Here is a 55390-nt window from a genome sequence, read left to right as displayed (position 1 = left end):
TTCGCTTCGCTGTCAGCCATCGATCGATAAACCTTTTTCTATGAGTGCCATGAGCGAGAAGACGAGCAACGAAATGTGGGGCGGGCGTTTCTCCTCCGGTCCCGCCGCCATCATGGAAGAGATCAACGCCTCGATCGAGTTCGACAAGCGTCTTTATGCCGAGGACATCGCCGGGTCCAAGGCACATGCGACCATGCTCGCGCAACGCGGTATCATTTCGGACGAGGACGCGGCAGCCATTTCACAAGGGCTTGATCGAATCGAGCGCGAAATCGCCGAAGAAACGTTCACCTTCTCGCGTGAGCGAGAGGATATCCACATGAATGTGGAAGCTCGGCTGGCCGAGCTGATTGGCCCTGCGGCAGGCCGGTTGCACACGGCGCGCTCGCGCAACGATCAGGTGGCGGTCGATTTTCGCCTCTTCGTCAAGAAGACGCTGCAACAGACGGACGCGGCGCTGACCGCGCTGCTCGCGGCCTTGCTCGACAAGGCGGAGATTCATGCCGAAACGGTGATGCCGGGCTTTACCCATCTCCAAAGCGCGCAGCCCGTAACCTATGGCCACCATTGCCTCGCCTATGTCGAGATGTTCGCGCGCGATCGGTCGCGCTGCCGCGACGCTATCGAAAGGCTCGACGAGTGCCCGCTCGGCGCGGCGGCTCTCGCGGGCACCGGCTTTTCCATCGACCGCCACGCCACGGCCACGGCGCTAGGCTTCCGCGAGCCTACGCGCAACTCCATCGACAGCGTGTCAGACCGCGATTTCGCCCTGGAGTTTCTCGCTGTCGCGTCCATTGCGGCGACGCATCTATCGCGCATGGCCGAGGAGATCGTCATCTGGTCGACGCCGCAGTTCCGCTTCGTGCGCCTGTCGGACTCGTTCTCCACCGGCTCCTCCATCATGCCGCAGAAGAAGAATCCGGACGCGGCCGAGCTCGTGCGCGCCAAGGTCGGGCGCATCAGCGGCGCTCTCGTCTCCCTGCTGACGGTGATGAAGGGGCTTCCGTTGGCCTATTCCAAGGACATGCAGGAGGACAAGGAGCAGGTCTTCGACGCTGCCGACACGCTGGCCCTCGCTCTCGCCGCCATGACCGGCATGATCACCGACATGACCATCAATGACGACGCCATGCGCGCGGCGGCTGGCGCGGGCTTTTCGACCGCCACGGACCTTGCCGACTGGCTGGTGCGCGAGCTGAAGATGCCGTTCCGCGAGGCGCACCACGTTACGGGGCGAGCGGTCGCGCTGGCCGAGGAGGCCGGTATCGGCCTTGAGGCGTTGCCTCTTGATGTGCTGCAGGGGCTCGACAAGCGAATCACGTCTGCGGTCTATGCTGTTCTCAGCGTCGATGCCTCGGTGCGAAGCCGCACCAGTTTCGGTGGCACCGCACCGGAGAACGTCACCCGGCAGATTGCCTATTGGCGCGGGCGCCTGGGAAGCTGACGTTCAGAGAAGCGCGATTGCCGCTTGGCCCGGCGCGCGAGGAGCGGTATCAGCATGCCGGTTGGTGTGAACCCGAAGACGAGCGAAAAAGAGATGAAAGCAGCGATGAAACCGGCTCTCTGGCTCTTGTTCTGCCTCGTCGTTCTCGTGCCGGGGTTGTCGGCCTGCGGGCGTCGCAACGCCCCCGTCCGGCCGAACACCCAGGAAGAGATCAAGATCGATCCCGACAAGCGCACGACGCCACAGACCACCTCGGCCGCCGCTGTCAATTCGACCATCTACTCGATCCTCGACGACAAGAACGAGGCCGCTCGCGCGCCGGAAATCCGCAGGAATCCCAAGGCGCAGAAAAAGTCCTTCATTCTCGATCCCCTGCTGAACTGACGCGACCGACCGCGACGCCGAACTCGATTTGAGGTTGGCTGAACGGCGCGATTTGGGACGTGCCATGAATCATTTCGACTATCGGGACGGCGTCCTCCACGCCGAGGACGTCAGCGTCGAGGCCATCGCCGCGGCGGTGGGAACGCCGTTCTATTGCTATTCGACGGCGACGCTCACCCGCCATTACCGTGTCTTCTCGGACGCCTTCAGCGATATCGACGCGCTGGTCTGCTATGCGATGAAGGCCAATTCCAACCAGGCGGTGCTGGCGACTCTCGCCCGTCTGGGGGCAGGCGCCGACGTCGTCTCGGGCGGCGAGCTGGAACGGGCGCTGGCTGCCGGCATTCCGCCGGAAAAGATCATGTTCTCCGGTGTCGGCAAGACGCCTGCGGAGATCGACCGCGCGCTCGCCGCAGGCATCTTCTGCTTCAACATCGAGTCGGAGCCCGAGCTGGAATGCGTTGCGGCGCGGGCGCTGGCGCTGGGCAAGGTCGCGCCGATCTCCTTCCGCATCAATCCCGATGTCGATGCGCGCACCCACGCCAAGATTTCCACCGGCAAGAAGGCCGACAAGTTCGGCATCGCCTTCGACCGCGCGGAGGAGGTCTATGACCGCGCCCGCGCCCTGCCCAATCTGGCGGTCCACGGCATCGACATGCATATCGGCAGCCAGATCACCGAGCTCGAGCCGTTCGATCAGGCTTTCGACCGTCTGGCCAATCTCGTGCGCCGGTTGCGCGCCAAGGGACATGCCATTCACCATATCGACCTCGGCGGCGGTCTTGGCGTTCCCTATCGACGCGACAACGAGCCGCCTCCGGGGCCGCCCGCCTACGCCGAGACAGTGAAGCGCCATGTGCGCGATCTCGGCTGCCGAGTGATCTTCGAGCCGGGGCGCCTCATCGCCGCCAACGCCGGCATCCTCGTTACCAAGGTGCTCTACGTGAAGAAGGCGGAGGCCAAGACCTTCGTCATCGTTGATGCGGCCATGAACGATCTCATTCGGCCGACGCTCTACGATGCGTGGCACGACGTGCGCCCCGTGCGCGAGCCTCAGAGCGACGAGATGATCGTCGCCGACATCGTGGGGCCGGTCTGCGAGACCGGCGATTTCATGGCGCGCGACCGAAGCATCTGCCCCGCAGCCGCCGGCGATCTTCTCTTCATCGCTTCGGCGGGCGCCTATGGGGCGGTGCAGTCCGGCACCTACAATTCGCGGGCTCTGGTGCCGGAGGTTCTGGTCCGGGATGACGACTACGCCGTGGTTCGCCCGCGCCAAACCATCGAGGAATTGATCGGCCTCGATCGTCTGCCGCCGTGGCTCGAGAAGGATGGCCAAGGCCAATAAGGCCGGCTGTGCCGCGCTGCGCGAGGGCTCGCCGCCGACTGGTGGGGGCTCACGGGCGGACATCTGTTCCGACGAACATCACAACGCCGTCACCGCCTCGATAGCGCCGTAAATCATGCTAGTTTGAGCGTCTATTAGGAATGGGAGCCGGATGGACAAAGACGCGCATCCTCGGCGCAACTCGGCCGACGCCCGGTTCCTCGACCGGCGGTTGGCCCCGACGCGCGCCAGCGCCTGGGTTTCGATCCTGGTCGAGCGCCTGTGGCCGACCTTGCTCGCGCTTTCTTCGGTCGTCGCGCTCTTCCTGATCCTTGCCTGGTTCGGCGTCTTCTTTCTTGTGCCGGCGGGGGTGCGCTTCGCCATTCTGGCCGCGCTGGCGCTGGCTTTCGGCGTCGCTCTCTGGCGCGCGCGCGTCATCGCGTTGCCCGGTCGGCGCGAGGTCGACGAGCGCATTGAGGTGGAGAGCCGCCTTGCGCACCAACCGCTTTCCACCCAGTCCGACCGTCTCGTCGCCGAGGAGGAGGGAGACCCGTTTGCCGCGGCGCTGTGGCGCGAGCATCGCCGCCGCATGGCGGCTCGCCTGGCCGATCTTTCCGGTGGGGCTCCGCGCACCCGCACGGAGCGGCTCGATCCCTACGGCATCCGGGCGGTCCTCGCCTGCCTCCTCGTGACGGCATTCGCCTTCTCGCATGGATCTCACGGCGGCCGCATCTGGGACGCCTTTTTGCCGCCGCCGGCCTCGGTGTCGACCGCCGCGCGCGTCGATGCGTGGATCACGCCACCGGCCTATACCAGCCGCGCGCCGATCTTCCTGACCGACCCGCAGCGGCAGGCCGCCCTTGGACCCATAGAGGTGCCGGAAGGCAGTGTCCTCTCCGTCCGCGTATCCGACGCGACCGGTGCCTCGCTCGGCTTTAAGCCCGATGGCGGGGCGGAGCAGCAAATTCCAACCAGTGCCCCCGACGCTTCCGGCGACACCGCGCGGAGCAGGCCCGCCGAGAGCGGAGAGCGAAGCGTGCCGGGCGAATACGAGTTCGTCGTGAAATCCAGCGGCACCGCGCGGCTCGCCACGGCGTCGGGCAATGGCGGCCAGTGGACGTTCACGGTGATCGACGACGCGCCGCCGACGGTGGCCTTCAAGGACGATCCGAAGCCTGCCGCCAACGGGGCGCTTCAACTCGCCTACGTCGTGAGCGACGACTACGGTGTCAGTCGCGGCAAGGCCGCAGTCCGCGTCGAGGGCGAGGGAGCGGCCGGCGCACGGCCGCTCTATCCCGCGCCGGAAATTCGCCTTGCCCTGCCGCGCCGCACGAAAGGCGAGGCCGAAGCGCATATGAGCGTGGATCTGACCGACAGTCCCTATGCGGGCGCGGACGTTGCGATGACGCTGGAGGTCGAGGACGATGCGGGGCAGGTGGGGCGCTCGGCCGAAATACGGCTGAAACTGCCGGAGAAGCGCTTCTTCAACCCGCTGGCGCGTGCGGTGGTCGAGCAGCGGCGAATGCTCGCTCTCAATGGCGACGCCGCACCGAAGGTCGTCGACATGCTTGACGCCGTGACGTCGCGCCCCGAATTCATCGAGCGCTCGGCCGACTATCTGGCACTGCGGGCAGCGCGTGAGCGGATCGCCCATGCCGCCGATGATGACGTGCTGCGATCGGCGGTGGATTTTCTCTGGGAGATCGCGCTCGGCATCGAGGCCGGCGATCTCGCTATCGCCGAGCGCAAGCTGAACGACGTGCGCGAGCGCCTTTCGGAGGCGCTGCAGAACGGCGCCTCCCAGGAGGAGATCGATAAGCTCATGAAGGAGCTGCGCCAGGCGATGAACGAGTATCTCCAGGCCCTTGCCGAGGCGATGCGCGACATGCCGGCGATGACCCAGGATCAGCTCCAGATGGGCAACGTCCAGGAGATCCGCCCGCAGGACCTGGACCGGATGCTCGACCAGATCGAAGATCTGGCGAAGTCGGGCTCGCGCGATGCCGCCGAGCAGCTCCTCTCCGAGCTTCAGCAGATGATGAACAATCTCCAGGCGATGCGTCCCGGCCAGATGCAGCAGGGTCGCCAGCAGAGCCAGATGCAGCAGGAGATGAACAAGCTGGGCGACATGCTTCGCCGCCAGCAGCAGCTGATGGATCAGACCTTCGATCTGTCGCGCCGCCTCAATAACCAGCAACAGAGCGGCGACGAGTACGGCGAGGGCGGTGAGCCGCAGGAGCAACCGGGATCTGGCGGCGACCAGTCGATGACAACCGAGCAGCTCCAAAAACTGATGAAGGAGCTTCAGGCGCGCCAGGGCCAGCTTCAGAAGGATCTGGAGGCTTTCCAGAAGCGCATGAAGGAGCTCGGCATGGACCCGGCGCAGTCACTCGGCGAGGCTGGGAAGGCCATGGGCAACGCCGAGGGCGCGCTCGGTCAGGGCGACGACGGCACGGCGCTCGGCGAGCAAGGACGGGCCCTGGAGGCGATGCGTCGCGGCGGCCGTCAGATGATGGAGCAGATGCAGCAGGCGATGCAGCCGGGGCAGGGGCAGAGCGGGCGCCAAGGGCAGGGAATGGCGCGCGGGCCTCAGGACCCGATGGGCCGTGACCCTCTCGGGCGGCCGCGCTCGACGGAAGGGCCGGTCTATGACGGCGACGTCAAGGTGCCGGACGAAATCGACGTTCAGCGCGCGCGCAGGATTCTCGATGCCATCCGCGAGAGGCTCGGTCGGGCCCTTTCGCCGCAGCTCGAGCGCGAATACCTGGAGCGGCTGCTTCAGCCGCAATAATGGTAGTGTCCTTTCGGAGCCTGCTCAGGCACAGCAGGAGCGGACGGTTTCCCACTCGGTGTAGCTGCCGGCAAGGGCCGTGGTCACGGCACGGCGGATTTCCGCCACGGTGAACGGCTTGTCGACGATTCCGACGATGGCCGGCAGCGTCTCGGCTTCCTCGCGCTGTTCGGCATAGCCGGTCATCAGCAGGATGGTCAGGGCGGGAAAGCGGGTGCTGACGGCGCGGGCGAGCTCGATGCCCGTCATGACGGGCATGCGAATGTCGGACAACAGGAGGTCGAAGGCGCCCTCCTTCTCTTCCAGAAGTTCGAGCGCAGCTTCCCCGTCTTCCGCGGCGACGACGGCATGGCCTTCCATCATCAGGGCGCGTGTCACCAGGAGGCGCACACCCGGATCGTCTTCGGCGACGAGAATTCTTGCCATGCCATTCTCCTCATGCGGCAACGGATGTTGGCCCGACAGCAGCCTACAGGCCGAAACTTGTGCGAGGCTAACCTTCCGCAGGATTGTCCTTTAATATAAGTGGCTTAGCTTAAGCTTGCCAGCCTTTTCCTATTCGACGACACGACCGACGAAGGGAAGCTCGCGCAGGGCGTGGCCGACATCCATGCCATAACCCACGACGAACACATCCGGGCAGCGAAAGCCGACGTAATCCGCCTCGATCGGGCTCTGGCGCCTCATGGTCTTGTCGAGAAGAACCGCAAGCTCGACCTTGGCGGCTCCGCGCGAAACCATCAGGTCGCGGGCAAACTGGATGGTCCTGCCCGATTCCAGAATGTCGTCGATGAGCAGGACGTCCCGGCCCTTTACGTCGCTCTCGATGTCGCGAAGCACCCGTATCGGCCCAGGATTGGTGCCGGCACCATAGCTCGAAAGGGAAATGAACTCCACTTCGGGCGCAATGCCGGCCTTGTGCATCGCCCGGATGAGATCGGCGGCGAAGACGAAGGAGCCCTTCAGGACGGCGATGACCAGAAGGTTGCGCGGCGCGCGCGCGGCGACCTCTGTCGCGAGACGGTCGACCTCCGCCGCGATCTCCTCTTGCGAGAACACGGTGTCGATCGTCTTACCGGCAACACTGATCATTCGCTCTCCAGCGCTCCTATTGGCGGACTTCCACAATGATGTCGCCGCTTGTTTCAGGATCGATGGCGTGGACGACGCGACATCGCGGCGCGCCGCCAAACTCGATCAAAAAGGTGATCGCCAACACCCTAAGCCCAAGGCTCGATCCACCGGCGATCGTACAACGCCATGACGAGGGGCGGAAGAGCGGCGGGGCGTCAGACCGCCGTCCGGACCAGTCCGTCCACCGAAAGAATGTCGCGGCGGGTGTGCGCCGCCGTGTCCATGCTGGAGGCGATGAGGTTGCGCATGGCCGTCGCTGTCCGGGTGCCGCCTGAACCAGAAAGGCTCTGCCAGCCGAACGCCAGCAGCCCCACGACCAGAGCGGCGGCGAGACCCGAAACCAGGGCCGCGCGGGCCGGCAGCAGGCCGCGAGCGGGTGGGGAGCGGTGAGCCGGCGCCACGCTTTCGCGGGTGGCGACAAGAGTTGGGCGAGGGGCGATATCCTGGAAGATGAATCCCGGCACGGAAGCCCGCGACCGCCGCGCGGGCATCGGCTGCGCCTCGTCGGCCGCCGGCTCCGGATCGAGCCGCGTCACCAGCGGCACTACGCCGGGAATGGGCGAATCAGCGGCCAAGGACGCACGTGGACGGCGCGCGATGACTTTCGCTGCCGCCTCGATCACCAGAACCTGCCCTGCAGGCCTGCTGGCGAACCGCGCCGCGCCATCGCGGCTACGCCTTTGGGGCTGGCTCATCGGCCTCTCCTTTCATCAAGCGTTCAGGAATTGGTAAGAAGTCATGGTTAACCAAGTCTTACGCATGTCCGGCGTAGGGTTCGGAAAGCGCGAAGAGCGTGAAATCGACACACTCTCCCGCCATCACCATCGGGGGATTTGAGGACGAGGGGCCGAGTGGTTCGTTTCGAGAATGTGGGACTGCGCTACGACATGGGGCCGGAGGTCTTGCGCGACCTCAGCTTCCAGATTTGGCCGCAATCGTTCCAGTTTCTCACCGGACCCTCGGGCGCGGGAAAGACGAGCCTTTTAAGAATGCTCTTCCTGGCGCTGAAGCCGACGCGCGGGCTTATCACCATCCTCGGCAAGGATGTTTCCACCCTCAAGCGCGCCGACCTGCCGCTGATCCGCCGGCGCATCGGCGTGGTGTTCCAGGATTTTCGGCTGCTGGACCATCTGACGACCTATGAGAACGTCGCCTTGCCGCTGCGCGTGCGCGGCAAGGAAGAGGCGGAGTACCGCCGCGACGTCGTCGACCTCATCAAATGGGTCGGGCTGGGTGAGCGCCTCAACGCTCCGCCGCTGGTGCTCTCCGGCGGCGAAAAGCAACGCGCAGCCATCGCCCGGGCCTTGATCGACCGGCCGGACATCCTGCTCGCCGACGAGCCGACGGGCAATGTCGACCCGCCGCTCGCCCGCCGCATCCTGCGCCTCTTCCTCGAACTCAACCGGTCGGGCACGGCGGTGGTGATCGCCACGCATGACGTCGGCCTGATGGATCAGGTCGAGGCGCGCCGTCTCGTTCTCGCCGATGGGAGGGTGACGATCTATGATTGAGGTCGTCGTCTCCCGCGCGCAGCGCCTGTCGGAGCGTCTTCTGGAACGCGCCACGGGGCTGATTCAACGCCGCATCGAGGCGCGCCAAACGCCCATCGTGCCGCCCGCCAACGTCGCGGGGCGCGCGCTGATGACTGTGCTCGGCATCATGACGTTTCTCGCCAGCCTCACCTTCGGCGCCGTCACGCTGGTCTCCGATACGGCGGCCCAGTGGCAGAGCCAGATCTCGCGCGAGATCACCATCCAGGTCCGCCCCGCAGAGGGAGTCGACATGGCTGCGGCGCTGCAGAAGGTCCAGGACCTCGTGCTGGCGACCCCCGGCGTTGAGAGCGCCTCGGTGCTCGACGACGCGGCGACGGGCCGGCTGCTGGAGCCTTGGCTCGGAGAGGGGCTCGACCTCAACGAGCTGCCGGTTCCGCGCCTCGTGATCATCGCCATCAACGAGGCTTCGCCGCCCGATTTTTCGATGCTCAAGGCCAATCTCGAGGCGGCGGTGCCACAAGCCAGCCTCGACGATCACCGCGCCTGGGTGTCGCGCCTCGTGGCCATGGCGCATGCGACCGTGGCCATCGGCCTCGCCATCCTGTCGCTGGTGCTCACCGCGACGGTGCTCACGGTGATTTTCGCCACGCGCGGCGCCATGGCCGGAAACCGGCACATCGTGGAGGTGCTTCACTTCGTCGGCGCGCAATCCTCCTTCATCGCCGGCGAGTTCCAGCACCATTTCCTACGCCTTGGCCTGATCGGCGCGTGCACGGGCGGCGTTGGCGCACTTCTGCTCTTCGCCGCCATCGGCGACTGGACCGCCTCCAACCAGGCAACGCCCGAGGCCGATCAGATCAGCGCGCTCTTCGGCTCCTTCGCCATCGGCTGGACGGGCTATGCCGGCGTCTTCGTGCTCGTCGCAACCGTAGCCGGCCTCACGGCATTGACCTCGCGGCTGACGGTTACGCGCCAGCTTGCGGCGATAGACATGATCTCTCCGGTGGAGGGTTAGGAGACAGATGGCGAATGTCATCGACGGAGGTGTTTGCCAGTCTGACCGCGACCTGAAGGGGAAGAGCGGCATAGACGCGATGCCCCCGGTTGCGGGGACGGACAAGAGCGGTAGTGCGGCGCGTCAACAGCGGCGCGGACGCTGGCTGTCGCGCGTCGGATTCCTGCTCCTTCTTGGTGCGATCCTGGTCTGTGGCTACGCCTTCGGCGGCTTCCTCCGCTTCGTCGAGGACGTTTCCAGCCTTTCGACGCCGCAAGAAACCGACCATGCCGACGGCATCGTCGTGCTGACCGGCGGGGCGCTGCGGCTGGAGAGCGCGCTGGATCTTCTGAAGACCGGCCATGCTCGGCGCCTTCTCATCAGCGGCGTCAATCGCGGCACCACGGCGCGCACGCTGTCGCGTCTGACCGGAACGGCGCCCTCCTGGTTCGATTGTTGCATCGACATCGACTATGCGGCCCTCAACACCATCGGCAATGCCGAAATGGCCGCCGCCTGGGCGCGCACGAGAGGGTTGTCGCGATTGATCCTCGTGACCAGCGACTATCATATGCCGCGCTCGCTTCTCGAATTCGACCGAACGCCGGACATGCCTGCGATCGTGCCTTATCCGGTGGGGCGCGAGGATCTTTGGGCCGAGGGGCGGATGCCGTCCACCAACGGAATGCGGGTTCTGGTCATCGAATATCTCAAGCTGCTGGCGACGCGCCTGCGGCTGATGACCGGCGTGCTTCATGCTTCCGCCGTGGACGCGCGCCCCGTCAAGGGTGCAAAATTCGCCTCGGCCGGGCTTCCGTTCGCCCATCCGGCACCCTAAGAGGGCATGGCCTATCGCCGCGCCCCAGGGACCGCCATCCGACGATGACCGCTCTGCGTTCTCTCGCCTTCAACGTCCTCTTCTATCTCAATCTGATCGGGCATCTCCTGGTCCTCTCGCCGGTGTTCTTCATCGTGCCGGAGCGGATGGCCTGGAGCTTTCTCAAGAGCTGGGCCCGCTCGAGCCTCTGGCTGATGAAGGTGGTGGCAGGGCTCGACGCCCATATCACCGGCCATGAGAACATTCCCCAGGGCGCCGTGATCGTCGCCTCGAAGCACCAGTCATTCTGGGATATCATGGCCCTGGTGCCCCAACTCGACAGGCCGACCTTCATCCTGAAGAAGGAGCTGATCTCGATCCCGGTCTTCGGCTGGTTCGCGAGGCGCCTGGGGATGATCCCGGTCGATCGCAGCAAAGGGGCGGCTGCCATTCCGGCCATGCTGGAGAGTGCCCGCGAGGCGGCGGCGGCAGGGCGGCAGATCATTATCTTCCCGGAAGGCACGCGTACCGCACCCGGCGCCGATCCCGATTATCGCTCGGGTGTCTTCCGGCTCTATCGGGAGCTGAAGCTGCCTGTCGTGCCGGTGGCGCTGAACTCGGGGGTCTTTTGGCCGCGCCGCAGCTTCATGCGTTGGCCCGGAACTGTCGAGGCGCAGTTCCTGCCGCCCTTGCCCCCCGGTCTCTACCGCGACGCGTTTCTGCCGCCCCTTCGCGCGGCTATCGAGGAGCGTTCGACCGAGATGCTGCGCGATGCCTATCGAGGACGGACAGACCTCCCGATGAATGCCCTGGTGCGCGAGCGGCTTACCGAGGGGGCTCCGCTGGCCTGATCACAGCCGGGCCGCGACGCCTTCCAACCACTGGTCCTTCAGACCGAAGTTGCGAATCTCCGCCAGCGCGTGAACGACATAGTCGCGGTTGGCGCCGGACTGGCCATGGGCGCGGGCGACGATTTCGGCGGCATGGTCCACGGTGATTCGCCCGGCATACTGCGAATGGCCTCTGTCGACCACGAAAGCGAGGGCATGGACGGCGGGGCCTCCCTCCAGGCGCACTGAAAGCGTCACCTCGTGATAGACATTGGTGACGAGCTCCCGCCGGCGTAGATAATCCGTGACCGAATCGCGGTTCTCGGGCCGGACGCGGAATGCCATGCCGACGCAGGAACCGCCGCGATCGAGTCCGAAAACGAGGCCGGGGCGTTCCGGTGTGCCGCGATGGACATGGGACCAGACGCAGAGTGAGCGGTGATAGCCGGAAAGGCGCGCCTTGACGCGTTCCTCAAAGGGAAAATCCGGCCGCCAGATCAGCGAGCCATAACCGAAGACCCAAAAATCATTCATCGAGAAGGTCTGCCTCGCCTTGGGCGCAATTTCATCAAAAGCGAAATCTATGGCGGGTCGGAAGAAAAAGGAAAAGAGCGCCGTGCTGCGCATTCTGAAACTTGTGGCCGCCGTCGTCGTCGTGGCGGGTGCTGCCCTCTCCATCGGCTGGTACGTGCTGGCGGACCGCCTGGGCGATGCGATCGACGGCGTTGAGGCGGCATCCGCCGCCAGAGGCGCTGAAAGCAAATGCGAGGGGCGCGATATCTTCGGCTTTCCGCTGGCGCTCAAGGTCGAGTGCAGTTCGTGGACGATGGCGGCGCCGGAGCTTCATCTGCATTCCGGACCGGCGGGGTTCTCGGCTCCGCTCTATCGCCCAGGGCACGCCGAGTTCGTTCTTTCCGGGCCGCTCGACATCGCGCCGACCGGTCTGCCGCCGCTTTCAGCCGATTGGGAAATGGCCACGGGTTCCATCGATGCCTGGACCGACGGCATCGACACGATGGTCTTCGAGCTGACGGCGGCGCGCGTCAGCCCAAGGGATGCGACCGACGGGATCTCGCCTCTCGCACGGTCGGCGCAGACGGATCTGCGCGTGGCGAGGGACGGGGGGAACCTCGTGGTCGAGGGAGCCATGGACGACCTGGTTCTGGCGCTCGACGGCACCGCTTCTCCCGCTGTCGATCTTTCTGCCGACGCTGTTCTCGACGGCGCATCCGGGCTGCTCGGGCCGGACGGCACAGGGCGCGGTCTTAGGGGACGGGCGGGAGCGGTGCGGCTTGCGCGGCTTGCTCTCGACGGGGGCGACGGCGCCATAGAGCTCGCCGGGCCGTTTCGCATCTCGCAAGAGGGGCTTTTGTCCGCGACCCTCGAGCTGCGGCTCGACCATCCCGACGCCATTGCCTCGGCGGTGGAGACATCCTTCCCGCCGCTCGCGAGCCTTGCTGGCAATCTCGCCTCGACCGTCCAGCTCGTCGGTCAGCAACAGGGCGATGTCATCGTCATGCCGCTCACGATCCGCAACGGTTTTGCCGCCATCGGCCTCATCCCGCTCGGGCGCATCCCGCCGCTCGGATAACGAAGGATGGCGTCCTCAGGACGGCGCCTTCTCGTCGGCGCCCGGCGTCGCGCGTCGGCCGAAGTCGGGACTGGCAGTATCCTGGCCGGCTTCGATGATGCCGCGCCGTATGGCCCTCGTTCGGGTGAAGAGCTCGAACAGCGTGTTGCCATCGCCCCAGCGAATGGCGCGCTGGAGCGAGGCGAGGTCTTCGGAAAAGCGCGCCAGCATTTCCAGCACCGCGTCGCGATTGTGCAGGAAGACGTCGCGCCACATCGTCGGGTCCGAGGCGGCGATGCGCGTGAAATCGCGAAAGCCCGACGCCGAGAACTTGATGACCTCGGACTGCGTCACCGTTTCGAGGTCGGCGGCGGTGCCGACGATATTGTAGGCGATGAGGTGCGGCACGTGGCTGACGATGGCGAGCACCAAATCGTGATGCTCGGCGCTCATCGTCTCGACCCTGGCGCCGCAGCCTTCCCAGAAGGTCTTGAGGCGGTCAGAGGCTGCCGGGTCGGTTCCTTCCACCGGCGTCAGGATGGTCCAGCGGTTCTGGAAAAGCTCGGGAAACCCCGCGTCGGGACCCGAATGCTCGGTTCCGGCCAGAGGATGGGCCGGAACGAAGTGCACGTCCTCGGGAAGGAGCGGGCGCATCTGCGCGATCACCGAGCCCTTGACCGAACCGACGTCGGAGACGATCGCGCCCGGCTTGAGGGCCGGCGCGATCTCCTTGGTCACGGCGCCGCAGGCACCGACAGGAACGCACAGGATGACGAGATCCGCGCCCTCGGCGGCCTCGGCCGCTTCGAGATGATAGCTGTCGCCGAGCGCCAGCTCCTCGGCCCGGTTCAGGGTCTCCTCGCGCCGGGTCGCGATGGCGATATGCCGGGCGAGCCCGTGCTGGCGCGCGTTGAGGGCGATCGAGGAGCCGATGAGGCCGATGCCGATCAGCGCGATCCGCTCAAAGAGAGGCTCTGCGGCGCTCATTCCTCTTCCTTCAGGAATTCAGAGAGTGCCGCAACCACGCCGCGATTGGCCTCCTCGCTGCCGACCGTCATGCGCAAGGCATTGGGAAAGCCGTAGCCGGCGACCCGGCGCAGCACGAAGCCGCGTGTCGTCAGGAAACCATCGGCCTCGGCCGCTCCCGCTCCCTGCCTTTCGGGGAAGTGGATCAGAATAAAATTGCCGACGCTCGGCGTCACCGTCAGCCCAAGGGCCGTCAGCTCGCTCGTCAGCCAGTCCCGCCAGCGTTCGTTGTGCTCGACGGCGGCTTCCACATGGGCGCGGTCGCGGATGGCCGCGGCGCCCGCGGCGATGGCCGCCGCGTTGAGGTTGAACGGCCCGCGCACCCGGTCGAGCGCGGCGACGACGGCCTCGGGCGCATACATCCAGCCGATTCTGAGCGAGGCGAGGCCATGCACCTTGGAGAAGGTGCGTGTCATCACGACGTTCCCGGCCGATCCGACCAGCTCGATCCCCGCCTCGTAGTCGTTACGCTTGACGTATTCGGCATAGGCCGCGTCGAGGACGAGGAGAACGTTGCCGGGCAAACCGGCATGAAGCCGGCGCACCTCGTCGAACGGCAGATAGGTGCCGGTCGGGTTGTTCGGGTTGGCGAGAAAGACGATCTTCGTGCGCTCGCTCACCTTGGCGAGGATGGCATCGACATCGGCCCGCGCATCGCGCTCCTCGGCCACCACCGGCGTCGCGCCGCGGGCGAGAATCTGGATGCGGTAGACCAGGAAACCGTGCTCGGTGTAGATCGCCTCGTCGCCGGGCGACAGATAGACCGAGCAAAGCAGCCCGAGCAGTTCGTCCGAGCCGTTGCCGCAGAGGACGTTCTTGGGGTTGAGCCCATTCACCTCGGCGATCGCGGTCTTCAACGCGGTGGCCTGTCCGTCCGGATAGAACTCAAGGTTCTCCGCGATGGAGGCGAAGGCCTCGCGCGCCTTGGGCGAAGGGCCAAGCGGCGTCTCGTTGGACGAGAGCTTATGAAGCTTGACGCCGGCAGGCACCTTGTCCTTGCCGGGAACGTAGGTCTCGATGTCGAGCACACCCTTGATCGGCGTCGGGCGCAGGCTCTCGCTGCCCATGGCGATGTCCCTTCAAAGTTCAGAAAAGCGGCTGATCACGCGCGGGAAGGCGCGGCCCGCATGGGTTTCGCATAGCCCCCGACGGGACGGATGTCGAGACGATCGGGCGCGGCCTTCTCCATCAACGCGCGCCCCTCGGTCGAGGCGACGAGATGGCATCTGCCCTCGGGGCCGTCGGCGCTTGCCAGGACCTCCACGCCCTCGACAGGGGCAAGGCGGGGCGCGACGACGGAAAAACACTCGACCTCGAAAGGAACGGGGTCTGCGAGCGGCGGCGCGAGGACCAAGCCGGGCGCGTTGGCCTGCCTTTCGGGCATCCCGATGAAGGGGATGCGCGCGACGATGTGGGCGTGGTCCATCCGCGTCCACCAGGCCGACGCCGCCTCGGCGAGAAGGACAAGCCCGAGCCTGTCGCCGCCCTCCTCGATCCGCTTCACCACCTCGTCCGCCGTCTCCGCCAGAATCAGCGGCACCGAGAAGCCGAAGCTGTAGCGGGCGGCCTCGACGGCCTCCACGGCACCCGCGCCGAGGGAAACCGTGACGTCGAAGGGCGCCTGGAGCGCGGTGAAGGTGGCGATGATCTCGCGCCACAGATGCTCGACGGCCGAGAGCGGCAGGTGCCCTTCATGGCGCGCGGCGAGGCGGCGCATCATGTCGGCTTCGCGGCCGGGGCGAAAGGCGGCGCCGTTTCTGGCTGTGCCCTTCACCTCAATGAGTTCGTCGATCACGGTCGCCCGCTGCATCAGGAGGCGGTGGACCGACTCGTCGATGGCGTCGATCTTGGCTCTGAGTTCGGCGAGCCGCGATGGATCGGTTTTTGCCGCGTCCGTCATCGTTCGTCCCTGAAGGCTGGTGTTCGGTGGCGAGTTGTAACCAGGTTTTGGGGGGGCTGTCACATGGTTTCGCGGGCTTTGCTTCGCCGGGCTGCAGCGAATATCGCCCCGAGGCGTGGGGCGCGCGCTCGTTCCTGGCCGGCCCATTGAAGGTTGGCAAGTCTTCCGGCAAGCATCTATATCGGACGAACGCGGCAAAAACTGCCCGCAAGGCAAGAAGACGAGCGCGGTTCCATCATGACCATCGAGGCGACCCAAAAGTCCGTCATGCCGGCCCTCGGCAATCGCGAGGCGAATCATCCGTCCAGCATGGTCGCCATGTTCGGGGCGGACGAGCCTCTCGTGCTCGATGCCGGACTTTCGCTCGCGCCCTTCCAGCTGGCTTATCAGACCTATGGCGAGCTCAACGCCGACAAGTCCAACGCCATCCTCGTCTGTCACGCCCTGACGGGGGATCAGCACGTCGCCAACGCCAATCCCGTCACCGGGCGGGCGGGGTGGTGGAGCGCGCTGGTCGGCGAGGGAAAACCGATCGACACGTCGAAATACTTCGTCATCTGCTCCAACGTGATCGGGAGCTGCATGGGCTCGACGGGCCCTGCCTCCATCAATCCGGCGACGGGCGAGCCCTACGCGCTCGATCTTCCCGTCATCACCATCCGCGACATGGTTCGCGCCCAGGCCATGCTGGTGGACCGGCTCGGCATCGATACGCTTCTTGCCGTGATCGGCGGCTCGATGGGCGGCATGCAGGTTCTGCAATGGGCGGTGAGCTATCCCGAGCGGGTGTTCGCGGCGCTGCCGATCGCCACCGGCGCCAGACATTCGTCACAGAACATTGCCTTCGACGAGGTTGGGCGGCAGGCGGTGATGGCTGATCCCGATTGGCGCGGCGGGCGCTACATCGCCCATGGCTGCCGGCCGCACAAGGGGCTCGCCGTCGCGCGCATGGCGGCGCATGTTACCTATCTTTCCGAGGCCGCGCTGCAGCGAAAGTTCGGCCGCGAGCTGCAGGACCGAGAGGCGCTCGGCTTCGGCTTCGACGCCGATTTCCAGATCGAGAGCTACCTGCGCCACCAGGGCATGACGTTCGTCGACCGCTTCGACGCCAACTCCTATCTCTATCTGACGCGGGCGATGGACTATTTCGACATCGCGGCGGATTTCGGCGGCAGCCTCGCCACGGCTTTCCGCAACACCAAGACGCGCTTCTGCCTGGTCTCGTTCTCGAGCGACTGGCTTTTCCCGACGAGCGAGAACCGCGCCATCGTCCACGCTCTGAATGCTGCGGCGGCCTCGGTTTCCTTCGTCGAGATCGTCACCGACCGCGGCCATGACGCGTTCCTGCTGGACGAACCGGAGTTCTTCTCGGCGAGCGAGGGCTTCATTTCGTCGGTGGCGAAGGCGAGGGGACTTTAGATGGATACCGCGATCGCATCGACCCAGAGCCTTGCCAACGCCGCGGCGACGCGCGTCGACCTTCGTGTCATTGCCGATCTCGTGTCGCCCGGCGCGCGCGTTCTCGACATCGGCTGCGGCGACGGCTCGCTCCTCGCCCTGTTGCAGGCGCGGCGCAGCGTCGATGGGCGCGGCGTCGAGCTGAGCCAGGCGGGGGTCAACGAATGCGTGGCGCGTGGGCTTTCGGTCATCCAGGGGGATGCCGACACCGATCTCGTCCACTATCCCGACAACGCCTTCGATTTCGTCATCCTGTCGCAGACCATCCAGGCGACGCGCAATCCGAAGATCGTTCTTCAGCAGCTTCTTCGCATCGGCGGGCGGGCGATCGTCTCGCTGCCGAATTTCGGGCACTGGTCGATCCGTCTTCATCTCGGCTTCCGGGGCCGGATGCCGGTGACGGAGAACCTGCCCATGTCCTGGTACGACACGCCCAACATCCATTTCTGCACCATCCGCGACTTCGTGGCGATGGCCGAGGAGCTGGGCGCGAAGGTTGAAACCGCGATTGCCCTCAACGCTTCGGGAGAGCGGATGGGCATGCGCATGCCCTGGGCCTTCTGGAACCTCTTCGGCGAGCAGGCTGTGTTCGTGCTGAAGCGGTAGGGCCAGCCGGGGCGTTCGGGACGACAGAGAGGGAGAGTCGGACATGTTGACGGTCTGGGGCCGCAAGACCTCGTCCAACGTCCAGGCGGTGATGTGGTGCATCGGCGAGCTGGGACTGGACTATAGGCGCATCGACGTCGGACATCGATACGGCGGCAACGACACGCCGGAGTTCCTGGCGATGAACCCGAACGGTCTGGTGCCGGTGGTGAGGGACGGCGACGGCGAACCGTTGTGGGAGTCGGGCGCGATCCTGCGCTATCTCGCCGCCCGCTACGGCGGCGACGCCTTCTGGCCGAGGGACGTCGTCCGGCGCGCCGCCGTCGACATGTGGGCGGAATGGGCGAAGGTCACCGTGGCGCAGGCGTTCACGGTGCCGATCTTCTGGCGCGTCGTGCGGACGGCGCCGAAGGATCGGGACGAAAACGCCCTGGCCGCCGCGGTCCGCGCCTTCGACCGGCTGCTGGCCATCGCCGAGGTGCGGCTCGCGGCGCAGCCGTTCCTGGCCGGCGAGACGCTGACCCTGGCCGACATCCAGTTCGGCCATGTGCTCTACCGCTATTTCGAGATTCCGGTGGCCCGGCCCGCATTGCCGGCGCTGCGCCGCTACTACGACGGCCTGACGCTGCGCCCCGCCTATCGCGAGCACGTCATGGTGTCCTTCGACGAGCTGCGCGTCACCTGACCTGGCGGCCGCGGGTCCGCGCCGCAGCCGCCGGAGCCGGTCAGAGGTCGACCATCTTCATGCCGGCCTCGGGATAGCGGGTGCCGGCGGCCGCACCCTTGGGGAAGGCGGCGTCGAGAGCTGAGAGCTCTTCGCTGGAGAGGGTAAGGGCCGCGCCCTTGACGTTCTCTTCCAGATACTTGATCCGCTTCGTGCCGGGGATCGGAACGATATCCTTCCCTTGCGCGAGAACCCAGGCGAGGGCGACCTGGGATGCGGACGCGCCCTTTGCCTTGGCGATCTCCTCGACCTTGGCCACGAGATCGAGGTTCTTCTGGAAGTTTTCGCCGGAGAAGCGGGGCGAGCCACGCCGGAAATCGCCCTCGGGCAGGTCGGCCTCGGTCTTGAAGCGGCCGGTCAGGAAGCCGCGGCCGAGGGGGGAATAGGGCACGAAGCCGATGCCGAGCTCACGCACCGTCGGAAGGATTTCGGCCTCCGGATCGCGACTCCAGAGCGAGTACTCCGTCTGGAGCGCGGCGATGGGGTGAACGGCATGGGCGCGCCGGATGGTCTGGGGGCCCGCCTCGGAAAGGCCGAGATAGCGAACCTTGCCTTCCTTCACCAGCTCGGCCATCGCCCCGACGGTGTCCTCGATCGGCGTCTCGGGATCGACACGGTGCTGGTAGTAGAGGTCGATCACCTCGACGCCGAGGCGCTTGAGGCTGGCCTCGCAGGCGCTTTTGACATAGTCGGGCTTGCCGCTGATGCCGAGGCGCTCGCCGTTGGGACCGCGAACATTGCCGAACTTGGTGGCGAGAACGACCCTGTCGCGGTGACCGACGAGGGCCTTGCCCACCAGCTCCTCGTTGCGTCCGACGCCGTACATGTCGGCGGTGTCGAGGAAGGTCACTCCGAGGTCGAGCGCCCGATGAATGACGTTGATGGATTCGGCGTCGTCGCCGGTGCCGTAGAATTCCGACATGCCCATGCAGCCGAGGCCGATGGCCGAGACCTCAAGGTCGCGGCCGAGAATGCGCTTGTCCATAGCGTTGTCGCCTTCAATGATGTGGGAATGCACCTCAAATCTAGCGCGCCTGGACTGGCCGCCAAGGTGCCAGCCTTTCGCGCCCGTCAGGAAGGCAGGCCCTGGGGGGCAAGGACAGGCGCGCGCACGTGCTGGCGCTCGCGCCGTGCACTGGCGACCGGCACGCCGCGATAGAGCTGCTTCTTCGCCTCCATCACGATGACGCCGGAAAAGATCGGCCACGCATCACGTCCGCAGCGCTCCATCGTAGCGGCGAGCCCCAGCAGCGAGCGACGCTTGAACGGGGGAAAGAGCAGGGCTTCGCGCGTGGCGCAGGCGGTGAACATCGCCTCTCGCAGGAGGGAGAGAAGCTGGCTGCGAGACCATGGACGGCCGGAGCCGAAGGGCGTGTGCTCGAAGCGCGACCAAACGCCTCGCCGGTTCGGAACGACGATGACGACGTGGCCGCCCGGCGCCAGCACGCGCCAGCATTCGGAAAGCAGATTGCTGGGATTTTCGGCGAACTCCAGGGAATGGGCCATGAGGATGCGATCGACCGAGGAATCGGCCAGCGGCAGATCCTCGGCGTCGACCATCGCCGTCGCCGACAGCCCGCCGACCGGCCAGCGGATCGCGCCTTGCGCCGCCGGCATGAAGGCGAGGGTGCGCTCGGCGTCGGCTCTGAACCGGTCGAGATAGGGCAGGCAGTAGCCGAGCCCCACCAGCCGCTCGTCCGGCAGGGGGCGCCAAAGCGCGCCGAGCGCGGCGGAAACCGCGCGCTGGGCCGCGTGACCCAGCGGCGAGGCGTAGAACTCGCGAAGGTCGACGATGTCGGCGTTCATGGTCTCGGTACGGATCGTCTGCTCCCGTTCCTTCCGTAAGGTTCATCTCTATAGCGCGCTGGTGCGAGAATCTTAAGTCGGGGGCGGCGATCGGGCAGGCTTAGCGATCGCGCGATCCATGACCGATGGATTTCAGGGCGCTTTCCGCCCGTCCTTCCCTTGTTGCCCTTGAGCACGAAGCCCTAGATTGCCTCTCAAGGAAAACATCCATCAGGAGAAAGCGAACGATGAGCGACATCGAGATTCGCCAGTTCATGTGCCGAAGCGACAATTTCGGCGTCCTCGTCCATCACGGCGAAAGCGGGGTGACGATCGCCATCGACGCGCCCGAGGAAAAGGCGATTCGGCGGGAACTCGATGCGGCCGGATGGTCGCTGACGCACATCCTGGTGACGCATCATCACGGCGATCATACGGAGGCCGTCGAGCCATTGAAAGCCGCGTTTGGCGCCACCGTCTACGGGCCGGCCAAGGAGGTCGACAAGATCGCCGGTATCGACAAGCCGGTGAAAGGCGGAGACGCCTTTGAAGTTGGGGCCATTCGTGTCGAGGTCATCGACACGCCGGGCCACACGGCGGGCGAAATCTCCTACTATCTGCCGGGCGCGCCGGCGCTTTTCGCCGCCGACGCCTTGTTCTCGCTCGGTTGCGGCCGGCTCTTCGAGGGCGACGCGGCGATGCTGTGGGAGTCTCTGAAGCGTCTGCGCGCCCTGCCTGACGAGACGATGCTCTATTGCGGGCACGAATACACCGCAACCAACGCCAAGTGTGCCGTGGCGATCGATCCCGGCAACACTGCCCTTCGCAACCGCGTGGCGGAAGTCGAGCGACTTCGCGAAGAGGGCAAGCCGACGCTTCCCGTCGCCCTCGGCACGGAAAAGCTGACGAACCCATTCCTCAGGGCGGACGATCCGATCCTCAAGGGCGAGCTCGAGATGCTGAACGCGGACCCGGCGGAGGTTTTTGCCGTGATGCGCCGCCGCCGGGATCAGTACTGATGGGCTCTGCCGCGCGTGAGCTGATCGACCGGCTGAAGCTGGAGCGGCATCCCGAGGGCGGGTGGTATCGCGAGATGTTTCGCGATCCGGCGGTGGATGCCGATGGGCGTGCTCTTTCCACGGCCATCTACTATCTGCTGGAAGCCGGCGATCTCTCCGCGTGGCACCGCGTCCGGGACGCTTCGGAGACGTGGCATTTCTACGCGGGAGCGCCGCTCGTTCTGACCGTCTCGCCCAATGGCCATGATGCCACGGCGCAGCGCCTTGGCATCAACTTCGCCCTGAACGAGGCGCCGCAATACACGGTGCCGGCGGGCTGGTGGCAGACGGCAACGAGCCTTGGAGCGTTCACGCTGGTCGGTTGCACCGTGTCGCCCGGCTTCGTCTTTGAGAGTTTCGAGATGGCGCCGAAGGACTGGCGGCCGACGCCACGGCCGTCGGCGAACTGACCTGCTTTATTCGGCGGCGGGTTTTGCGCGGCGCAGAACCCGGCGGAAGACGGGCAGGGCGGCAAGGCATGCGCCCGCCGTCACGAGAAGGGCGGCGATGACGATGGCCGAGGTCATCGCCGATTCGCCCGCCGCGATAAGCAGAAGCGTCGAGAGCAGCGGCGCGCCGTAGGCCATGGCGCCGACGAGCTGAATATCGCCGTGCTTGACGGCGTAATCCCAGACGTAGAAGGCGCCGCCCACCGGCATCAGTCCCAGCCCCAGGATGGCGAGCCATTCACCGCTCGTCGCCGGCCAAACCGTCTCCTCGAACGTCCAGTGGGCGAACAGGGAAAGAATGGAGGTGGCAAGGCAGAAACCCGCCACGACCTCGCTCGGCACATGGCCGAAGCGTCGTGACAGGAGCGAATAGGACGACCAGAAGAGAGCCGCCCCGAGCGCGAAGGCGTAACCAAGCGCGTGCTCCGGCGAGAAGTCGATCGTGCCCCGTCCGGCGATGACGAGGATGGCGCCTGCAAGGCCCAACAGCGCGCCAAGGCCGTGATACCAGCGCAGCTTTTCACCGGGCAGGGCCGCAGAACCCAGGACGATGAGAAGCGGCCACAGATAGTTGATCAGGCTCGCCTCGACGGCCGGTGCGGCCCGAAGGGCGGCGAAGTAGAGGGCATGATAGCCGAAAAGCCCGCCGACGCCGAGAAGCCACACGGAAGGTTTCTGCCGGAAGATGGTGAGGGGCACACGCCGCCAGGCGAGGGCGACGAGCCCGACGGCCGTGCCGACGGCAAATGTCATCGCGTTCATTTGAAGCGGCGGCACTGTGCCGCTGCGCGCGGTGAGAAGCGCCAGCAGCGACCACATCAGCACCGCCGAAAATCCCAGAAGTGTCGCCACACCCGCCCCCGCCGTTCCACCGCAAGCTATGGGGCAGCAGCCGGGAAAAGGTCAATGGCCGGCCTTGGCGCTGTCCTGGGGGCCGATCGGCTTGGCGAAGGTCGCCGCCTTCATGGTGAGAGGTCCAATCTCGGTCGGCGCCTTGAGGTAGACAGGCGCGTAAAGGCCCGTCGTGCCGATCGGCGCAAACCAGATGTCGATGGCGGATTTTTCAAGGAATTTCAGCTGCTTGGATGCGCGATTGATGCCCGATACCGCCTTCAGGCGCACCGTGCAGCCGATCGCCTCGCCGGAAAAACCGTCGGTCTTGAAGTCGTGGCGTCCGCTGGGCGAGAGTTCCAGATCGAATCGTTGCCAGCCGTCGAAATAGGGAATGGTGCGCCGGCAGATCGCGTCGGGGTCGCTGGCGGCGGGGATCATCAGGCCGCTCAAGGGATCGGCGACGATCTTGAGATCCTCGGGCGCCACCGGCACGAATTTCTTCTTGCCCCGGCTGGGATTGGGCGTCGCCTCGACGGAAACGGCCCGGCCATGATCGAGCTTCACTTTGCTGGACCAGGATTTCTTGCCACTCTTGTAGGCGACGGTGAAGCTGGTCGGAAACAGCTCGCCGCTGGCCGCGGCACTGCCCGCCGAGGTCGCCGTTCCCTCAGTCGGGGCGAAAAGATCGGCGAGCCCGGCCGAGGAGAGCGTCCCCTTTACATCAAAAGTCTCGCCGCCTGCCGTCGTCTCGAATTTTGCCTCGCCGACGCGAAAGCCGATCAGCGAGAAGCTGTATCGGGTCGAATAGACGGTACTCTCCGCCCGCGCGGCGGGTGCCTGGAGGATGGCGGCGGCGAGAAGAATGGAAAGGGTGGTTGTGCGAACCATGCGGGCCTTCGAAAGCAGTGGGATAGCGAATTGGATCGCCAGCGGGCCAAGTTGATCGGGCAGTGAATTCGAACCGTGACGTTCGGCAAACTGTTTACGATATAGCTCGATATCGGCCGATTGGGTCGAAATTCAGCGGAGCTTGCCGAGCAGCCACGGCAAGGGCTTTCTCTCGGTTATTCGATGCCCTTCTCCACCGCTCGGCGAAGGATAAGGTGAGCAGATGGGTTGAAGACGGCGCATCATCAGCGTATATGGAGAACAAGTTCTCTGCGATGCGATCGAGAGAGTGGGTCCTTCCGGTCCCGCTCTTTTTTGTTACTTGGGTTTGCCGTATCCGCGTCACGGGCTTTTCCACCGGCTTGTGGGACGAGACCGACTTGGATGCCGAGGGCGATGAACGCATCGGCGGATAGAAGGAAGAGCGCTTTTTGAACGGGGAGACGTTGGGCAACGTGACGAGCGACGATCGACGCATCATCGTGGAAGAGGGCCTCGCGGGCCGCATTGCCGACATCGTTTCGCCGGCGCTGGAGCAGCTGGGCTATCGCCTCGTGCGGGTCCGGACGTCGCAGATGAACGGCATGACGCTTCAGATCATGGCTGAACGCCCTGACGGAACGATGACTATCGAGGATTGCGAGGCCGTGAGTCGCGGGATTTCTCCCGTGCTTGATGTGGCGGATCCGATCTCCAGCGCCTACCATCTCGAAGTTTCCTCGCCTGGCATTGACCGGCCATTGGTTCGGCGGTCCGATTTCGAGCTTTGGGCCGGTCATCTGATTAAGCTTGAGACAAATCGTCTCCTGTCCGGGCGTAAGCGGTTTCGTGGTCGGGTGCTGAGTGTCGGTGACGCGAGCCTGCGGCTGGAGCGTGATCAGCCCGCCTATGGTGAAGAGCCTGTGGTGGACATTCCTTTCGACGCCATCGGTGACGCGCGCCTCGTTCTGACGGACGACCTCATCGAGGCTTCGCTGAAGGCGGAAAAGGCGGCTCGCAAGGGGCGCGATACTGATTCGGGTGAGGCCGAGCCGCTGAACTGAGGCGCCAAGAGCTTGGCGTCCCCGGCGGCTTCGGCGTGTGGATGCGACAATGACGGGGAGGGCGGCGGACATCGCGCCGTGCCCCGCGACAGCAAGGCGCCTCGATTGGCGCCGGGAAAACGGGCGGCGAGTGAGATCGTCGATCCTTGAGGAGAATGAAACGATGGCAGTGAGTGCGAACCGGCTCGAGCTTCTGCAGATCGCGGACGCCGTCGCGCGTGAAAAATCTATCGACCGCGAGATCGTCGTGGCCGCCATGGCCGACGCGATCCAGAAGGCGGCGCGCTCGCGCTACGGCCAGGAGACCAATATCCGTGTCGACATCAATTCCAGAACCGGCGAGATCAAGCTTCAGCGTCTCCTCGAGGTGGTGGAAGACGTCGATAACCCGTCGACGCAGATCTATCTCGAGCTGGCGCGCGACAAGAACCCCGACGCGCAGCTCGGCGACTTCATCGCCGACCAGCTGCCGCCGATGGATTTCGGGCGGATTGCCGCTCAGTCAGCCAAGCAGGTGATCGTGCAGAAGGTGCGCGAGGCGGAGCGCGACCGTCAGTACGATGAATTCAAGGATCGCGTCGGCGAGATCGTCAACGGCACGGTGAAACGAGTCGAATACGGCAACGTCATCGTCGATCTTGGCCGTGGCGAGGGTATCATCCGCCGCGACGAGCAGATCCCGCGCGAGCTGTTCCGCTACGGCGACCGCGTGCGCGCCTATGTCTATGACGTGCGGCGCGAGCAGCGCGGCCCACAGATTTTCCTGTCGCGCACCCATCCGCAGTTCATGGCGAAGCTCTTCACCATGGAAGTGCCGGAGATCTACGACGGCATCATCGAGATCAAGTCGGTCGCGCGTGATCCCGGCTCCCGCGCCAAGATCGCCGTCGTCTCGCGCGATTCGTCGGTCGATCCGGTCGGCGCCTGCGTCGGCATGCGCGGCAGCCGCGTTCAGGCCGTGGTAGGCGAGCTCCAGGGCGAGAAGATCGACATCATTCCCTGGTCGCCGGACGCTGCCTCCTTCCTGGTCAACGCGCTCCAGCCGGCGGAAGTGTCGAAGGTTGTGCTCGACGAGGATGCGGAACGCATTGAAGTTGTCGTTCCCGATGACCAATTGTCTCTAGCCATCGGTCGGCGCGGACAGAACGTGCGTCTCGCCTCGCAGCTCACCGGCTGGGACATCGACATCCTCACCGAGCAGGAAGAGTCGGAGCGCCGGCACAAGGAATTCGTCGAGCGCTCGGCCCTTTTCATGGACGCGCTCAACGTCGACGAGATGGTCGGTCAGGTGCTCGCCTCCGAAGGCTTCTCCACCGTCGAGGAAGTGGCCTTTGTCGATGCCGACGAGGTTGCCTCCATCGAGGGCTTCGACGAGGAGATGGGCGAGGAGATTCAGAGCCGCGCCAAGGCCTATCTCGATCGCATCGAGGCGGAGCAGGACGACAAGCGCAAGGCGCTCGGCGTCTCGGACGATCTGAAGGAGATCGACGGCCTGACCACTGCCATGCTGGTGGCTCTCGGCGAGGACGATATCAAGTCGCTCGAGGATTTCGCCGGCTGCGCCGTCGACGACCTCGTCGGCTGGACCGAGCGCAAGGACGGTGAAGTCAAGCGCTACACCGGCGCGCTCTCGGCCTTCGAGCTCAGCCGCGCGGAGGCAGAGGCCATGGTTCTCCAGGCGCGCCTGAAGGCGGGCTGGATCACGGAAGAAGACCTTCATCCCACCGAGGCAGATGCCGAGGGCGAGGATGAGGCCGAAATGGAAGACGCCGCGGCCGTTTGAGGCCAAGCCGGCGAAAAGGAGAAGACACGGCGTTGGATCACGAAGGAGCCGAGGGCTTGAACGAGCGCATGTGCATCGTTTCGCGGGAACGCCATCCCGCCGAAGCGCTCATTCGCTTTGTGCTCGCGCCGGACGGCTCCGTGGTCGCGGATCTGAAGCGGCGCTTGCCGGGGCGCGGGGCTCATGTCGAGGCGCGGCGCGAGGCAGTGGATCAGGCGGTGAAGCGCCGTCTGTTCTCTCGCGCCCTCCACGCCGAGGCGCGCGCCAGCGAGACACTGGGCGATGAGGTGGATATGCTGTTGAAGAGCAGCGTCCTCGGCTCGCTCGGTCTGGCGCGCAAGGCGCGGCAACTGTTGACCGGCGCGGCCAAGGTCGAGGCGGCCGTGCGATCGGGGCGGGCCATCGGCCTTCTCCACGCCAATGACGGCGCCTCGGATGGAATTCGCAAGATGGATGCGGCGCGACGTGCCGCGTCTTTAACCTTCGGGGAAATTCCCGCTTTCCAAGTTCTGTCGAGCGAGGAAATGGGTTTGGCCTTGGGCGGTATTAATGTGATACATGCAGCGGTCCTGACCGGCGATGCGGGCAATGCGCTCGTCAAGCGGCTGAAGGCGCTGTCGAGCTATCGGGGCGAAGGCCCTCGCGACGAGTCTGGTGGGTGTGGGGTGCCTCCTGCACAGGAAGCGGAAGCGGAATGAGTGATACGAAATCCGGCGACGATAAGACGCTGAGCGTGAGCACGAAGAAGACCCTGACACTGAAGCGCGGCGGCGTCGAACAGTCGACCGTGCGGCAGAACTTCTCTCACGGCCGCACGAAAAATGTCGTCGTCGAGACGAAGAAGCGCCGGGTGAGTCGTCCGGAGCCGGAGGTCAAGGCAAAGGAGCCTGCGGCCCCTGCGCCGACGCCGGCACCCGCGCCACGACCGGCCGCGCCTCAGGCTCAGCCGCCCGCAGCCGCTGCGCCGACGCCCGCGCCCGTTGCACCGCTGGCCCCGACCGCGGAGACGCGTCCGGCTCCGGCTGCACCCGCACCCGTGGCCGAGCAGCCCGCTCCGGTGGCTGAAAAGCCGGCCGCGCCGACGCCTCCGCCCGCGGCCGAGGTAGCGCCCGAACCCGCGCCGGCTCCTGAGCCGAAGCAGTTCGCGCCCGCTGCTCCCGCAGCGCCGGAAGCGCCTGCCGCGAAGGTGGAGCAGCCCGCGCCGCAGGCCGAGGCCGCACCTCGGTCGGAACCGGTGTCGTCAGCTCCCGCGTCTTCTTCCGCATCTGCGCCCTCGTCTCGCGAAAATCGCCCGCAGCCGGCTCGTCCGGCGGGCGCGCCGACCCGCGCGCCAGAGGACCGCTCCGGAACGCAGCGTCGCGGCGCGCCGCAGAACCAGCCCGGCCGTGGCGCCCCGCAAGGGCAGTCCGGACAGGGCCGGGGAGACAACCGGCATGGCCAGCCCTCCGGCGGCCGTCCCGGTCAGCAGGGACGGCCTGGACGAGACGACCGCCGTGGTGGCTCCGGTCCGTCCGGACGCCAGCCGCGCGGCGCCGTTCTGTCTGACCTTTCGTCCCGCGAGATGGATGCTCGTCGCCGCGCCCTCGAGATCGCCAAGCAGCGCGAGGCGGAGGACCGCCGCATCTTCCAGGAGGAAGAGGCACGCCGCATCGCTGACGAAGAGCGCCGCATCAAGGAACGCGAGGAGAGCGAACGCCGTCAGGCCGAGGAGACCGCGCGTCTTGAGGCCGAGGCTGCCGCCCGTAAGCGCGCCGAGGACGAGGCGCAACGTCGCCAAAGTGCTCCCGCGGCGCCTGCCGCCGAAGAAGAGGGTGGCCGCAGCGCGACCCGCGCCGTTCGGGCGCCTGTGGCGCGTCCCGCTCGTGGTGCCGAGGGCGAAGAGGAGGAAGCCGGCGGCCGTTCGCGCGGTCTCAGCTCCGCACGCCGTACGCCGGCCAGGCCCGAAGTGGCCAAGCCGGTGCGCGCTCGAACCGGTGATGATGATCGCCGTCGCGGCAAGCTGACCCTCGACAAGGCCCTGACCTCGGAGGAGGGCGGTCGCAGCCGTTCACTCTCGTCGATCCGTCGGCGCCAGGAAAAGTTCAAGCGCTCGCAGCAAAGCCAGCCGAGAGAGAAGATTTCGCGCGAAGTGATTCTGCCAGAGACCATCAGCATTCAAGAACTGGCGAGCCGCATGTCGGAGCGCTCGGTGGACGTCATCAAGTTCCTCATGCAGCAGGGACAGATGATGAAGCCGGGCGACATCATCGACGCGGACCTCGCCGAGCTCATCGCCTCCGAATTCGGGCACACGGTCAAGCGTGTCGCGGCTTCGGACGTCGAGGAGGGTATCTTCAACGTTGCCGACAACCCGGAGAAGATGGAGCCGCGGCCGCCGGTCGTGACCATCATGGGCCACGTCGACCACGGCAAGACCTCGCTCCTGGACGCCATCCGCCACGCCAACGTGGTGTCTGGCGAGGCCGGTGGTATCACCCAGCACATCGGCGCCTATCAGGTCGAGCAGAACGGGCAGAAGATCACCTTCATCGACACGCCGGGCCACGCTGCCTTCACGGCAATGCGCGCCCGTGGTGCGCAGGCCACCGACATCGCCATTCTGGTGGTGGCGGCCGATGACGGCGTGATGCCGCAGACGATCGAGTCCATCAACCACGCCAAGGCGGCGGGTGTCCCGATCATCGTGGCGATCAACAAGATCGACAAACCGTCCGCCAATCCCCAGCGCGTTCGCACCGAGCTCCTCCAACACGAGGTGTTCGTCGAGTCGATGGGCGGCGATGTGCTCGACGTCGAGGTGTCCGCGCTCAAGCAGATCAATCTCGACAAGCTCCTGGAAACGGTGCTCCTCCAGGCCGAGGTTCTCGAGCTGAAGGCCGATCCGGGGCGCACCGCCGAAGGTGTCGTCATCGAGGCGCAGCTCGACCGCGGTCGTGGTCCGGTCGCGACGGCCCTGATCCAGGCGGGTACGCTGAAGCAGGGCGATATCGTGGTGGCCGGCGACGAATGGGGCCGCGTGCGCGCTCTCGTCACGGATCGCGGTGAGCAGCTCAAGGAAGCCGGGCCGTCCATGCCGGTCGAGATCCTTGGCCTTCAGGGCACGCCCCAGGCGGGCGATCGCATCGCGGTTGTGGAGAACGAAAGCCGGGCTCGCGAGATTTCCGAGTACCGCCAGCGCCTGGCGCGCGAGAAGGCGGTGGCCAAGTCCGCCGGCCAGCGCGGCTCGCTCGAGCAGATGATGAGCCAGCTTCAGGACACCGGACTGAAGCAGTTCCCGTTGGTCATCAAGGGCGACGTGCAGGGTTCGGTCGAAGCCATCCAGGGCGCCCTCGACAAGCTCGGCACCGACGAAGTGCGCGCGGTCGTGGTGCACTCCGGTGCCGGCGCGATCACCGAGTCGGACGTCTCGCTGGCGTCCGCCTCGAACGCCGCGATCATCGGCTTCAACGTTCGCGCCAACAAGCAAGCGCGCGACGCGGCCGAGAAGGAAGGGATCGAGATCCGCTACTACAACATCATCTACAATCTCGTGGATGACGTGAAAGCGGCGATGTCGGGCCTGCTCTCGCCGGAACGGCGCGAGACCTTCCTCGGCAATGCCGAGATCCTGGAGGTGTTCAACATCACCAAGATCGGCAAGGTGGCGGGTTGCCGTGTCACGGATGGCAAGGTGGAACGTGGTGCGGGCGTGCGCCTGATCCGCGACCACGTGGTGATCCACGAGGGCACGCTGAAGACGCTGAAGCGCTTCAAGGACGAGGTGTCCGAGGTGCCGATGGGGCAGGAATGCGGCATGGCCTTCGCCAATTACGAAGACATCCGCGCCGGCGACATCATCGAGTGCTTCCGCGTCGAGCACATCGCCAGAACGCTCTAGGGCGTGAGTTTCGAGGGGCTCCGGCCTCTCGAACCTGATGGGCTGACGAAACGCGGTAGATCGGGATCAGGAAGGGGGGGCGCGGCGGCAGTGCCGCGCGCTCCGGCCCTGTAACAGAGGCTGGTCGGGTTCGCTCGGCAGCTTGTACGGCTGAAAGGAAGGCGGGGAGCTGGAGCTGTCCCGCCAATCCACATGCCGCTCGGTCAGTGTTGCTCGGTGCCCATGAGCATCGGCCGGACCATGATTCCAAGGGAAATTGGCAATGCAGAGAAAAGAGGGCCGCGCGAAAGGTCCTTCCCAACGCCAGCTCTCTGTCGGTGAGATGGTGCGCCATGCGCTTGCGGGCATCCTGCAGCGCCAGGAGATCGACGATCCAACGCTTCATGACGCGCTGGTGACGGTCTCAGAGGTGCGTATGTCGCCCGATCTGAAGATCGCGACCGCCTATGTCACCGTGCTGGGGAAAAGCGACACCGAGCCTTACGTCAAGGCGCTGAACCATGCGGCGCGGTATCTGCGCGGGCGTCTCGCGCCGTCCCTGCGCCAGATGAAGACCATGCCGGAGCTGCGGTTCCGCACCGACGAATCCTTCGAAAATTCCGCGAAGATCGATGCGCTTCTGCGCTCGCCCGAGGTGGCGCGCGATCTCGATCATGACGACGACGATGGGGAGAATGCCTGATGGCGCGGCGCGGCAAGAAGCCCAAAGGGCGTCCGATCTCGGGCTGGCTGGTGCTGGACAAGCCCAAGGGCATGGGGTCCACCGACGCGGTCGGCAAGATCAAATGGCTCTATTTCGCCCAGAAGGCGGGCCACGCCGGCACTCTCGATCCTCTGGCCTCGGGCATGCTGCCCATCGCGCTGGGTGATGCCACAAAGACCGTTCCTTACGTGATGGACGGGCGCAAGGTCTATCGTTTCACCGTGCGCTGGGGCGCCGAGACGACGACGGACGACACGGAAGGCCCGTTCACCGTCATGTCGGAGGCGCGGCCGAGCGAGGCGGCGATCCGCGAGGCTCTCCTCGATTACGTCGGCGAGATCGCCCAGGTTCCCCCGCGCTTTTCCGCCGTCAAGATCGATGGCGCGCGGGCCTATGACCTTGCGCGCGAGGGCGAGGAGTTGGAGCTGGAGGCTCGCACCGTCACCGTCCATCGCCTGGAGCTGGTGGAGATGGTGGACGAGGCGACCACTGTTCTCGAGGCAGAGTGCGGCAAGGGCACCTATGTGCGCGCCATTGCCCGCGACCTCGGGCGCGATCTCGGCTGCTACGGACACATCATCGAGCTGCGTCGCACGTCCGTCGGGGGCTTTTCCGAGGAAGAGATGGTGACGCTGGACGAGGTGGAAGCCGCCGCCGACCAGGGGCGCGAGCAATTGGACGCGGAGGCGGCGGAGGCGGGCGCAAAGGCGCGCGTCGTCAATTTCGGGGCCCTGGACGGGCTGCTGTTCGATGCGGCCGCCGCCCTCGACGATCTCTACGAGGTGACGCTGAGCTCCGATCAGGCGGGTCGGGTGCGTCTCGGAAACTCCGTGCTGCTGCGCGGGGCGAACGTTCCTGCCTTCTGCGAGGAGGTCATGGCCACCGAGGCGGGGCGCCTGGTGGCGCTCGGAGCCATCGAACAGGGCTCCTTCAAGCCGAAGCGCGTCTTCGGTGGCACAGCCGCCGCGCGCGGCTAGAGCCAAGACGGCGGGCGCGGCTGGTATTTCCCGCCGCTTTCGCCTATATGCCCGCGAAGCGTCGCGGATTTCGCGGCGCCTGAATGGCCCTGGCTGGACGACATCCCGGCCTCGGGCGACGATAAACCCCGTATATGAAAGAAAGGGAATACGATGTCGATCACGCCCGAGCGCAAGGCCGAACTTCTCAAGGAATATGCAACGAAGGAAGGCGACACGGGTTCGCCCGAGGTTCAGGTTGCGATCCTTTCGGAGCGCATTTCCAACCTCACCGAGCACTTCAAGACCCACAAGAAGGACAACCACTCCCGTCGTGGCCTCCTGAAGCTCGTTTCCCAGCGCCGCCGCCTCCTCGACTATCTGAAGGACAAGGAAGAGCAGCGCTACAGCGACCTCATCGGTCGTCTCGGACTGCGCCGCTAAAACTCGATGCCGGGAAGTCGATGGCTTCCCGCTCGAGCAGAGAGCGCAAAACAACGCCTTTGGCGGACCTGGTCGCTTTAGAGCGAAGCCAAATCCGCCAAAGGCCAGCAATCCGGCGAAGGAAGCTCCTTCGCCGGATTTTCGAAGCCCCGACAAGGGCATGGCTCTCCGGCTGCACGATGCGCCGCGCCGAGCCGTCCCGAACGGTCATGGGGCAGGATTGCCGGAGGCTTCCCCCGGCGGGATCAGGGCGTCAAGGCGCCGATTCTCAAGGAAGCCTCCTGTTGTCTTGCCCATGGCGCGGTTCGGCCAAACCCGAAATCGCCTCGCCGCGCGCTGCGCCGGCGGGCCAACCAAAGGCAAATCCATGTTCAATAGCCACAAGGTGGAAATCGACTGGGCCGGCCGTCTTCTGACGCTGGAGACCGGTAAGATCGCGCGTCAGGCCGACGGCGCGGTGCTGGCCAGCTACGGCGAGACGACGGTGCTCGCGACCGTCGTTTCCGACAAGTCGCCCAAGCCCGGCGTCGACTTCTTCCCGCTGACGGTCAACTACCAGGAAAAGGCGTTCGCGGCGGGCAAGATCCCCGGCGGATACTTCAAGCGCGAGGGACGTCCTTCCGAATCCGAGACGCTCATCTCGCGCCTCATCGACCGCCCGATCCGCCCGCTTTTCGCCGAGGGCTACCGCAACGACACCCAGGTGATCGTCACGGTCCTCCAGCATGATCTCGAGAACAACCCCGACGTCCTGGCGATGGTCGCCGTCTCGGCCGCGCTGACCCTTTCGGGCGTTCCCTTCATGGGCCCGATCGGCGGCGCGCGCGTTGGCTACATCGACGGCCAGTACAAGCTCAATCCCCATATCGACGAGATGGCCGAGTCGAAGCTCGATCTCGTCGTCGCCGGCACCGAAGACGCCGTGCTGATGGTGGAGTCCGAGGCGCAGGAACTGCCCGAGGACGTGATGCTCGGCGCCGTGATGTTCGGCCACAAGGGCTTCCAGCCGGTGATCGATGCGATCATCAAGCTGGCCGAGCACGCCGCCAAGGAGCCGCGCGAACATTCGGTCGACGATCATTCGGCGCTCGAGAACGAGATGCTCGGCCTCGTCGAGTCGGACCTGCGCGAAGCCTACAAGATCACCGACAAGCAGCAGCGCTATGCCGCCGTTGACGCGGCCAAGGCCAAGGTCACTGCCGCGTTCCTGCCCGAGGATGGCGAGGCGCGCTTCGACAAGGAAGCGGTTGCCACCGTCTTCAAGCATCTCCAGGCCAAGATCGTTCGCTGGAACATCCTCGATACGGGCAGCCGCATCGACGGCCGCGACCTGAAGACCGTCCGCCCGATCAACGCCGAGGTCGGCCTTCTGCCGCGCACCCATGGCTCGGCGCTGTTCACCCGCGGCGAAACCCAGGCGATGGTCGTCGCGACGCTGGGCACCGGCGAGGACGAGCAGTTCATCGATTCGCTGACCGGCACTTACAAGGAGACCTTCCTCCTTCACTACAACTTCCCGCCCTATTCGGTTGGTGAGACGGGCCGCATGGGCTCGCCCGGCCGCCGCGAGATCGGGCATGGCAAGCTTGCCTGGCGCGCCATTCATCCGATGCTGCCGGCCAAGGAGCAGTTCCCCTACACGATGCGCGCGGTCTCCGAGATCACGGAGTCCAACGGCTCGTCGTCCATGGCGACGGTCTGCGGCACCTCGCTGGCCCTGATGGATGCGGGTGTTCCGCTCCAGCGGCCGGTGGCGGGCATCGCCATGGGCCTGATCAAGGAGGGCGAGCGCTTCGCTGTTCTCTCCGACATCCTGGGCGACGAGGATCACCTCGGCGACATGGACTTCAAGGTGGCCGGGACCTCCGAGGGCGTCACCTCGCTGCAGATGGACATCAAGATCCAGGGCATCACCGAGGAGATCATGAAGGTCGCCCTCGATCAGGCCAAGGGCGGACGTCTGCACATTCTCGGCGAGATGGCCAATGCGCTTTCCGAGAGCCGCGCCGAACTCGGCGAGTTTGCTCCGCGCATCGAGGTCATGACCGTTCCTGTCGACAAGATCCGTGAAGTCATCGGCTCGGGCGGCAAGGTCATCCGCGAGATCGTGGAAAAGACTGGCGCCAAGATCAATATCGAGGACGACGGCACGGTGAAGATCGCTTCCTCCTCGGCAAAGGAGATCGAGGCGGCGAAGAAGTGGATTCACTCCATCGTGGCCGAGCCGGAAGTTGGCGAGATCTACGAGGGTACAGTGGTGAAGACCGTCGATTTCGGCGCCTTCGTCAATTTCTTCGGCTCGCGGGATGGCCTCGTCCACATCTCGCAGCTCGCCTCCGAGCGCGTCGCCAAGACCACCGACGTGATCAAGGAAGGCGACAAGGTGTGGGTCAAGCTCATGGGCTTTGACGAGCGCGGCAAGGTGCGCCTGTCCATGAAGGTCGTCGATCAGAAGACCGGCGAGGAGATCAAGCGGGAAGACAAGAAGGACGACACGCAGGACTAACAGTCCGCTTCGTCTTCTGTTTCGATATGGAAAGGCCGGGGGGCGGGTAGCCCTCCGACCTTTTTCTTGCCGATTCCGTTGGCGTGGCGGGCTTGCCGTTCGCGCTGATCGGGACAAATTATACGCCCATGCGAATGATCATGATTCCCGCTCTCGCCTGTGACGACAGGCTCTACACCGAGCTCGTAGAGCTCTTGCGCGGCGATTTCGAATGTTCGGTGGTCAATCCCGCCGCGCCGACCATGGCGGCCTGTGCCGAGGCCGTGCTCGGCGGTGCGCCGGAAGAGCCGTTCGCCGTTCTTGGCACCTCCTTCGGCGGCCATGTGGCACGAGAGGTCGCCTTGACCGCCCCCGAAAGGGTCGCTGCACTTGTCGTCATGGGGGCAGGGGCCGCGACCGGCGCCGGCGCGGCCGACGTCTTCGCCGAGCGCCGCAGGGCGGTCGAGGAGGGCGAGCTTCCCGATTATCTCGAGACGATGGCGAGGACCATCGTCTTTGAGTCCGACGGCCGGGGTGAGGCTGCCGCGAATGCCTTCCGGCTGATGGCGCGCGATGTCGCGCCGTCCCGCTTTCTTGCCCAGGCGGAAGCCTTGGCCAGGCGGGACGATCATTCGACGACGATTTCGCGCATCGCCTGCCCGACCCTGCTGCTGTGGGGCGAGAAGGACAGCTTCTCCGATCCCAAGGCGGCGAAGGCCATGGCCGGAGTGATGCCGAACGCCGAACTCTCGATTATCGCCGAATGTGGCCATCTTCCCTGTCTGGAGCGTCCTATGCGCGTCGCCTCGGAAATTCGCCGCGTGCTTCGCCCGCAGGTTTGAGTCCTCCGCCGGCCTCCGCGTCAGAGGCCGAGCGCCTCGCCATTGACGAGGAAAGCCGGATCAAGCCTGCCCTCCAGGTAGTCGACCGCGTTCTGGACCGACGTTACGGCCATGCGCGCACCGGCTTCCTGCGTCAGGCCCGCACTATGCGGTGACAGGATCGTACGGTCCGAGACGAGCAGGGGCGAGTCCGGACGTGGCGGCTCTTCCGCGAAGACGTCGATCGCGGCCGCTGCGACGTGGCCCGAGGCCAGCGCTTCGGCCAAAGCCACTTCGCAAACGACGCCGCCGCGAGACGTGGTTGCGAGAATCACTCCCGGCTTCATCTGAGCGAATTCGGCGGAGCCGATCAGCGGGCGATCCTTTCGCGGCACATGGATCGAGACGAAGTCGGCCCACGCGAGGGCCTCCTTGAGGTCTGTGACCGGCTGGACCAAGCCCTCCGGCCATCCGCGCTTAAGGGTCGAGGGATCGTAGGCGCGAACTTCCATCTCGAAAGCGGCCGCCATGCGGGCAAGGGTGCGGCCGATGCGTCCAAAGCCCAGGATGAGGAGCCGTTTTCCCGAAATCTCGCGAGACTCCATCCGGTTGCGCCAACCCCAGGCACCGGGACCTTCCCGGACGATACGATCGGCCTTGAGCGCTTGCTTCGCGCCGGCAAGGAGCTGAAGCATGGCGTGCTCGGCAACGGAAGTCGCATTCGCCATGCCAGGAATCGTCAAGGCGATGCCGCGAGCATTGAGGGCCGGGATATCCACCAGATCGACGCCGACGCCGTGGGAGGAGACCACCTTGAGGCGAGGAGCCTTGGCGATGGTTGCGGCTGTCAGCGGCTGCACGCGCATGATCAGCGCATCGGCGTTGTGTACCAGCGGTGCGTAGGCACTCTCGGCGATCTCCTCGACATAGTCGTGGGTGTAACCTCGCCGACCGAGCTCTTCGAGCAGGTGAAGACCAGCGGGATGAAGCTTCCCCGCAACGAGAAGGTGGGGCATCGGGAGTTCCTGGCGGTCGAGGAGCGTGGGGCCGACCATCGCCGGAGCAGCTGCGGCCGGCGCATGAACCATACCCCGCCATTGGCGGAGCGCAACAGATGCAACCGATGCGATTCGGATCATGGCGCTGAAGAGGAGCCCGTGGAACCGCCTTCGCCCTGTCGCAAGCGTCCTTCGCTGGTCGCTTGAGCGCGATCCCTGAGCGCTGCGTCGCTTGGCCGCTGAGGGATAGTCGCAACCCTGGAAAGATAAGCCGACAAAACTATTTAGCGCCAAAGCAAATACGCGCGGAGGACGATGTGCGTTTCTGAGATGCACGTCAAGGGTGAGACAATTCGATTTTATGTCTAGGCTTGTAGAAAAAATAAAGAAGTAAGGCTGCATTTGCGAAAGAGGGCGGCATCATATCAAGGCAGTCAGTTTCAATGACCGGTTATCGAGCGAACTTCCGGTTCGTTCCATTTGTTGTCTTCTTATGTGGCGCGGCGGTGTGGCTGGCGGCCGTTCGTTTCGACCTCGCGTACAGGATCAGTGAGTACATAATTCTTCACCGGCTTCCAGCTTTTGACAATGCTGTTCTGAGCGTTGCCTTCGCCGGACTGGCGACGCTTGGCTTGGTCGCAGCGTTGCAGCGGCGGCTCGGCGCGGAAGTCAGAAAGCGCAAGGAACTTGAGGCTGCAGCAATGTGGATCGTCGATCACGACGAGTTGACCGATCTGCCCAACCGCAACGCTTTGCTCCGGCACCTGACTGAACTGCCGGCAAGCGGCCGCTTCGCAGTTTTTGTCGTCAAGCTCGACGATGTCGGCAGGATTGGCGGGGTCTTCGAAGATCCGGCGAGCCAAACGGCGCTGAGAGCATTTGCCACCCGCCTGAGGCAGGTGGCTGGCAGCGGCTTTGTCGCGCGAACCGCGAATCGGACCTTTGTGATCGTCGTCGGTCGAACCAGTGCCGATAGCCATCGCGCCGTGGAGGCGGGAATACTGGAATGCCTCGATCGGCGGGTGGTCGCAGCCAGCGGCGAGTCGATCCGTCTCACCGGGTCCGTGGGGTACGCTCTCTGGCCAGAGCATGGCGCAGGGCCGGAGGTCGCCATGCTGGCGGATCTTGCCCTTCGGGATGTGAAGAAGCAGCGCAAGGCCCGCAGCCAAATCTATGAAGCGTCCATGCTGGGGCGCACACATCGCGCGGCTCACATCGAGGCCCGCCTCCTGGACGCCATTGAGGCCGATCGCATCGAGCCCTATTACCAGCCGATTTTCGAGATCGACACGCGCCGCATCGTCGGACTGGAGGTCCTTGCCCGCTGGCGGCAGTCTGGGGGCGACTTCGTCCCGCCCGACGTCTTCATTCCCATCGCGGAGGAGAGGCAGCTGATCGATGCTCTTTCCGAGCGACTCCTGAAACGCGCCTGCGTCGACGCGCGACAATGGCCGGAGGACATCTTCCTGTCGTTCAACATCAGTCCGGTGCATATGGAGACGGAAGGGTGGGAGCGCCGGCTCATGGATATCCTCGGCCAAACCGGATTCGCGCCGTCACGCTTGCAGGTCGAGATCACCGAGACATCGCTGGCGAGCGACCTTCCCGCCGCGGCCCGAGCTCTGGCCTTTCTTCAGAAGGAGGGCGTCGCCGTCGCTCTCGACGATTTCGGCACGGGCTATTCGAACCTCGCCCAGCTTTCGAACTTTTCCTTCGCCCGCATCAAGATCGATCGCAGCTTCGTCGCGCCTCTGTTGGAGGACGAGCGTCAGCAGAAGATCGTGCGCCTGATGGTCGCCCTGGCGCGTGTCCTGGACGTCTGGGCGACGGCCGAGGGGATCGAAACCGAGGAGCAGCTTGTTTTGCTGGGCAAGCTGGGTTGCCGGTATGGCCAGGGTTATCTCGTCTCACGCGCGGTGCCGAGCGATGAGGTTGTTGCGCTCCTCGCGGCCGCGCCCTTGGGCGCGGCGACCATAGGCGGCCAGAACCTGCCGGAGCAGGGGGACGCTACTTCGTGTCCTCGCCCTCGTCTCCAATGATGCCTTGCCGATGCTCCTGCGCCTTCAGCTCGTCGAGCGCGGGCATCGACATGATGTTGTAGCCCGAGTCGACGAAGTGGATCTCGCCGGTGACGCCGTTGGCGAGCTCCGACAGCAGATAGAGAACGGAGCTGCCGACCTCCTGGATCGTCACGTTGCGCCGTAGGGGCGCGTTGCGGCGCTGATAGTTGAACATCAGGCGCGCATCGGAGACGCCGGCCCCGGCCAGCGTTCTCACCGGACCCGCCGACACCGCATTGACGCGAATGTTGCGCGGCCCGAAATCCGCCGCGAGATAGCGCACGGAGGCTTCGAGGGCTGCTTTCGCGACGCCCATGACGTTGTAGTTCGGCATGACGTGCGTCGAGCCGCTATAGGTCAGCGTTACGATCGAACCGCCGTTTTCCATGATGTCGACGGCGCGCCGACACACCTCGGTGAAGGAGAAGCACGAGATCACCATGGTCCGCGTGAAGTTGTCGCGGGTGGTATCGGCATAAAGGCCCTTGAGCTCGCTCTTGTCGGAGAAGGCGATGGCATGGACCAGAAAGTCGATGGTGCCCCAGTTCTCCTTGAGAGCGGCGAACACGCCATCCACCGACGCGATGTCCTCGACGTCGCATGGCAGAACGAGCTTGGCCCCCAGTTCCTCGGCGAGCGGTTTGACGCGCCGTCCGAACTGGTCGCCCTGATAGGTAAGAGCGATCTCGGCCCCTTGGTCTGCAAGCGCCTTGGCGGCGCCCCAGGCGATGGAATTGCGGTTGGCGACCCCCATCACGAGGCCGCGCTTTCCCCTCATCAGGTCCGCCATGCCGGCCTCCTCAGTCGTTGACGCGCTGGAACACGAGCGAAGCATTGGTGCCGCCGAACCCGAAGGAGTTGGACAGCACGCGGTCGAGATGCGCATCGTCGACCCGCTTGCGCAAAATCGGGATGTCCGCGAACTCCGGATCGATCTCGTCGATATGGGCGCTTTCGGCCATGAAGCCATGCTTCATCATGAGAAGCGAATAGATGGCCTCGTGCGCGCCGGTCGCCCCTTGCGAATGGCCGGTCAGGGACTTGGTGGCGGAGATCGGCGGAATTTCGGAGCCGAAAACCTCGCGGATCGCCTGGATCTCCATGCGGTCGCCAACCACTGTCGATGTCGCATGCGGGTTGATGTAGTCGATCGGACCGTCGAGATCGCGAAGCGCCATCCGCATGCAACGAACTGCGCCCTCACCGGACGGCGCCACCATGTCGGCGCCATCCGAGGTTGCGCCATAGCCGACGAGCTCGGCGACGATGTTGGCGCCGCGCGCCCGCGCATGCTCGTACTCCTCGAGAACGAGGACGCCCGCGCCGCCGGCGATGACGAAGCCGTCGCGGCTCTTGTCGTAGGCCCGCGAGGCGCGGGCCGGCGTCTCGTTGAAGTCGGCCGACAGCGCGCCCATGGCGTCGAACAGAACCGACAGCGTCCAGTGTGTGTCCTCACAGCCGCCGGCGAAGATGATGTCCTGCTTGCCCATCTGGATCGTCTCGTAGGCATTGCCGATGCAATGGCTCGAGGTCGAGCAGGCGGAGGAGATGGAGTAGTTGACGCCCTTGATCTTGAACCAGGTGGCGAGCGTCGCCGACGCCGTCGAGGACATCGCCTTCGGCACGACCGTCGGGCCGACCCGCTTGGGGCCTTTCTCGCGCGTCGTGTCGGCAGCCTGAACGATCGACTGGGTCGATGCACCGCCCGAGCCCATGATGATGCCGGTGCGCTCGTTGGAGACGAGCTCCGGCGTCAGCCCAGCTTCGCGAATCGCCTCGTCCATCGCCACGTGGTTCCAGGCGGTTCCGCCGCCATGAAAGCGCATGGCGCGGCGGTCGAGGACCGTCGACGGGTCGAGGGTCGGCTTGCCGTGGACATGGCTGCGGAAGCCGAGTTCCGCATATTCGGGGGCGAACGAAATTCCGGAGCGCGCTTGCCGCAGCGACTCCGTCACTTCTTCCAGATTGTTGCCGATCGAGGAAACGATCCCCATTCCGGTCACGACGACACGCTTCATCGTCCGTCCCTCCAAACTGCCGGCTCTTGAACAGTCGGCAATAGAAATCTCTTGATCACGCGGGTTGGGCCGCCACGTCTTCGTCGCGGAACAGGCCAACGCGGAGATCGCTCGCGCGATAGATTACCTCTCCGTCGGCCTTCATCCAGCCCTGGGCGATGCCGAGCTTCAGTTTCGAGCGCATCACGCGCTTGAACTCGACGCCGTATTCCACGAGCTTGACCTTCGGCGTCACCTGGCCAGTGAACTTCACCTCGCCAACCCCGAGCGCGCGGCCGCGACCGGGCTCGCCCAGCCAGCCAAGGTAAAAGCCGGTGAGCTGCCAAAGGGCGTCGAGGCCCAGGCAGCCGGGCATCACGGGATCGCCCTCAAAGTGGCAACCAAAGAACCAAAGGTCCGGGTCGATATCGAACTCCGCCCGAATCACTCCCTTGCCGAACTCGCCGCCGGTCTCGCTGACCTCGGTGATCCGGTTGAACATGAGCATCGGCGGAAGCGGCAACTGCGCGTTGCCCGGCCCGAACAGCGCGCCGCGCGCGCAGGCCAGCAGGTCGTCATATTCAAATCGCGTCTTGCGTGTCGCCATGATTCTCTTCAGCTTCCTCCGGGGCCGCTCATTGCTCGTGTCGCGAGCCCATAGCACGTCGAGGCTGCGGGGCGAAACCCGTCACGACTTCGCTTGCATGGTTGATGCCATCCGTCGCATGCCTCTCGCCATCGGTCCCGGTCGACAGCACGCAAAGGGTTTATCATCGCCCCTGGTCGCGCGCTTCGACTGCCGCATCGAGGCAGATGTGGCTTTGGTCGCGGCAAGACAAGGTGAGACGATGCCAATCTGGAAAATCCTTTTCATCTCCATCATGCTCGCGGCGTCATACGGGGCGGCTTCGGCCGATTGGAGGTTCCGCTCCGACGCTGGACCCGGCGCCACCTATTTCGAGGGCGGCCGCATGGTCGGGCTCCGCATCGAGTGCGCGGGCGGCGAGCCGAGCCTGGTCTTCTTCGGCGAGGGATGGGATCTCCAGCCGGACATGACCTACAGCGTCGTCGCGCTGGTCGATGACACCGCCTTCGTCCTTCCATCGAAGGTGCGAAGGCGCGGCGGCGAAAGGGACCTCGTCCATCGCGCGGACTGGAAGGAAACGGCGCCGCTGATCCAGGCGCTTATGGCGGGCAAGAACGTGGAGATCTCGACACCGCTCGGCCGCTACACGCTGCCGCTCAAAGGCTCCTCGGCGGCACTGAAGGCCCTTCGCGCCGCCTGCCGTTGAACGCAATTCGGCGAGCGAACGGCTCCTCAGGAGACTGCGGGAATCGACGAGCAGTGGTATAGTGTCGCGGCATCGAGCGAGACGGACGGTCCCGCCTCGCGAGCGTGATTTGTCCTTCGGGAAGTAACCCGTTATATAAGGGCAATGCTGCAGGATGTCGCACCCTGCGTCGTCGGAAGGCAATGAGCGGACAGACCCATGGATACAAGAACGGGACGAGCGAATTTCTGCGTATTCGAACGCCTTCGTTCAAGCGGCTTGCGGCCGACCCGGCAGCGTGTCGCGCTCTGCAACCTGCTTTTCGGAGCCGGCGATCGCCACCTTTCGGCGGAAGAGCTGCATGAGGAGGCGCATCGGGCCGGGGAGTCCGTCTCGCTGGCGACGGTCTACAACACGCTTCATCAGTTCACGCAGGCCGGATTGGTTCGCCCCATCTCGGCCGAGGGGCAGCGCACCTATTTCGACACCAACACTTCGGACCATCAGCACTTTTTCGTGGAAGGCGACAACCAGATCATCGACATCCCCGATGGCGCCATCCGCATCAATGAGCTGCCGTCAGCTCCCGATGGCATGGAAATCGTCAATGTCGATGTGGTGGTGAGGCTGCGGCGCAAGTCCGCCTCGGCTTAGGATCGTTTTTTCGCGGCCACGGCTGCTTTTTCGCCGTGAGCTCTCTGGCACGCGATGGCCTCAGCTTTGCGCTGAGGCCACAACAGTCACAGCAGTCAGAACTGCTCGTCGGGATAGACGCCCCAAATCTCGTGCTGACGGACATAGCCGGTCCGCCCGGAAACTTCGATCTCGCACCAGCCGAGCCCGCATGTGTCGACCTTGGCGACCACGCCCGGCTGCATCTGCGCGGTGAGGGGGCTTTCCTCGCTCGCCGAGGTATGGACGTCCACCAGCGCGTCCTTGCCCTTCAGCCAAGGCGCGGCCAGCGCCGTGCGCTCGCCAGAGAGCAGCGAATGGTAGACCCAGCCTTCCGTGCCGTCGCTGTCGCGAACCCGACGCCAGAGGTCGTATTCCTGCACCACTTCCATCGGCAGGCCGCGCTTCATGTAAAGCCACGACACTGAATAGTCGCGGCCCGGTCCGACGCGAAGGTTGACCCTTTCGGATTTCAGCGAAACGTAACGCGGCAGGGGCAGACCGCTCGCCGTTCCGGCCGCCGGCACACTAGCCGGCATGGCGAGCAGGAGAGCGGCGATGGCGAGGCATTGGGCGAGGCGATTGCGAACCATGAATTGCGACTCCACTCGAACGAAACCCGCCGGCGGACCGGCGGATGACGATGCTCATCAAGGACGGGGCGCCGGGTCAGCGGCGGCAAGCCGCGCGGCGAAGTCTTTCCTGGTTATTGGACCGTCTGCTAGGAAAGGCTGCCGGCGGGTATGAAGCCGATTATCGTTCGCCGTGGTTAATGTTGTCTTGTGAGGGGAGCCGCCGCGCCGTGACGGAAAAGAAAAAGCCGCTGGTGGTCATCACCCGCAAGCTTCCCGAGCCGATCGAGGCGCGCATGGTCGAGCTCTTCGACGCGCAACTCAATTCGGCCGACCGGCCGATGACGCAGCCCGAGCTCGTGGCCGCCGTCCGCCGCGCCGATGTGCTGGTCCCCACCGTCACCGATCGGGTCGACCGGGCGGTGATCGAGCAGGCCGGCCCCCAGCTCAAGCTCATCGCCAACTACGGCAACGGCGTCGACAACATCGACGTCGAGACCGCCTTCGCGCGCCAGATCTTCGTCACCAATACGCCCGACGTCCTCAACGAGGACACGGCCGACATGACGATGGCGCTGATCCTGGCGGTGCCGCGGCGTCTGGTGGAGGGCGCAAGGCACCTTTCGGAGGACGAGTGCTGGCTTGGCTGGTCTCCCACTTGGATGCTCGGCCGTCGCATCTGGGGTAAAAAGCTCGGCATCATCGGCATGGGTCGCATCGGCACGGCGGTGGCGCGCCGGGCGCGGGCCTTCGGGCTCTCCATTCACTATCACAACCGCCGCAGGGTGAGCGCCAAGACCGAGGCGGAGCTTGGGGCGACCTATTGGGAGAGCCTGGAGCAGATGCTGGCGCGCATGGACATCATCTCGGTCAACTGCCCCTCGACCCCCGCCAACTATCATCTGCTTTCGGCGCGCCGCCTGTCGCGCATCCAGCCCCACGCCTACATCGTCAACACCGCGCGCGGTGACATCATCGATGAACCTGCCCTGCTCGACCTCATCGGTGCCGGAAAGATCGCCGGCGCCGGCCTCGACGTGTTCGAGAACGAGCCGAATCCCAGCCGCAAGCTGCTGAAGCTCGCGGCGCAGGGCAAGATCGTCGCGCTACCGCACATGGGCTCGTCCACGCTCGAGGCGCGCATCGATATGGGCGAGAAGGTCATCCTCAACATCCGCACCATGATCGACGGGCACCGCCCGCCTGACCGGATTCTTCCCACGGACATCTGACACGTGCCGAACGGCGCAATGTGTCTGTGGCGAATTCATGAAAGTCGAGATGAACCAAACGCGAATTGGCGCGTTGTCCTGCCGAACGATCCTGAAGTTTCTCGTCGGAAAGGACACTTCAAATGCTCGGTTGGGCTCTGACATTCCTCGTAATCGCGCTGATTGCCGCCGCTCTTGGCTTTGGTGGTATTGCTGGCACGGCTGTCGGCATCGCCAAGATCATCTTCTTCGTGGCGATTGTTCTGTTCGTCCTGTCTCTCATCTTCGGCGGCTTCCGTCGTCGCTCCATATAGACTGAACGCAGACTTTAGCTTTGTTGAGGAAGGCCGCCGGTCCCGGCGGCCTTTCTTTGTGCGCTCGCTCAGGACTTCCTTCGCTTGTAGCGCACCTCGTCGAATCGCATGGTCAGGCAGTCCACGAGGAGCAGCCGGCCAATGAGGAGATCGCCCAGCCCACAGACCAGCTTGATCGCCTCGGCCGCCGCCAGCGTTCCCAGAATGCCCGGGACGATGCCGAGAATGCCGGCCTCTGCGCAGCTTGGCACCAGCCCCTCCGGCGGGGGCGCCGGGAAGAGGTCGCGATAGCCGGGGTTGAGGTGCCCGTCCTTGCCTTCCTGGAACGGAACGAGAGTGGTGATGGAACCGGAGAAGCGGTTGACGGCCGCCGTCACCAGCGGGCGCTTCTCTCTTTCGCAGAGGTCTGCCATTCCAAAGCGGGTGGCGAAATTGTCGGACCCGTCGATGACGAGATCATAGCTTGAGACGAGGGAGCCGCCATTCTCCTCGTCGATGCGGCAGTTGTGCTGCTCGACGGTCACGTGAGGGTTGAGGGTGGCGATCGCGGCGGCGGCGCTTTCGATCTTCGGGCGGCCGATATCCTCGACGCCGTGGAGCACCTGACGCTGAAGGTTGGACAACGAGACGGCATCGTTGTCGGTGACGCCGATGGTGCCGATGCCGGCTGCCGCCAGATAGAGCAGGACAGGCGAGCCGATGCCGCCGGCGCCGATCACCAGGACGCGGGCGCGCTTCATGGCCTGTTGGCCCGCGCCGCCCACCTCGGGCAGGACGATGTGACGGGCATAGCGCTTCAGTTCTTCCGGAGAAAGCGGGTTGGACGTGGTCATGCGAGGGTGCCGCTCCGTATGGTCAGGTGCTGGGCGCGCGAGCCCAGAGCCTCGAAAAGGTTGGGGTCGGTGCCGGTCAGGAAGGACTGGACGCCCAGTCCGTCGATGAGATCGAAGAGGGCCGCGCGCCGCCCGGCGTCGAGATGCGCCGCAATCTCGTCGAGGAGGAGCACCGGCGTTGCGCCACCCATTGAGGAAACGAGACTGGCGTGGGCGAGGATGAGGCCGATGAGCAGCGCCTTCTGCTCGCCCGTCGAGGACAGGGCGGCCGGCATTGCCTTGGCGCGGTGGAAGACCGCGAGGTCCGCCCGGTGTGGCCCTTCCAGCGATCGGCCCGCCGCCGCATCGGCGAAGCGCGAACGCGCGAGCGACAGGCGCAGCGCGTCCTCCATATCCGCGGCCGGTCGGTCAAGCGCGTCCTCGCCGAGACCGCTCGAAAGGACGAGATCGGCCTTGGGGAAGGGGGTGTCGTCGGCTGCGTCGACGATCGCGCGAAGGAGGCCGGTCAGCTCGCGCCGGGCGAGGGCCATGGCGATGCCGAGCTCCGCCATCTGGGCTTCGATGCCCTCCAGCCAGCGCTCGTCGCGGCAGCCGTCGGCAAGAAGGCGGTTGCGGCTGCGCATCGCGCGCTCATAGTCGGCCGCGCGTCGCCCGTGGGCCGGATCGATGGTCAGCACCAGCCGGTCGAGAAAACGCCGCCGGTCGCCCGCCGGCCCCGTGAACAGGCCATCCATGGCCGGCGTCAGCCAGAGGATGCGCAGATGGTCGAGCAATTCGTCGGCGGTGCGCGCCGGCGTCTCGTCGATCTTCACCTGTCGGGCGAAGCTGCCGGTCTCGGCATCGGCCCGTACCGTCGTGGCCAACGCTACCGGACCGGCGGCGCCCTCCACGCCGGCGCGCACGGCGAAGCCGCTCGCCCCGCCTCGTGCCATTTCCGGATAGGCGGCGCGGCGCAGGCCGCGCCCGGGCGAAAGCAGGGAGACAGCCTCGAGCAGATTGGTCTTGCCCGCGCCGTTCTCGCCGCAAAGCACGACGAAGCGGCCGGTCAGGTCCAGGCGAAGGCCGGCATAATTGCGGAAGTCGACGAGCCTCAGCTCGGTGAGGCGGACCGGGACGGCGGCGCCGGCATTGTCCTGCGCGGCCGTCTCGTCCACGACCACGCCGGAGGGAACGATCAGACGCGCATCGGCATCAGCACGTAGAGCGTGCTGTCGTCGGAGCCGTCCCTGATCAGTGTGGGCGAGCCGGGATCGGCGAGCATGAAGACCGACTCCTCGCCGGAAAGCTGACCGGTGATGTCGAGGAGATAGCGGGCATTGAAGCCGATCTCGAGGTCATCGGACTCGTAGCCGACGGGGATTTCCTCAGTCGCCGTGCCGGCGTCGGGGCTGTTGACGGTGAGAACCATCTGGCCGTTTCCGAGGCTAAGCTTGACCGCCCTGCCGCGCTCGGAGGAGATGGTGGACACGCGATCGACCGCCGAGGAGAAGACGGCGCGATCCAGCGTCAGCTGCTTGTCGTTTCCGGCCGGGATCACCCGCTGATAGTCGGGGAAGGTGCCGTCGATGAGCTTGGAGGTTAGAACCACCGAGCCGATCGCGAAACGGATCTTGGCGTCCGACAGCTCGACCTTGACCTCGGCCTCGGCATCGTCTCCGAGAAGCTTCTGGAGTTCGCCCACCGTCTTTCGCGGCACGATGATGCCCGGCATTCCCTCGGAGCCCACCGGCGCCGTCACCTCGGCGCGGGCAAGCCGGTGGCCGTCCGTCGCCACGGCCCGCAGCTTCAGGGCCCCGTCCGTCTCGATGGTGTGGAGGAAGATGCCGTTGAGATAGTAGCGCGTCTCCTCGGTGGAGATGGCGAACTGCGTGCGCTCCACGAGGCGGGCGAAATCGGCCGCCTGAATCGTGAAGGAATGGCTGAAGGTTCCCGCGGTGATATCCGGGAAATCTGCTTCCGGCAGGCATTGCAGGCGGAAATTCGAGCGTCCGGCCGTGATGGTAAGCTGGTTGCCTTCCGGCGTCGTTGCCAGCCTGACCTCGGCGCCCTCGGCGAGCTTGCGGACGATGTCATAGAGAAGATGCGCGGGAACGGTGGTCGCGCCGTCCTGTTCGGCCTCAGCCGCAACGCTCTCGGTGATCTCCAGGTCGAGGTCTGTCGCCTTGAGCCCGAGCGCGCCCTCTTCCGTCTTCAGGAGCACGTTCGACAGGATCGGGATCGTGTTGCGCCGTTCGACCACCCGATGCACGCGGCTGAGCGATTTCAGAAGGTTCGAACGCTCGATGATGATACGCATGTGAAAACCGTAGAGCTCGGGGCCGCGTGGCGCGGCTTTTCCTGCGACGTGTCGGACCGTTTTAAAGTCTTGAGACAGGCTTGAAAAGCGCCTTCGGCCACGACGGGGCGCCGTCGTGGCCGAATATGCCGATGAAGGCGCTTGGAAAGGGCCGAAGCCCCTATTCCTCGATCATCCGGCGGATGAGGTCCAGTTCCTCGGCGAGCTTGGCATCCTTCTCCCGCTCCGCCTCGATCTTTCTCACGGCATGAAGCACGGTGGTGTGATCGCGCCCGCCGAAGCGGCGCCCGATCTCGGGCAGCGAGCGCGGAGTCATGGTCTTTGCCAGATACATGGCAATCTGGCGCGGACGAACCACGGTGCGGGTGCGCCGGCTCGACATGATGTCGGTGCGCGTGACGTTGTAGTGGCGCGAAACGAACCGCAGAATATCCTCGATGCGAACGCGCTTGTCGCCGTTGGAACGGGTGAGCGAGTTGAGCAGATCGTCGAGATGCTCCTCGCTCAGTGGCTGGCCGACCGAGTGGCGGAACGCGATCTGGTTGAAGGCGCCCTCGAGGTCGCGTCCGCTGCCGGTGACGCGGCGGGCGATGTGATCGATCACCTTCTCCGACATCTGGAAGCCGGCGTCCTCCGCCTGCATCGCCTTCATGCGCGTGACGAGGATGGCCTTGCGCATCTCGAAGTCAGGGGCTGCGATCTCGATGGCGACGCCGCCGGCAAGACGCGAGCGTACCCGGGCATCCAGCGATTCCAGCTCGTAGGCCGGCCGGTCGGCGGCCACCACCACCTGCCGCGCGCTGTCGATCAGCGCGTTGAGGAGGTGGCAGAACTCCTGCTGGATCGACTTGCCCTGCAGGAACTGCATGTCGTCGATGACGAGGATGTCAATGCCGCGCAAGGCTTCCTTGAAGTCGAGCGCCTGGTTGTCGCGGATGGCGGCGGCGAACCGCCACATGAAGTACTCCGCCGTCAGATAGACGACGCGTGGCTGGTCGGCCCGCTGGATCGCCGCGTTGGCGATGGCCTGGAGGAGATGGGTCTTTCCCTGCCCGACGGAGGCATGAATGAAAAGCGGATTGAAGCGCACGGAGGCTGGGCCGTTCTCGGCGACGGCCCGCGCGGCGGCGAAGGCGACGCGGTTGGACGCGCCCTCAACGAAGGATTCGAACACATAGCGCTGGTCGAGGGGCGAGCCGAACTCGCCGCCGCGGAAAGGGACGCCGTTCGTCGGCGCTGTGGGGGCGCGCGAAACTTCGGCCGGAGCGACCGCCGCCGGCTGGACGCTCGACGTCGCGCGCTCGCCCGTCGCATCCCCGGCGCCATTGGCGGGTTGGGGCGGAAGGATGCGCGCGCCGGAGCGCACCGCGCTGCGCACGACGATGTCGACGGCGAGCGTACCTGGCACTTCCTCCGCAAAAGCCGCCGTGAGGACGTCGCGATAGTGGCCTTGAATCCATGTCTTGAGAAAGGCGGTCGGCACGGAGACGCGGACCGAGCCCTTGGCGATCTCCTCCAGCTTCATGCGCTGGAACCAGCTCGAGAAGATCTCCTGACCAAGCTGCGCCTTGAGCCGCGCCTTCACGCGCTGCAGGCACTCCGCCGCGCCACCTTCGCCACCATCCGCCATCGCATCGTCGCTCCCCGCCGCCATTTTCCGACCCGCCGAAAGCGACGGAATGCCCTCCACGGAGCCCTCGGGACGACCGGAAAGACGCAGAACGGGCACGCTCATTGCTGCACCCACGGCAGGCCAGCGGCCTTCCATCCCGAGGCGCCGCGATGCCGCGCGCCATCAAGCGGGCCCTCGAAGCCCTCGAGAATATTGAAGCAATGGGAATAGCCGCGCGCCGTCATTGCCGTCGCTCCGGCGACGCTGCGGGCGCCGGAGCGGCAGAGAAAATAAAGCGGGGTCTCCGTGTCCGCGCCAAGGGCGGCGACGGCATCGGAGAGCTTGTCGGCGAATGCCGCGTCGACCGCCATCGAGGGATAGCTCTGCCACTCGGCGAGGATCGGCTGACGGCCAAGACTGGAAAGATCCGGAATGCCGACGAAGGCCCACTCTGCCGCAGTGCGAACATCGACAAGAACGGCGCTCGGATCATTGGCGAGTGCGTCCCAGCACTCTTTGGGCGTGACGTCGCCCTTATATTTTTCTGTCATTTTCAGTCTCCGAACGCGTTTCTTCCGCGAGGGCAACCCCGCAGCAAAGGTACTATCTCCGAATGTTAAGTAAAATTCCGAGATGTGCTAAGAGGGCTGCATCGCAGCGAGGAAGTCAATGCCGCTGGTTGCTTCCAGAGCGGGAAGCCTAAAAGATGTGGCTCTGGAAATGTTCGGCAAGCTCCGCACTTGGTCTTCCTTCTCTTCAGCGAAGGGGAAAGTACGCAAGGACGCTGCGGCGGGCAAGAGACGAATCCGGGAAATCGCCTTGCAGCTTCGCGCAGTGTGGCGCGGATGCGATAGGCGCGCTTTTGTCGCGCCGGCCAATACCCTGATTCTCAAGGCAAGCTGTGAGTGGCGCGTGGAGAAAGCGGTGGGTACGGCCCAAAATATAAAAAATTCGCGCCTTCGCCTCTTGACTCTGCGAGTCTCGCCGAATGCCGGCTTAGCGTTTTTATGGCTTTGCGCGACCTCGGATAAATAACTGAAATTAAAAATAAAAATATGCGAAGTTGCAATTGGGAGGGAAGTGGACGCCGCAGCTCCATGACGGCGCCGACTCGCTGTCATGCGCCGTGAATCAAAAGAGGCCCGACCAAGGGTCGAGCCTCCAATTCTGTCCTAAGAAGACGCTGATCAGCCGGCGGTGACGAGGGCGTTCACGCGGGCAGCCAGGCGGGATACCTTCCGCGAGGCGGTGTTCTTGTGGAACACGCCCTTGGAGGCGGCGCGCATCAGCTCCGGCTCCGCCGCATGGAAGGCGCCGACCGCGGCGTCCTTGTCGCCGGAGGCCAGGGCCTCCTCGACGCGGCGCAGATAAGTGCGCACGCGGGAGCGGCGGTTCTTGTTCATCTCGGTGCGTCGCGCGATCTTTCGCGTGGCCTTTTTGGCCGACGACGTATTGGCCATGGGTCGTCTCTCTCGTTAGGGCTCTTGTTCCGCGGGCGTGGGCAGGCAAGCTGAGCCACACACGAAAACAACGGCCCCAGGAGGAGCCGCCAAATGTCGCGCTCCTTATAGGCATCGCGAGCGGAGCCGTCAACGCGGCTGTGCGGCTGTTCGCGCTTTTTCAACCGAGGATGATGGGGCCGGGTGGCCAGAACCGCAAAATCCTGGTTTGAGGTGGGGCCAGAGCGCCGTCTCCGAGCGTCAGCGCAGCCTTATTTGCCTCGCTCAGCGATTTTTGAACTGCGCCTCGCGCTTTTCGACGAAAGCCTGCATGCCCTCGGCCCGGTCATCCAGGGCGAAGGCGGCCTGGAACAGCCGACGCTCGGCCACCAGCCCCTCGCTCAGCGGGGTTTCGTAAGCTCGCGCCACCGCCTCCTTGGCCATCATCACGGCGGGTAGGGAGAAGTCGGAAATCCGGTCGGCGGTGCGAAGCGCCTCCTCCAGAAGGTTGGCGGCGGGAACGACCCGTGCAACCAGGCCGCAGCGCTCCGCCTCCTCGGCTCCCATCATGCGGCCGGTGAGGCACAGGTCCATCGTCTTGGCCTTGCCGATGGAGCGCGCCAGACGCTGTGTGCCGCCCATGCCAGGCAGAATGCCGAGGGTGATCTGGGGCAGGCCGAACTTGGCGCTATCGGCAGCAAACAGGATGTCGCAGGCAAGGGCGAGTTCGCATCCCGCGCCGAGCGCGAAGCCGGCGACGGCGGCGATGATCGGCTTGCGGATGTCGGCGATTCGTTCCCCCTCGTTGGGGAAGTCGCCATAGAAGATGTCGGGAAAGTCGAGGGACTGCATCTCCTTGACGTCAAAACCGGAGGCGAAGACTTTGTCCGACCCGGTGACGACGATGGCGCCGATCTTCTGATCCTTGTCGAAGGCGACGAGCGCCTGCATCAGCTCCTTGAGCAGGGTCGTGCTCATCGCGTTCATGGCCGCCGGCCGATGCAGCGTGACGAGGCCGACGCGCCCCCTGACCTCAACCCGGATCGTCTCGTAAGCCATGATTCACTCTCTTTTGATGCCAGTCTTTCGTTGAGCTTATGTCAGCCAAGGCTGGTTGCAAGCCGGACCGAACGCCTCGATGCTCAGCGCTGGCAGATCGGACAAAAGAAAGTGGAGCGGCCGGACTGGACGATGCGTGAGATGATGCCGCGGCAGTTCTCGTGCCGACACGCCTCGCCCTCGCGGCCGTAGACCGCGAAGGAATGCTGGAAATAGCCGAGCGAGCCGTCGGCCTGCCGGTAATCCTTGAGGGTCGAACCGCCTGCGGCGATGGCGTCGGCAATGGTCTCCCGAACCGAAAGAGCCAAGGCCTCGAGGCGTTTGGTGGCCTTGCCGTCGCGGGTGACGAGGCTGCCGGCGGCGCGGCGCGGAGAGAGGCGGGCGCGCCACAGCGCCTCGCAGACATAGATGTTGCCGAGGCCGGCGATCAGGCGCTGGTCGAGAAGCGCCGCCTTGAGGGGCGCGGCCTTGCCTGCGAAGAGGCGGGCCAGTGCCTCGCCCGAAAGTGCGTTGCCTGTCGGCTCGATACCGAGGTGGCGAAAGAGGGGATGGGTCTCCATGCCGCCGGGCTCGATGAGAGTCATCAACCCGAAGCGGCGTGGATCGTTGAAGACGATCGTTGCCGGACCCGACGGGCCGTCCTTGAGGTGGAAGACGACGTGGTCGTGGGTGAGCGTCGTGGAGCGCGGAAACAGGAACGCGCCGGGCACCCGTGCGCGGGCATCGGCTGTGGCGTCGTCAGCGGCCTCGATGCGCATGGAGCCCGACATGCCGAGGTGGATCGCCAATGTCGTGCCGTCGTCGAGTTCGGCCAGGAGATATTTGGCCCGCCGGCCGAGATGGTCGATCCCCCGCCCGGCAAGCCGCTCGGCGAACCGCTCGGGCAGCGGCAGGCGCAGATCGGGCCGGCGCAGCGTCACGTCCGCGATCGTCGCGCCCTCCATCACCGGCTGAAGCCCGCGTCGCACCGTTTCCACTTCCGGCAGTTCTGGCACGCTATCCTCATTCGCCATGACGTCGCTTGCGCTTCGGGGAAAACCGGCGGGATCGCGGGGGCAATCGACATGCGAGGCTTCCACTTGGCGCAGGTTGGTATAAGTGTCCCGCCTGAGGCGGGCAACGACCGCCGGCCGGCCGTGCCGCATCGCGGCCGAACACGTCGATCGAGTGGGGTTCAAATGTCGCGAACGCGTGAGACCGGGGCGGAGGGAATGGAAACCTCATACGGCTTTGCCAAGGTGGCGGGCCGCGAGGAGAAGCAGGCGCGGGTCAACGACGTCTTTCATAAGGTGGCGCGGCGCTACGACCTGATGAACGACCTCATGTCCGGCGGGCTTCATCGCCTGTGGAAGGACGCCATGGTTTCGTGGCTCTCTCCGCCGCGTCGGCCGGGATGGCGCTTCGTCGACGTCGCCGGCGGCACCGGCGACATCGCGCAGCGCATCGTCCGCGCCTCTGGCGACAACGCCGAGGGAACCGTGCTCGACATCAACGCCTCGATGTTGGAGGTCGGGGCCGAGCGCGCGAAGAAGCGCGGGTTCGACAAGAACCTCACCTTTATCGAAGGCAACGCCGAGGCGCTTGACCTGCCAGACGAGACGTTCGACGCCTATACGATCGCCTTCGGCATCCGTAACGTTCCGCGAATCGACAAGGCGCTGGCCGAGGCCCACCGCGTCCTGAAGCCGGGCGGCCGTTTTCTCTGTCTGGAGTTTTCGGAGGTGGATGTTCCGGGCCTCGACCGGCTTTATGACGTGTGGTCCTTCAAGGCCATTCCGGCGATCGGCGAGCGCGTGGCGGGCGACCGCGATTCCTACGAATATCTGGTGGAATCCATCCGCCGCTTCCCCAATCAGGCCAATTTCGCCTCGATGATTGGCGTGGCCGGCTTCGAGCGCGTCACCCATCGCAATCTGTCCGGTGGAATCGCCGCCATCCATTCAGCCTGGAAGTTCTGACGGACGCGATGGGAATGGCGGTTGTCGAAAAGCGCTGGGGCGTCGGCATGATCGAAGGATGCCGCCGCGCGCGTGAAGGTCGTGAAGGTGAGGGGAAAAGGCCCGCATGAACCCCATTTCGGGAACCCTCGCCCTCGTTCGTGTCGCTTATGTCCTGGCGCGTGAAGGCGTCATCGCCGCCTTGCCGGTGGAGGGGCTGCCGCCGGCCTTTCTTCTCGCACATCGCATCTGCCGGCTGATCGCGCGTCCATCCTCGGGCGAGCGCGCCCGCTCGGAGCGTCTGTCGCGCGCGCTGAATCGGCTGGGCCCATCCTATGTGAAGCTCGGGCAGTTTCTCGCCACCCGGCCGGACATTGTCGGCGCCGAGATCGCGCGCGAGCTGGAACAGCTCCAGGACAAGGTGCCGCCCTTCTCCAGGGACGAGGCGATCGACGAGATCGAGTTCTCGCTCGGCCGCCGTATCGACGATCTCTTCCTCGAATTCGGTGACGTGGTGGGCGCCGCGTCCATCGCCCAGGTCCACCGCGCCCGGGTGCGCCTTGCCGACGGGCGCGAGCGCGACGTCGCCGTCAAGGTGATACGGCCAGGCGTGAGGACGCGCTTCTGGCACGACCTTCGTGTCTTCTACTTCGCCGCCCAACGGGTGGAGCGGTTCCTGCCGGGCGCGCGGCGCCTGCGGCCCGTCGCCATCGTCGATACGCTGGCTCAGTCCACCCGGATCGAGATGGATCTGCGCCTCGAGGCGGCCGCCTATTCCGAGATGGCGGTGAACACCGCCGACGATCCGGGCTTCCGTCTGCCGACCGTCGACTGGGAGCGGACGGGGCGTGATGTCGTCACCATGGATTGGGTCGAGGGCATCAAGCTCAACAACGTCGCGGCCGTCGCGGCGGCAGGGCACGATCTCAAGGCGCTGGCGGTCACGATCGTCCAGACCTTCCTGCGCCATTCGATGCGCGACGGCTTCTTCCATGCCGACATGCACCCCGGCAACCTCTTCGTCGCCCCCGATGGGGCGGTGGTGGCGGTCGATCTCGGCATCGTCGGCCGCCTTGCCTTCAAGGAGCGGCGCTTCCTCGCCGAAATCCTCTACGGCTTCATCAAGCGCGATTACCTGCGCGTCGCCGAGGTTCACTTCGAGGCGGGCTACGTGCCGAGAAAGCACGATGTCGCCAGCTTCGCCCAGGCGATCCGCGCCATCGGCGAGCCGATTCACGGCCAGTCGGCCGAGACCATCTCCATGGCTCATCTCCTCACGCTTCTCTTCGAGGTGACGGAGCTCTTCGATATGGAGACGCGGCCGGAGCTGATCCTGCTTCAGAAGACGATGGTCGTGGTGGAAGGCGTCAGCCGGTCGTTCGACCCTCAGTTCAACATGTGGGAAGCGGCCGAGCCGGTGGTCGCCGACGCGATCTCCCGTCAGCTCGGGCCGAGCGCCAAGCTGCAGGACGCGCGCGACGGGGTGAAGGCCTTG

At 65.3% G+C, this 55390-nt stretch carries 56 protein-coding genes and 1 pseudogene (2 of these 57 running past the window's edge); 32 read left to right on the top strand and 25 right to left on the bottom strand.

Annotated features, from left to right (window positions below; genetic code table 11):
* Positions 1-20 carry the 5' end (the start) of a thiol:disulfide interchange protein TlpA gene (gene tlpA, locus B5D38_RS12210; protein ID WP_078708696.1) on the bottom strand. It extends 637 nt beyond the left edge of the window, so 20 of the gene's 657 nt are visible here — the first part of the coding sequence; it begins with the start codon at positions 18-20; the stop codon falls past the left edge of the window.
* A gap of 29 nt (positions 21-49) precedes the next feature.
* On the opposite strand from tlpA, the gene argH reads away from it, so the two are divergent.
* The 4 genes from argH (at position 50) to B5D38_RS12190 (ending at position 5946) form a co-directional block, all read left to right on the top strand.
* Positions 50-1444, top strand: a complete 1395-nt coding sequence (gene argH / locus B5D38_RS12205) for an argininosuccinate lyase (RefSeq protein WP_078708742.1) — start codon at positions 50-52, stop codon at positions 1442-1444.
* A 54-nt stretch (positions 1445-1498) separates the two neighbouring features.
* A complete protein-coding gene (locus tag B5D38_RS12200) occupies positions 1499-1828 on the top strand; it encodes a hypothetical protein (protein ID WP_078708695.1) in 330 nt (109 codons plus the stop codon).
* 64 nt (positions 1829-1892) lie between these two features.
* Complete coding sequence (gene lysA, locus B5D38_RS12195) at positions 1893-3176, top strand: diaminopimelate decarboxylase (protein ID WP_078708694.1); 1284 nt, start codon at positions 1893-1895, stop codon at positions 3174-3176.
* A gap of 151 nt (positions 3177-3327) precedes the next feature.
* Positions 3328-5946 (top strand): TIGR02302 family protein, encoded by a 2619-nt coding sequence (locus tag B5D38_RS12190; protein WP_078708693.1) that lies wholly within the window; start codon positions 3328-3330, stop codon positions 5944-5946.
* Between the two features lie 24 nt (positions 5947-5970).
* On the opposite strand, the gene B5D38_RS12185 is transcribed toward B5D38_RS12190, so the two are convergent.
* From B5D38_RS12185 to B5D38_RS12175, 3 genes are all read right to left on the bottom strand, one after another.
* Positions 5971-6372 carry a response regulator gene (locus B5D38_RS12185; RefSeq protein WP_078708692.1) on the bottom strand — a complete coding sequence of 134 codons (402 nt, stop codon included), beginning with the start codon at positions 6370-6372 and terminating at the stop codon, positions 5971-5973.
* A gap of 129 nt (positions 6373-6501) precedes the next feature.
* Entirely contained in the window at positions 6502-7038 is a 537-nt protein-coding gene (gene hpt, locus B5D38_RS12180; RefSeq protein ID WP_078708691.1) for a hypoxanthine phosphoribosyltransferase, read from the bottom strand.
* Positions 7039-7235: 197 nt separating this feature from the next.
* Positions 7236-7775 (bottom strand): hypothetical protein, encoded by a 540-nt coding sequence (locus tag B5D38_RS12175; RefSeq protein WP_078708690.1) that lies wholly within the window; start codon positions 7773-7775, stop codon positions 7236-7238.
* 156 nt (positions 7776-7931) lie between these two features.
* Between B5D38_RS12175 and ftsE the strand changes: the two genes are divergently transcribed.
* From ftsE to B5D38_RS12155, 4 genes are read left to right on the top strand one after another with little or no spacing between them, the layout of a single operon-like run.
* Positions 7932-8591, top strand: coding sequence for a cell division ATP-binding protein FtsE (ftsE, locus tag B5D38_RS12170; protein ID WP_078708689.1), 660 nt, complete (start codon positions 7932-7934; stop codon positions 8589-8591).
* The gene (locus B5D38_RS12165) at positions 8584-9588 is read left to right on the top strand and encodes a cell division protein FtsX (RefSeq protein ID WP_078708688.1); all 1005 of its coding nucleotides are present in this window, start codon (positions 8584-8586) and stop codon (positions 9586-9588) included. Before ftsE ends, B5D38_RS12165 begins: the two co-directional genes overlap by 8 nt.
* A gap of 7 nt (positions 9589-9595) precedes the next feature.
* Positions 9596-10405 (top strand): YdcF family protein, encoded by an 810-nt coding sequence (locus B5D38_RS12160; RefSeq protein WP_078708687.1) that lies wholly within the window; start codon positions 9596-9598, stop codon positions 10403-10405.
* A 44-nt stretch (positions 10406-10449) separates the two neighbouring features.
* Positions 10450-11235, top strand: coding sequence for a lysophospholipid acyltransferase family protein (locus B5D38_RS12155; RefSeq protein ID WP_078708686.1), 786 nt, complete (start codon positions 10450-10452; stop codon positions 11233-11235).
* On the opposite strand, the gene B5D38_RS12150 is transcribed toward B5D38_RS12155, so the two are convergent.
* Positions 11236-11748 (bottom strand): gamma-glutamylcyclotransferase, encoded by a 513-nt coding sequence (locus tag B5D38_RS12150; RefSeq protein WP_078708685.1) that lies wholly within the window; start codon positions 11746-11748, stop codon positions 11236-11238.
* Between the two features lie 82 nt (positions 11749-11830).
* On the opposite strand from B5D38_RS12150, the gene B5D38_RS12145 reads away from it, so the two are divergent.
* Positions 11831-12805 carry a DUF2125 domain-containing protein gene (locus B5D38_RS12145; RefSeq protein WP_165690847.1) on the top strand — a complete coding sequence of 325 codons (975 nt, stop codon included), beginning with the start codon at positions 11831-11833 and terminating at the stop codon, positions 12803-12805.
* A gap of 15 nt (positions 12806-12820) precedes the next feature.
* Here B5D38_RS12145 and B5D38_RS12140 read toward each other — a convergent pair whose 3' ends face one another.
* The 3 genes from B5D38_RS12140 to pheA are packed head-to-tail and all read right to left on the bottom strand — an operon-like array spanning position 12821 to position 15710.
* Positions 12821-13771 (bottom strand): prephenate/arogenate dehydrogenase family protein, encoded by a 951-nt coding sequence (locus tag B5D38_RS12140; protein ID WP_078708683.1) that lies wholly within the window; start codon positions 13769-13771, stop codon positions 12821-12823.
* Entirely contained in the window at positions 13768-14877 is a 1110-nt protein-coding gene (gene hisC, locus B5D38_RS12135) for a histidinol-phosphate transaminase (protein ID WP_078708682.1), read from the bottom strand. The genes B5D38_RS12140 and hisC overlap by 4 nt, the downstream gene beginning before the upstream one ends.
* A gap of 35 nt (positions 14878-14912) precedes the next feature.
* A complete protein-coding gene (gene pheA / locus B5D38_RS12130; RefSeq protein WP_078708681.1) occupies positions 14913-15710 on the bottom strand; it encodes a chorismate mutase in 798 nt (265 codons plus the stop codon).
* Between the two features lie 237 nt (positions 15711-15947).
* On the opposite strand from pheA, the gene metX reads away from it, so the two are divergent.
* Genes metX through B5D38_RS12115 form a run of 3 tightly spaced genes read left to right on the top strand, consistent with a single transcriptional unit; the run spans position 15948 to position 18459 of the window.
* Positions 15948-17129: a homoserine O-acetyltransferase MetX gene (gene metX, locus B5D38_RS12125; RefSeq protein ID WP_207552938.1), complete on the top strand. Its 1182-nt coding sequence runs from the start codon at positions 15948-15950 to the stop codon at positions 17127-17129.
* Positions 17130-17774 carry a methionine biosynthesis protein MetW gene (gene metW / locus B5D38_RS12120; protein ID WP_078708680.1) on the top strand — a complete coding sequence of 215 codons (645 nt, stop codon included), beginning with the start codon at positions 17130-17132 and terminating at the stop codon, positions 17772-17774.
* Positions 17775-17817: 43 nt separating this feature from the next.
* Positions 17818-18459, top strand: a complete 642-nt coding sequence (locus tag B5D38_RS12115; RefSeq protein WP_078708679.1) for a glutathione S-transferase family protein — start codon at positions 17818-17820, stop codon at positions 18457-18459.
* Positions 18460-18499: 40 nt separating this feature from the next.
* On the opposite strand, the gene B5D38_RS12110 is transcribed toward B5D38_RS12115, so the two are convergent.
* Positions 18500-19483, bottom strand: coding sequence for an aldo/keto reductase (locus tag B5D38_RS12110; RefSeq protein WP_078708678.1), 984 nt, complete (start codon positions 19481-19483; stop codon positions 18500-18502).
* An 86-nt stretch (positions 19484-19569) separates the two neighbouring features.
* A complete protein-coding gene (locus B5D38_RS12105; RefSeq protein WP_078708677.1) occupies positions 19570-20304 on the bottom strand; it encodes a class I SAM-dependent methyltransferase in 735 nt (244 codons plus the stop codon).
* A gap of 227 nt (positions 20305-20531) precedes the next feature.
* Here B5D38_RS12105 and gloB point away from each other — a divergent pair, with 227 nt between their 5' ends.
* Together gloB and B5D38_RS12095 are read left to right on the top strand one after the other, a co-directional pair.
* Positions 20532-21302 (top strand): hydroxyacylglutathione hydrolase, encoded by a 771-nt coding sequence (gene gloB / locus B5D38_RS12100; protein WP_078708676.1) that lies wholly within the window; start codon positions 20532-20534, stop codon positions 21300-21302.
* Positions 21302-21751 (top strand): cupin domain-containing protein, encoded by a 450-nt coding sequence (locus tag B5D38_RS12095; RefSeq protein ID WP_078708675.1) that lies wholly within the window; start codon positions 21302-21304, stop codon positions 21749-21751. The genes gloB and B5D38_RS12095 overlap by 1 nt, the downstream gene beginning before the upstream one ends.
* Positions 21752-21757: 6 nt before the next feature.
* Here B5D38_RS12095 and yddG read toward each other — a convergent pair whose 3' ends face one another.
* Both yddG and B5D38_RS12085 read right to left on the bottom strand, forming a co-directional pair.
* On the bottom strand, positions 21758-22642 hold the full coding sequence (gene yddG, locus B5D38_RS12090; protein ID WP_078708674.1) for an aromatic amino acid exporter YddG: 885 nt from the start codon (positions 22640-22642) through the stop codon (positions 21758-21760).
* Positions 22643-22693: 51 nt separating this feature from the next.
* Positions 22694-23512 (bottom strand): DUF3108 domain-containing protein, encoded by an 819-nt coding sequence (locus B5D38_RS12085; protein WP_078708673.1) that lies wholly within the window; start codon positions 23510-23512, stop codon positions 22694-22696.
* 455 nt (positions 23513-23967) lie between these two features.
* Here B5D38_RS12085 and rimP point away from each other — a divergent pair, with 455 nt between their 5' ends.
* The 9 genes from rimP (at position 23968) to B5D38_RS12040 (ending at position 35645) form a co-directional block, all read left to right on the top strand.
* On the top strand, positions 23968-24555 hold the full coding sequence (gene rimP, locus B5D38_RS12080; protein ID WP_078708740.1) for a ribosome maturation factor RimP: 588 nt from the start codon (positions 23968-23970) through the stop codon (positions 24553-24555).
* A gap of 163 nt (positions 24556-24718) precedes the next feature.
* Positions 24719-26338, top strand: coding sequence for a transcription termination factor NusA (nusA, locus tag B5D38_RS12075; RefSeq protein WP_078708672.1), 1620 nt, complete (start codon positions 24719-24721; stop codon positions 26336-26338).
* Between the two features lie 32 nt (positions 26339-26370).
* Complete coding sequence (locus B5D38_RS12070; RefSeq protein WP_280949388.1) at positions 26371-27036, top strand: RNA-binding protein; 666 nt, start codon at positions 26371-26373, stop codon at positions 27034-27036.
* Entirely contained in the window at positions 27033-30215 is a 3183-nt protein-coding gene (infB, locus tag B5D38_RS12065) for a translation initiation factor IF-2 (RefSeq protein WP_078708671.1), read from the top strand. The genes B5D38_RS12070 and infB overlap by 4 nt, the downstream gene beginning before the upstream one ends.
* A 256-nt stretch (positions 30216-30471) precedes the next feature.
* Complete coding sequence (rbfA, locus tag B5D38_RS12060) at positions 30472-30897, top strand: 30S ribosome-binding factor RbfA (RefSeq protein ID WP_425349331.1); 426 nt, start codon at positions 30472-30474, stop codon at positions 30895-30897.
* Positions 30897-31895 carry a tRNA pseudouridine(55) synthase TruB gene (gene truB / locus B5D38_RS12055; RefSeq protein WP_078708669.1) on the top strand — a complete coding sequence of 333 codons (999 nt, stop codon included), beginning with the start codon at positions 30897-30899 and terminating at the stop codon, positions 31893-31895. Before rbfA ends, truB begins: the two co-directional genes overlap by 1 nt.
* A 153-nt stretch (positions 31896-32048) precedes the next feature.
* Positions 32049-32318: a 30S ribosomal protein S15 gene (gene rpsO, locus B5D38_RS12050; protein ID WP_078708668.1), complete on the top strand. Its 270-nt coding sequence runs from the start codon at positions 32049-32051 to the stop codon at positions 32316-32318.
* Between the two features lie 367 nt (positions 32319-32685).
* Positions 32686-34824 carry a polyribonucleotide nucleotidyltransferase gene (gene pnp, locus B5D38_RS12045; protein WP_078708738.1) on the top strand — a complete coding sequence of 713 codons (2139 nt, stop codon included), beginning with the start codon at positions 32686-32688 and terminating at the stop codon, positions 34822-34824.
* 134 nt (positions 34825-34958) lie between these two features.
* Positions 34959-35645, top strand: a complete 687-nt coding sequence (locus B5D38_RS12040) for an alpha/beta fold hydrolase (RefSeq protein WP_165690846.1) — start codon at positions 34959-34961, stop codon at positions 35643-35645.
* A 20-nt stretch (positions 35646-35665) separates the two neighbouring features.
* Here B5D38_RS12040 and B5D38_RS12035 read toward each other — a convergent pair whose 3' ends face one another.
* Positions 35666-36640, bottom strand: a complete 975-nt coding sequence (locus B5D38_RS12035) for a hydroxyacid dehydrogenase (RefSeq protein WP_078708737.1) — start codon at positions 36638-36640, stop codon at positions 35666-35668.
* A 425-nt stretch (positions 36641-37065) separates the two neighbouring features.
* Between B5D38_RS12035 and B5D38_RS22840 the strand changes: the two are divergent.
* Positions 37066-37719, top strand: a pseudogene (locus B5D38_RS22840) (GGDEF domain-containing protein); the annotation flags it as partial.
* A 15-nt stretch (positions 37720-37734) separates the two neighbouring features.
* Positions 37735-38661, top strand: a complete 927-nt coding sequence (locus B5D38_RS12030; RefSeq protein ID WP_245319140.1) for an EAL domain-containing protein — start codon at positions 37735-37737, stop codon at positions 38659-38661.
* Here B5D38_RS12030 and fabI read toward each other — a convergent pair.
* Genes fabI through fabA form a run of 3 tightly spaced genes read right to left on the bottom strand, consistent with a single transcriptional unit; the run spans position 38630 to position 41286 of the window.
* Positions 38630-39472, bottom strand: a complete 843-nt coding sequence (gene fabI / locus B5D38_RS12025; protein ID WP_078708665.1) for an enoyl-ACP reductase FabI — start codon at positions 39470-39472, stop codon at positions 38630-38632. The two genes, B5D38_RS12030 and fabI, sit on opposite strands and share 32 nt — an antisense overlap.
* Before the next feature lie 10 nt (positions 39473-39482).
* Positions 39483-40700, bottom strand: coding sequence for a beta-ketoacyl-ACP synthase I (fabB, locus tag B5D38_RS12020; protein ID WP_078708664.1), 1218 nt, complete (start codon positions 40698-40700; stop codon positions 39483-39485).
* A 55-nt stretch (positions 40701-40755) separates the two neighbouring features.
* Positions 40756-41286: a 3-hydroxyacyl-[acyl-carrier-protein] dehydratase FabA gene (fabA, locus tag B5D38_RS12015; protein ID WP_078708663.1), complete on the bottom strand. Its 531-nt coding sequence runs from the start codon at positions 41284-41286 to the stop codon at positions 40756-40758.
* Between the two features lie 241 nt (positions 41287-41527).
* Between fabA and B5D38_RS22055 the strand changes: the two genes are divergently transcribed.
* Together B5D38_RS22055 and irrA are read left to right on the top strand one after the other, a co-directional pair.
* Entirely contained in the window at positions 41528-41971 is a 444-nt protein-coding gene (locus B5D38_RS22055; protein WP_131829911.1) for a hypothetical protein, read from the top strand.
* Positions 41972-42169: 198 nt separating this feature from the next.
* A complete protein-coding gene (irrA, locus tag B5D38_RS12005) occupies positions 42170-42604 on the top strand; it encodes an iron response transcriptional regulator IrrA (RefSeq protein ID WP_078708661.1) in 435 nt (144 codons plus the stop codon).
* 95 nt (positions 42605-42699) lie between these two features.
* On the opposite strand, the gene B5D38_RS12000 is transcribed toward irrA, so the two are convergent.
* On the bottom strand, positions 42700-43215 hold the full coding sequence (locus B5D38_RS12000) for an SH3 domain-containing protein (RefSeq protein WP_078708660.1): 516 nt from the start codon (positions 43213-43215) through the stop codon (positions 42700-42702).
* A 179-nt stretch (positions 43216-43394) separates the two neighbouring features.
* Here B5D38_RS12000 and B5D38_RS11995 point away from each other — a divergent pair, with 179 nt between their 5' ends.
* Both B5D38_RS11995 and B5D38_RS11990 read left to right on the top strand, forming a co-directional pair.
* On the top strand, positions 43395-44426 hold the full coding sequence (locus B5D38_RS11995; protein ID WP_078708659.1) for a 2-hydroxyacid dehydrogenase: 1032 nt from the start codon (positions 43395-43397) through the stop codon (positions 44424-44426).
* Positions 44427-44548: 122 nt separating this feature from the next.
* On the top strand, positions 44549-44719 hold the full coding sequence (locus tag B5D38_RS11990) for a DUF1328 domain-containing protein (protein ID WP_078708658.1): 171 nt from the start codon (positions 44549-44551) through the stop codon (positions 44717-44719).
* Positions 44720-44787: 68 nt separating this feature from the next.
* Here B5D38_RS11990 and B5D38_RS11985 read toward each other — a convergent pair whose 3' ends face one another.
* From B5D38_RS11985 to B5D38_RS11965, 5 genes are all read right to left on the bottom strand, one after another.
* A complete protein-coding gene (locus tag B5D38_RS11985) occupies positions 44788-45552 on the bottom strand; it encodes a HesA/MoeB/ThiF family protein (protein WP_078708657.1) in 765 nt (254 codons plus the stop codon).
* Complete coding sequence (recF, locus tag B5D38_RS11980; RefSeq protein WP_078708736.1) at positions 45549-46706, bottom strand: DNA replication/repair protein RecF; 1158 nt, start codon at positions 46704-46706, stop codon at positions 45549-45551. The genes B5D38_RS11985 and recF overlap by 4 nt, the downstream gene beginning before the upstream one ends.
* A gap of 20 nt (positions 46707-46726) precedes the next feature.
* Complete coding sequence (gene dnaN / locus B5D38_RS11975; RefSeq protein WP_078708656.1) at positions 46727-47848, bottom strand: DNA polymerase III subunit beta; 1122 nt, start codon at positions 47846-47848, stop codon at positions 46727-46729.
* Positions 47849-48008: 160 nt separating this feature from the next.
* On the bottom strand, positions 48009-49502 hold the full coding sequence (dnaA, locus tag B5D38_RS11970) for a chromosomal replication initiator protein DnaA (RefSeq protein WP_078708735.1): 1494 nt from the start codon (positions 49500-49502) through the stop codon (positions 48009-48011).
* A gap of 77 nt (positions 49503-49579) precedes the next feature.
* Positions 49580-50011, bottom strand: coding sequence for a rhodanese-like domain-containing protein (locus B5D38_RS11965; protein WP_078708655.1), 432 nt, complete (start codon positions 50009-50011; stop codon positions 49580-49582).
* Positions 50012-50129: 118 nt separating this feature from the next.
* Between B5D38_RS11965 and B5D38_RS22050 the strand changes: the two genes are divergently transcribed.
* Complete coding sequence (locus B5D38_RS22050) at positions 50130-50495, top strand: hypothetical protein (RefSeq protein ID WP_131829910.1); 366 nt, start codon at positions 50130-50132, stop codon at positions 50493-50495.
* A 152-nt stretch (positions 50496-50647) separates the two neighbouring features.
* On the opposite strand, the gene rpsT is transcribed toward B5D38_RS22050, so the two are convergent.
* The 3 genes from rpsT to mutM all read right to left on the bottom strand — a co-directional run bounded on the left by rpsT (position 50648) and on the right by mutM (position 52953).
* On the bottom strand, positions 50648-50920 hold the full coding sequence (gene rpsT / locus B5D38_RS11960) for a 30S ribosomal protein S20 (protein ID WP_078708654.1): 273 nt from the start codon (positions 50918-50920) through the stop codon (positions 50648-50650).
* Between the two features lie 264 nt (positions 50921-51184).
* Positions 51185-51958 carry an enoyl-CoA hydratase gene (locus tag B5D38_RS11955; RefSeq protein WP_078708653.1) on the bottom strand — a complete coding sequence of 258 codons (774 nt, stop codon included), beginning with the start codon at positions 51956-51958 and terminating at the stop codon, positions 51185-51187.
* A gap of 83 nt (positions 51959-52041) precedes the next feature.
* Entirely contained in the window at positions 52042-52953 is a 912-nt protein-coding gene (gene mutM / locus B5D38_RS11950) for a bifunctional DNA-formamidopyrimidine glycosylase/DNA-(apurinic or apyrimidinic site) lyase (RefSeq protein WP_078708734.1), read from the bottom strand.
* 183 nt (positions 52954-53136) lie between these two features.
* Here mutM and ubiE point away from each other — a divergent pair, with 183 nt between their 5' ends.
* Together ubiE and ubiB are read left to right on the top strand one after the other, a co-directional pair.
* Positions 53137-53916: a bifunctional demethylmenaquinone methyltransferase/2-methoxy-6-polyprenyl-1,4-benzoquinol methylase UbiE gene (ubiE, locus tag B5D38_RS11945; RefSeq protein ID WP_078708652.1), complete on the top strand. Its 780-nt coding sequence runs from the start codon at positions 53137-53139 to the stop codon at positions 53914-53916.
* Between the two features lie 106 nt (positions 53917-54022).
* A protein-coding gene (ubiB, locus tag B5D38_RS11940; protein ID WP_078708651.1) for a 2-polyprenylphenol 6-hydroxylase crosses the window boundary here: on the top strand, positions 54023-55390 show its 5' portion. Its footprint extends 216 nt past the window's final position; the window shows 1368 of its 1584 coding nt (coding positions 1-1368); the start codon lies at positions 54023-54025; its stop codon lies off the right edge, out of view.

The organism is Consotaella salsifontis (assembly GCF_900167365.1).
In the GTDB taxonomy this organism is placed as follows: Bacteria; Pseudomonadota; Alphaproteobacteria; order Rhizobiales; family Rhizobiaceae; genus Consotaella; species Consotaella salsifontis.
Note: the sequence above shows the minus strand (reverse complement) of the source record. Positions and strands in the feature narration are given on the sequence as shown.

Bases quoted from the DNA above. Each gene is read 5' to 3' on its own strand.
- argH (WP_078708742.1), top strand. From the start codon at position 50: ATGAGCGAGAAGACGAGCAACGAAATGTGGGGCGGGCGTTTCTCCTCC.
- B5D38_RS12200 (WP_078708695.1), top strand. From the start codon at position 1,499: ATGCCGGTTGGTGTGAACCCGAAGACGAGCGAAAAAGAGATGAAAGCA.
- lysA (WP_078708694.1), top strand. From the start codon at position 1,893: ATGAATCATTTCGACTATCGGGACGGCGTCCTCCACGCCGAGGACGTC.
- B5D38_RS12190 (WP_078708693.1), top strand. From the start codon at position 3,328: ATGGACAAAGACGCGCATCCTCGGCGCAACTCGGCCGACGCCCGGTTC.
- B5D38_RS12185 (WP_078708692.1), bottom strand. From the start codon at position 6,372: ATGGCAAGAATTCTCGTCGCCGAAGACGATCCGGGTGTGCGCCTCCTG.
- hpt (WP_078708691.1), bottom strand. From the start codon at position 7,038: ATGATCAGTGTTGCCGGTAAGACGATCGACACCGTGTTCTCGCAAGAG.
- B5D38_RS12175 (WP_078708690.1), bottom strand. From the start codon at position 7,775: ATGAGCCAGCCCCAAAGGCGTAGCCGCGATGGCGCGGCGCGGTTCGCC.
- B5D38_RS12165 (WP_078708688.1), top strand. From the start codon at position 8,584: ATGATTGAGGTCGTCGTCTCCCGCGCGCAGCGCCTGTCGGAGCGTCTT.
- B5D38_RS12160 (WP_078708687.1), top strand. From the start codon at position 9,596: ATGGCGAATGTCATCGACGGAGGTGTTTGCCAGTCTGACCGCGACCTG.
- B5D38_RS12155 (WP_078708686.1), top strand. From the start codon at position 10,450: ATGACCGCTCTGCGTTCTCTCGCCTTCAACGTCCTCTTCTATCTCAAT.
- B5D38_RS12150 (WP_078708685.1), bottom strand. From the start codon at position 11,748: ATGAATGATTTTTGGGTCTTCGGTTATGGCTCGCTGATCTGGCGGCCG.
- B5D38_RS12140 (WP_078708683.1), bottom strand. From the start codon at position 13,771: ATGAGCGCCGCAGAGCCTCTCTTTGAGCGGATCGCGCTGATCGGCATC.
- hisC (WP_078708682.1), bottom strand. From the start codon at position 14,877: ATGGGCAGCGAGAGCCTGCGCCCGACGCCGATCAAGGGTGTGCTCGAC.
- pheA (WP_078708681.1), bottom strand. From the start codon at position 15,710: ATGACGGACGCGGCAAAAACCGATCCATCGCGGCTCGCCGAACTCAGA.
- metX (WP_207552938.1), top strand. From the start codon at position 15,948: ATGACCATCGAGGCGACCCAAAAGTCCGTCATGCCGGCCCTCGGCAAT.
- metW (WP_078708680.1), top strand. From the start codon at position 17,130: ATGGATACCGCGATCGCATCGACCCAGAGCCTTGCCAACGCCGCGGCG.
- B5D38_RS12115 (WP_078708679.1), top strand. From the start codon at position 17,818: ATGTTGACGGTCTGGGGCCGCAAGACCTCGTCCAACGTCCAGGCGGTG.
- B5D38_RS12110 (WP_078708678.1), bottom strand. From the start codon at position 19,483: ATGGACAAGCGCATTCTCGGCCGCGACCTTGAGGTCTCGGCCATCGGC.
- B5D38_RS12105 (WP_078708677.1), bottom strand. From the start codon at position 20,304: ATGAACGCCGACATCGTCGACCTTCGCGAGTTCTACGCCTCGCCGCTG.
- gloB (WP_078708676.1), top strand. From the start codon at position 20,532: ATGAGCGACATCGAGATTCGCCAGTTCATGTGCCGAAGCGACAATTTC.
- B5D38_RS12095 (WP_078708675.1), top strand. From the start codon at position 21,302: ATGGGCTCTGCCGCGCGTGAGCTGATCGACCGGCTGAAGCTGGAGCGG.
- B5D38_RS12085 (WP_078708673.1), bottom strand. From the start codon at position 23,512: ATGGTTCGCACAACCACCCTTTCCATTCTTCTCGCCGCCGCCATCCTC.
- nusA (WP_078708672.1), top strand. From the start codon at position 24,719: ATGGCAGTGAGTGCGAACCGGCTCGAGCTTCTGCAGATCGCGGACGCC.
- infB (WP_078708671.1), top strand. From the start codon at position 27,033: ATGAGTGATACGAAATCCGGCGACGATAAGACGCTGAGCGTGAGCACG.
- truB (WP_078708669.1), top strand. From the start codon at position 30,897: ATGGCGCGGCGCGGCAAGAAGCCCAAAGGGCGTCCGATCTCGGGCTGG.
- rpsO (WP_078708668.1), top strand. From the start codon at position 32,049: ATGTCGATCACGCCCGAGCGCAAGGCCGAACTTCTCAAGGAATATGCA.
- pnp (WP_078708738.1), top strand. From the start codon at position 32,686: ATGTTCAATAGCCACAAGGTGGAAATCGACTGGGCCGGCCGTCTTCTG.
- B5D38_RS12040 (WP_165690846.1), top strand. From the start codon at position 34,959: ATGATCATGATTCCCGCTCTCGCCTGTGACGACAGGCTCTACACCGAG.
- B5D38_RS12035 (WP_078708737.1), bottom strand. From the start codon at position 36,640: ATGCCCCACCTTCTCGTTGCGGGGAAGCTTCATCCCGCTGGTCTTCAC.
- B5D38_RS12030 (WP_245319140.1), top strand. From the start codon at position 37,735: ATGCTGGCGGATCTTGCCCTTCGGGATGTGAAGAAGCAGCGCAAGGCC.
- fabI (WP_078708665.1), bottom strand. From the start codon at position 39,472: ATGGCGGACCTGATGAGGGGAAAGCGCGGCCTCGTGATGGGGGTCGCC.
- fabB (WP_078708664.1), bottom strand. From the start codon at position 40,700: ATGAAGCGTGTCGTCGTGACCGGAATGGGGATCGTTTCCTCGATCGGC.
- fabA (WP_078708663.1), bottom strand. From the start codon at position 41,286: ATGGCGACACGCAAGACGCGATTTGAATATGACGACCTGCTGGCCTGC.
- B5D38_RS22055 (WP_131829911.1), top strand. From the start codon at position 41,528: ATGCCAATCTGGAAAATCCTTTTCATCTCCATCATGCTCGCGGCGTCA.
- irrA (WP_078708661.1), top strand. From the start codon at position 42,170: ATGGATACAAGAACGGGACGAGCGAATTTCTGCGTATTCGAACGCCTT.
- B5D38_RS12000 (WP_078708660.1), bottom strand. From the start codon at position 43,215: ATGGTTCGCAATCGCCTCGCCCAATGCCTCGCCATCGCCGCTCTCCTG.
- B5D38_RS11995 (WP_078708659.1), top strand. From the start codon at position 43,395: ATGTTGTCTTGTGAGGGGAGCCGCCGCGCCGTGACGGAAAAGAAAAAG.
- B5D38_RS11990 (WP_078708658.1), top strand. From the start codon at position 44,549: ATGCTCGGTTGGGCTCTGACATTCCTCGTAATCGCGCTGATTGCCGCC.
- B5D38_RS11985 (WP_078708657.1), bottom strand. From the start codon at position 45,552: ATGACCACGTCCAACCCGCTTTCTCCGGAAGAACTGAAGCGCTATGCC.
- dnaN (WP_078708656.1), bottom strand. From the start codon at position 47,848: ATGCGTATCATCATCGAGCGTTCGAACCTTCTGAAATCGCTCAGCCGC.
- dnaA (WP_078708735.1), bottom strand. From the start codon at position 49,502: ATGGCGGCGGGGAGCGACGATGCGATGGCGGATGGTGGCGAAGGTGGC.
- B5D38_RS11965 (WP_078708655.1), bottom strand. From the start codon at position 50,011: ATGACAGAAAAATATAAGGGCGACGTCACGCCCAAAGAGTGCTGGGAC.
- B5D38_RS22050 (WP_131829910.1), top strand. From the start codon at position 50,130: ATGCCGCTGGTTGCTTCCAGAGCGGGAAGCCTAAAAGATGTGGCTCTG.
- rpsT (WP_078708654.1), bottom strand. From the start codon at position 50,920: ATGGCCAATACGTCGTCGGCCAAAAAGGCCACGCGAAAGATCGCGCGA.
- B5D38_RS11955 (WP_078708653.1), bottom strand. From the start codon at position 51,958: ATGGCTTACGAGACGATCCGGGTTGAGGTCAGGGGGCGCGTCGGCCTC.
- ubiE (WP_078708652.1), top strand. From the start codon at position 53,137: ATGTCGCGAACGCGTGAGACCGGGGCGGAGGGAATGGAAACCTCATAC.